At 45.0% G+C, this 57,671-nt stretch carries 50 protein-coding genes (2 of these 50 running past the window's edge); 25 read left to right on the top strand and 25 right to left on the bottom strand.

All coding sequences use genetic code 11. The annotated features are described in order from the left end of the window. The 5 genes from AC27KT_RS09065 to AC27KT_RS09085 all read right to left on the bottom strand — a co-directional run. Positions 1–66, bottom strand: the 5' end (the start) of a protein-coding gene (locus tag AC27KT_RS09065; protein WP_487129232.1) for an agglutinin biogenesis protein MshI. It extends 849 nt beyond the left edge of the window; only the first 66 of its 915 coding nucleotides appear in the window; the start codon lies at positions 64–66; its stop codon lies off the left edge, out of view. A gap of 166 nt (positions 67–232) precedes the next feature. Then, entirely contained in the window at positions 233–736 is a 504-nt protein-coding gene (locus AC27KT_RS09070; RefSeq protein ID WP_487129234.1) for a hypothetical protein, read from the bottom strand. A gap of 219 nt (positions 737–955) precedes the next feature. Continuing rightward, a complete protein-coding gene (locus AC27KT_RS09075) occupies positions 956–1,546 on the bottom strand; it encodes a phosphoglycerate mutase family protein (protein WP_487129236.1) in 591 nt (196 codons plus the stop codon). Between the two features lie 131 nt (positions 1,547–1,677). Continuing rightward, a complete protein-coding gene (glpD, locus tag AC27KT_RS09080) occupies positions 1,678–3,225 on the bottom strand; it encodes a glycerol-3-phosphate dehydrogenase (protein ID WP_487129238.1) in 1,548 nt (515 codons plus the stop codon). 353 nt (positions 3,226–3,578) lie between these two features. Further along, positions 3,579–4,337 (bottom strand): DeoR/GlpR family transcriptional regulator, encoded by a 759-nt coding sequence (locus AC27KT_RS09085; protein WP_487129240.1) that lies wholly within the window; start codon positions 4,335–4,337, stop codon positions 3,579–3,581. Between the two features lie 160 nt (positions 4,338–4,497). On the opposite strand from AC27KT_RS09085, the gene glpK reads away from it, so the two are divergent. From glpK to AC27KT_RS09115, 6 genes are all read left to right on the top strand, one after another. Then, positions 4,498–5,982: a glycerol kinase GlpK gene (gene glpK / locus AC27KT_RS09090; RefSeq protein ID WP_487129242.1), complete on the top strand. Its 1,485-nt coding sequence runs from the start codon at positions 4,498–4,500 to the stop codon at positions 5,980–5,982. Positions 5,983–6,287: 305 nt separating this feature from the next. Next, positions 6,288–9,086, top strand: coding sequence for a TonB-dependent receptor (locus AC27KT_RS09095; RefSeq protein WP_487129244.1), 2,799 nt, complete (start codon positions 6,288–6,290; stop codon positions 9,084–9,086). A 123-nt stretch (positions 9,087–9,209) separates the two neighbouring features. After that, positions 9,210–10,742 (top strand): tryptophan halogenase family protein, encoded by a 1,533-nt coding sequence (locus AC27KT_RS09100; protein WP_487129246.1) that lies wholly within the window; start codon positions 9,210–9,212, stop codon positions 10,740–10,742. A 13-nt stretch (positions 10,743–10,755) separates the two neighbouring features. Then, the gene (locus AC27KT_RS09105; RefSeq protein WP_487129248.1) at positions 10,756–11,505 is read left to right on the top strand and encodes a SapC family protein; all 750 of its coding nucleotides are present in this window, start codon (positions 10,756–10,758) and stop codon (positions 11,503–11,505) included. 20 nt (positions 11,506–11,525) lie between these two features. After that, on the top strand, positions 11,526–12,983 hold the full coding sequence (locus tag AC27KT_RS09110) for an SLC5 family protein (protein WP_487129250.1): 1,458 nt from the start codon (positions 11,526–11,528) through the stop codon (positions 12,981–12,983). A 270-nt stretch (positions 12,984–13,253) separates the two neighbouring features. Continuing rightward, positions 13,254–15,383 (top strand): alpha-galactosidase, encoded by a 2,130-nt coding sequence (locus AC27KT_RS09115; RefSeq protein ID WP_487129252.1) that lies wholly within the window; start codon positions 13,254–13,256, stop codon positions 15,381–15,383. Positions 15,384–15,477: 94 nt separating this feature from the next. Here the strand turns inward: AC27KT_RS09115 and AC27KT_RS09120 are convergent, their stop codons facing one another. The 7 genes from AC27KT_RS09120 to AC27KT_RS09150 form a co-directional block, all read right to left on the bottom strand. After that, on the bottom strand, positions 15,478–16,764 hold the full coding sequence (locus AC27KT_RS09120; RefSeq protein WP_487129254.1) for an alpha/beta hydrolase family protein: 1,287 nt from the start codon (positions 16,762–16,764) through the stop codon (positions 15,478–15,480). 254 nt (positions 16,765–17,018) lie between these two features. Further along, complete coding sequence (locus tag AC27KT_RS09125) at positions 17,019–17,975, bottom strand: hypothetical protein (protein ID WP_487129256.1); 957 nt, start codon at positions 17,973–17,975, stop codon at positions 17,019–17,021. A 210-nt stretch (positions 17,976–18,185) separates the two neighbouring features. Further along, positions 18,186–18,770, bottom strand: a complete 585-nt coding sequence (locus AC27KT_RS09130; RefSeq protein ID WP_334058631.1) for a single-stranded DNA-binding protein — start codon at positions 18,768–18,770, stop codon at positions 18,186–18,188. 254 nt (positions 18,771–19,024) lie between these two features. After that, complete coding sequence (locus AC27KT_RS09135; RefSeq protein ID WP_487129258.1) at positions 19,025–20,587, bottom strand: sodium/sugar symporter; 1,563 nt, start codon at positions 20,585–20,587, stop codon at positions 19,025–19,027. Positions 20,588–20,945: 358 nt separating this feature from the next. Then, positions 20,946–22,085 carry a galactokinase gene (galK, locus tag AC27KT_RS09140; protein ID WP_487129260.1) on the bottom strand — a complete coding sequence of 380 codons (1,140 nt, stop codon included), beginning with the start codon at positions 22,083–22,085 and terminating at the stop codon, positions 20,946–20,948. Then, on the bottom strand, positions 22,078–23,133 hold the full coding sequence (locus tag AC27KT_RS09145) for a UDP-glucose--hexose-1-phosphate uridylyltransferase (protein ID WP_487129262.1): 1,056 nt from the start codon (positions 23,131–23,133) through the stop codon (positions 22,078–22,080). Before AC27KT_RS09145 ends, galK begins: the two co-directional genes overlap by 8 nt. Positions 23,134–23,302: 169 nt before the next feature. Next, a complete protein-coding gene (locus AC27KT_RS09150; RefSeq protein ID WP_487129264.1) occupies positions 23,303–24,325 on the bottom strand; it encodes an aldose epimerase family protein in 1,023 nt (340 codons plus the stop codon). Between the two features lie 309 nt (positions 24,326–24,634). Here AC27KT_RS09150 and AC27KT_RS09155 point away from each other — a divergent pair, with 309 nt between their 5' ends. Beyond that, entirely contained in the window at positions 24,635–25,636 is a 1,002-nt protein-coding gene (locus AC27KT_RS09155) for a LacI family DNA-binding transcriptional regulator (RefSeq protein ID WP_487129266.1), read from the top strand. Between the two features lie 413 nt (positions 25,637–26,049). Here the strand turns inward: AC27KT_RS09155 and AC27KT_RS09160 are convergent, their stop codons facing one another. Further along, on the bottom strand, positions 26,050–26,913 hold the full coding sequence (locus tag AC27KT_RS09160; RefSeq protein WP_487129268.1) for an alpha/beta hydrolase family protein: 864 nt from the start codon (positions 26,911–26,913) through the stop codon (positions 26,050–26,052). A 254-nt stretch (positions 26,914–27,167) separates the two neighbouring features. Between AC27KT_RS09160 and AC27KT_RS09165 the strand changes: the two genes are divergently transcribed. After that, complete coding sequence (locus AC27KT_RS09165; RefSeq protein WP_487129270.1) at positions 27,168–27,761, top strand: hypothetical protein; 594 nt, start codon at positions 27,168–27,170, stop codon at positions 27,759–27,761. 74 nt (positions 27,762–27,835) lie between these two features. Here AC27KT_RS09165 and AC27KT_RS09170 read toward each other — a convergent pair whose 3' ends face one another. Both AC27KT_RS09170 and AC27KT_RS09175 read right to left on the bottom strand, forming a co-directional pair. Next, positions 27,836–28,420, bottom strand: a complete 585-nt coding sequence (locus tag AC27KT_RS09170) for an HAD family hydrolase (protein WP_487129272.1) — start codon at positions 28,418–28,420, stop codon at positions 27,836–27,838. A gap of 65 nt (positions 28,421–28,485) precedes the next feature. Beyond that, entirely contained in the window at positions 28,486–29,823 is a 1,338-nt protein-coding gene (locus AC27KT_RS09175; RefSeq protein ID WP_487129274.1) for an MFS transporter, read from the bottom strand. A gap of 344 nt (positions 29,824–30,167) precedes the next feature. On the opposite strand from AC27KT_RS09175, the gene uvrA reads away from it, so the two are divergent. After that, a complete protein-coding gene (gene uvrA, locus AC27KT_RS09180; RefSeq protein WP_487129276.1) occupies positions 30,168–32,999 on the top strand; it encodes an excinuclease ABC subunit UvrA in 2,832 nt (943 codons plus the stop codon). A gap of 204 nt (positions 33,000–33,203) precedes the next feature. Beyond that, the gene (locus AC27KT_RS09185; protein WP_025256952.1) at positions 33,204–33,371 is read left to right on the top strand and encodes a hypothetical protein; all 168 of its coding nucleotides are present in this window, start codon (positions 33,204–33,206) and stop codon (positions 33,369–33,371) included. 77 nt (positions 33,372–33,448) lie between these two features. Here the strand turns inward: AC27KT_RS09185 and AC27KT_RS09190 are convergent, their stop codons facing one another. Further along, positions 33,449–34,951 carry an Hsp70 family protein gene (locus AC27KT_RS09190; RefSeq protein WP_487129279.1) on the bottom strand — a complete coding sequence of 501 codons (1,503 nt, stop codon included), beginning with the start codon at positions 34,949–34,951 and terminating at the stop codon, positions 33,449–33,451. 182 nt (positions 34,952–35,133) lie between these two features. Between AC27KT_RS09190 and AC27KT_RS09195 the strand changes: the two genes are divergently transcribed. Then, on the top strand, positions 35,134–35,553 hold the full coding sequence (locus AC27KT_RS09195; protein ID WP_487129281.1) for an acyl-CoA thioesterase: 420 nt from the start codon (positions 35,134–35,136) through the stop codon (positions 35,551–35,553). A gap of 23 nt (positions 35,554–35,576) precedes the next feature. Continuing rightward, positions 35,577–36,275: a 2OG-Fe(II) oxygenase gene (locus AC27KT_RS09200; RefSeq protein WP_014975360.1), complete on the top strand. Its 699-nt coding sequence runs from the start codon at positions 35,577–35,579 to the stop codon at positions 36,273–36,275. On the opposite strand, the gene AC27KT_RS09205 is transcribed toward AC27KT_RS09200, so the two are convergent. The 4 genes from AC27KT_RS09205 to AC27KT_RS09220 all read right to left on the bottom strand — a co-directional run bounded on the left by AC27KT_RS09205 (position 36,272) and on the right by AC27KT_RS09220 (position 39,541). After that, positions 36,272–37,219, bottom strand: a complete 948-nt coding sequence (locus AC27KT_RS09205) for a dihydrodipicolinate synthase family protein (protein WP_159492230.1) — start codon at positions 37,217–37,219, stop codon at positions 36,272–36,274. The genes AC27KT_RS09200 and AC27KT_RS09205 overlap by 4 nt on opposite strands. Before the next feature lie 27 nt (positions 37,220–37,246). After that, positions 37,247–37,732 (bottom strand): DUF3299 domain-containing protein, encoded by a 486-nt coding sequence (locus AC27KT_RS09210; protein WP_487129284.1) that lies wholly within the window; start codon positions 37,730–37,732, stop codon positions 37,247–37,249. A 137-nt stretch (positions 37,733–37,869) separates the two neighbouring features. Then, positions 37,870–38,400, bottom strand: coding sequence for an inorganic diphosphatase (ppa, locus tag AC27KT_RS09215; protein ID WP_014947861.1), 531 nt, complete (start codon positions 38,398–38,400; stop codon positions 37,870–37,872). Positions 38,401–38,563: 163 nt separating this feature from the next. Then, positions 38,564–39,541 (bottom strand): class 1 fructose-bisphosphatase, encoded by a 978-nt coding sequence (locus AC27KT_RS09220; RefSeq protein WP_487129287.1) that lies wholly within the window; start codon positions 39,539–39,541, stop codon positions 38,564–38,566. A gap of 315 nt (positions 39,542–39,856) precedes the next feature. Here AC27KT_RS09220 and mpl point away from each other — a divergent pair, with 315 nt between their 5' ends. The 3 genes from mpl (at position 39,857) to AC27KT_RS09235 (ending at position 42,733) form a co-directional block, all read left to right on the top strand. Continuing rightward, entirely contained in the window at positions 39,857–41,215 is a 1,359-nt protein-coding gene (gene mpl / locus AC27KT_RS09225) for a UDP-N-acetylmuramate:L-alanyl-gamma-D-glutamyl-meso-diaminopimelate ligase (protein WP_487129289.1), read from the top strand. A 73-nt stretch (positions 41,216–41,288) separates the two neighbouring features. Beyond that, on the top strand, positions 41,289–41,921 hold the full coding sequence (locus tag AC27KT_RS09230) for a flavin prenyltransferase UbiX (RefSeq protein WP_462573768.1): 633 nt from the start codon (positions 41,289–41,291) through the stop codon (positions 41,919–41,921). Positions 41,922–41,923: 2 nt separating this feature from the next. Next, positions 41,924–42,733, top strand: coding sequence for a S1/P1 nuclease (locus AC27KT_RS09235; RefSeq protein WP_487129292.1), 810 nt, complete (start codon positions 41,924–41,926; stop codon positions 42,731–42,733). A gap of 133 nt (positions 42,734–42,866) precedes the next feature. On the opposite strand, the gene rraA is transcribed toward AC27KT_RS09235, so the two are convergent. Continuing rightward, on the bottom strand, positions 42,867–43,352 hold the full coding sequence (gene rraA, locus AC27KT_RS09240) for a ribonuclease E activity regulator RraA (RefSeq protein ID WP_014996911.1): 486 nt from the start codon (positions 43,350–43,352) through the stop codon (positions 42,867–42,869). Between the two features lie 366 nt (positions 43,353–43,718). On the opposite strand from rraA, the gene AC27KT_RS09245 reads away from it, so the two are divergent. Genes AC27KT_RS09245 through AC27KT_RS09280 form a run of 8 tightly spaced genes read left to right on the top strand, consistent with a single transcriptional unit; the run spans position 43,719 to position 50,044 of the window. Next, a complete protein-coding gene (locus AC27KT_RS09245; RefSeq protein WP_487129294.1) occupies positions 43,719–44,231 on the top strand; it encodes a phosphatase PAP2 family protein in 513 nt (170 codons plus the stop codon). Between the two features lies 1 nt (position 44,232). Beyond that, positions 44,233–45,300 (top strand): MJ1255/VC2487 family glycosyltransferase, encoded by a 1,068-nt coding sequence (locus tag AC27KT_RS09250; protein WP_487129296.1) that lies wholly within the window; start codon positions 44,233–44,235, stop codon positions 45,298–45,300. Positions 45,301–45,351: 51 nt separating this feature from the next. Then, positions 45,352–45,549 (top strand): LPS translocon maturation chaperone LptM, encoded by a 198-nt coding sequence (gene lptM, locus AC27KT_RS09255; RefSeq protein ID WP_487129298.1) that lies wholly within the window; start codon positions 45,352–45,354, stop codon positions 45,547–45,549. After that, positions 45,549–46,799, top strand: coding sequence for a diaminopimelate decarboxylase (gene lysA, locus AC27KT_RS09260; protein ID WP_487129300.1), 1,251 nt, complete (start codon positions 45,549–45,551; stop codon positions 46,797–46,799). Before lptM ends, lysA begins: the two co-directional genes overlap by 1 nt. A 35-nt stretch (positions 46,800–46,834) precedes the next feature. Continuing rightward, positions 46,835–47,665 (top strand): diaminopimelate epimerase, encoded by an 831-nt coding sequence (gene dapF / locus AC27KT_RS09265; protein WP_474873971.1) that lies wholly within the window; start codon positions 46,835–46,837, stop codon positions 47,663–47,665. Further along, a complete protein-coding gene (locus AC27KT_RS09270) occupies positions 47,662–48,357 on the top strand; it encodes a DUF484 family protein (protein ID WP_487129303.1) in 696 nt (231 codons plus the stop codon). Before dapF ends, AC27KT_RS09270 begins: the two co-directional genes overlap by 4 nt. Positions 48,358–48,362: 5 nt before the next feature. Then, complete coding sequence (gene xerC / locus AC27KT_RS09275) at positions 48,363–49,283, top strand: tyrosine recombinase XerC (RefSeq protein WP_487129305.1); 921 nt, start codon at positions 48,363–48,365, stop codon at positions 49,281–49,283. Between the two features lie 20 nt (positions 49,284–49,303). Beyond that, positions 49,304–50,044: an HAD-IA family hydrolase gene (locus AC27KT_RS09280; protein ID WP_487129307.1), complete on the top strand. Its 741-nt coding sequence runs from the start codon at positions 49,304–49,306 to the stop codon at positions 50,042–50,044. A 37-nt stretch (positions 50,045–50,081) separates the two neighbouring features. Here AC27KT_RS09280 and cysE read toward each other — a convergent pair whose 3' ends face one another. After that, positions 50,082–50,879 carry a serine O-acetyltransferase gene (cysE, locus tag AC27KT_RS09285; RefSeq protein ID WP_487129309.1) on the bottom strand — a complete coding sequence of 266 codons (798 nt, stop codon included), beginning with the start codon at positions 50,877–50,879 and terminating at the stop codon, positions 50,082–50,084. Between the two features lie 461 nt (positions 50,880–51,340). Between cysE and uvrD the strand changes: the two genes are divergently transcribed. Beyond that, positions 51,341–53,512, top strand: a complete 2,172-nt coding sequence (gene uvrD / locus AC27KT_RS09290) for a DNA helicase II (protein ID WP_487129311.1) — start codon at positions 51,341–51,343, stop codon at positions 53,510–53,512. Between the two features lie 42 nt (positions 53,513–53,554). Then, complete coding sequence (locus tag AC27KT_RS09295) at positions 53,555–54,832, top strand: GGDEF domain-containing response regulator (RefSeq protein WP_487129313.1); 1,278 nt, start codon at positions 53,555–53,557, stop codon at positions 54,830–54,832. A 147-nt stretch (positions 54,833–54,979) separates the two neighbouring features. Here the strand turns inward: AC27KT_RS09295 and rarD are convergent, their stop codons facing one another. From rarD to AC27KT_RS09310, 3 genes are all read right to left on the bottom strand, one after another. Then, entirely contained in the window at positions 54,980–55,894 is a 915-nt protein-coding gene (gene rarD, locus AC27KT_RS09300) for an EamA family transporter RarD (RefSeq protein WP_487129315.1), read from the bottom strand. 226 nt (positions 55,895–56,120) lie between these two features. Continuing rightward, the gene (locus AC27KT_RS09305; protein ID WP_487129317.1) at positions 56,121–57,458 is read right to left on the bottom strand and encodes a magnesium transporter; all 1,338 of its coding nucleotides are present in this window, start codon (positions 57,456–57,458) and stop codon (positions 56,121–56,123) included. Positions 57,459–57,544: 86 nt separating this feature from the next. Continuing rightward, on the bottom strand, positions 57,545–57,671 hold the final stretch of the coding sequence (locus AC27KT_RS09310) for a thioesterase family protein (RefSeq protein WP_487129319.1). It continues 386 nt past the right edge of the window; 127 of the gene's 513 nt are visible here — the last part of the coding sequence; the start codon falls outside the window, past its right edge; its stop codon occupies positions 57,545–57,547.

The raw sequence follows: 57,671 nt of genomic DNA on the forward strand, positions 1-57,671 counted from the left end.
ACTCACAGAAACACCTACTGTGGGCGATGCAACGTTCTTTTGAGATGAGAATAAGCCAGATAGCATATGTCTACTTAATTCGTTAGTGTCGAGTATTATCTTATTATCAACAATACCTTAAGGTGCCAGATTGTGACATGGCGCTAACTCAAAAGTAGACTAATTATCTAAATAGAACAAATACCTACATAGGGGAATATTTATATTAATATGTATGGATATGAAGACCTTATTAGTCTTTTAAAGGCGTAACTGAACCACTTGCTGGGTAATAGTCGAAGTAAGTTCCTTTACTTAAGCTGTAGCGGCACCAATAGTTGTCTTCATCGACATCTAACTCTGCGTAATACCTCGCGTGAATTTTAAAGCCATCCACGCGAAGCGGAGATGCAACTACTGATTGCCAAATTTTCTCACATCCCACATCAGACAAATCCGCTGTTGGCCACCCATTGTGATTCATACGTACTGGCGTTCGGTTTATTTCGCTGCCTGAGTCGTCATAATGTATGAGCATGATCATTGTGGTAGGTTGACGGACTCGCCATTGCCAATGAGAAGAAACAACGTGACGTTTAAACGTATCGAACTGGTCTGTTAGCGCCTTTACCGTTGTATCTTCTTCACCGATGTGAAAAAAGTTTATTGCCAGGCCCAATGAAATGGCAAAAACCAATGCAATCGATGCTTTTATAAGGTTTTTAGTAGTATCTGAATCTTTTTTGTTGTTATTCATTCGTGCTTCCTCAGCCTAAACTGAAGTAATAAATCTCTATTTAGGGCCGGCTTTGTTCGCTGCATACATTACATTAAGTTGATATAACAACCAATAGTTGCCCTGCAACATTGCTACGTTATCGGCATTTGAAAGGAAAATTAAAGTGTCTTAAAAGAATAGGTTAAACCCTACTAAAACGTAGGAGCTTATAACCCGTAATGGTCGGGTTGTGTTAGCCTACCTTTTACAAACTACTTTTTGCAAAATTGTTACTCCCCAGAAATCGCTATCTTTCTCTTTTAGCTGCCAGCCTTTTTTTATCAATGCTTTTCGCGTGAAGTAGTTCGTCATACCATGTCCGAATAATACAACTCGAGGGTGATTACTGCTTATGTCATCAATATGCGTGGCAAGTTTTTCCACCCTTTGCTTGGCAAATTTGAAGCTTTCGAAGCGGCCTTTAGTTCCCATAAACCAAAGGGCTCTGCTTAACAAAACCCAGTGCCAACTACGTAAAGTGAAAGGCAGCTTATAATAGGGAATATCCATTTCCTTTAGATATGGTAGCTCTTCATCTATTGAAGTTACGCCATAGTGAGCCGCGGTTAGCTTTGCTCTTAAAAGCGGACTCACAGCAATATAGCTATTGTTAAGATGCGTTATTTGTTTTGGTTGACTGGCGGGATCTAAGGGAGACTTATTGTAATTACGCACCCAGTTTGCATACTCTGCTGCATTCACTTTTTCGTTGTGAGCAGAAAGTGGCTTCCCATGGCGAATAAAAACCACTTCTTTTGGCTTACTGTTGCTTAAAACATCCCTGTTCATGATTACTTCACTTAATTCGAATTTGCGAGTCTACAAGCCGCTAAAATTTGCTATTGCACTAAATTTTTTAGACCTGTTACTAACATGGCTTCATAGTTACCATATTTAATTACAGACCCAAAGTCACGATACTAGGCGCTAGCTAATACCGGATCGGCAGTTTGCCTTTCATTAGCAGACAAATTCACTTTCTGATCGATATATTGGGATAGCGCTACTTGTTGTTCTTCACTTAAACGCAGGCCATGCTTTGTTCTGCGCCAGATAACATCTTCTAGTGTACACGCCCATTCACACTCAATTAGATAGTCTACTTCCGCGCTGTACATGCCCGCGCCAAAGTCTACGCCCATATCGTCAGCTGAAGCTCTCCCTTTGAGGAATTTATAGCTTAATACTCCATATTGACGTGCATAACGCTCGGCAATGTTATTTTTTAGCCATGGAAATTCATTAGTCAGTTGCTTGACTAAGGCGCTTTGACTTTCAAATGCACCTCCAGGCAGAGGCACTTCTTTTGTCCACGCCTTTTTTGCTTTAGGGAAACAAGAAACAAGCTTATCAACCGCATGCTCAGCAAGTTTTCTGTAGGTAGTAATTTTTCCACCAAAAATGTTGAGCAGCACAGGCTTACCCGTTTCACCTTTTAATTCTACTTTATAATCGCGCGTGAGCTCTTGTGCGGACGCATTTTTTTCTTCTAATAACGGCCTTACACCACTATAAGAATGAACGATATCGCTTCGGGTAATTTTTGACTTAAAGTACGTGTTTACCACATCTATCAGATATTCGGTCTCCTCATCTGAAATTGCAGCGTCTGATGGATTGCCTTTAAAGTCCTCATCGGTAGTTCCAACTAACGAAAAGTCCCCTTCATAAGGAATAACAAATACAATGCGCCCGTCTTTATTTTGAAGAATGTATGCTTCATCGGTATCGTAAAGTTTGGGTACGATGAAGTGACTTCCTTTCACCATACGCATAGCATTTGGGTTGTTAACATTTACTAATCTATCTAAGAACGATACCGCCCATGGGCCTGCAGCATTCACAATAGACTTCGCCTTTATGGTAAACGTTTTCCCCATTGCCGTTTTAAGTTCAATACTCCACAGATTGTCTTGCTTTTCAGCTTTAACGCATTCTGTACGGGTAAAAATTTGTGCGCCTTGATCTTGTGCGGCCAGCGCGTTCAACACCACTAAACGTGCATCGTCTACCCAGCCGTCAGAATATTCAAAACAGGTTGTAATATCGCTAACTAGTGGGCTTTCGCTCGTTGTAGAAAGCTTACGCGAACGTGGCAGCATGTTACGTTTTGCTAAAGAGTCATATAAAAATAATCCGATTCGAATCATCCAAGCTGGGCGTAGGTGCTTTTGATGTGGCAGACGAAAGCGCAGCGGCCACATGATATGGGGTGCCTTTTTAAGCAACACTTCCCTTTCCGCTAATGCCTCTTTTACTAGGCGGAATTCGTAATGTTCCAAATATCTGAGGCCACCATGGATAAGCTTACTACTTGAAGAAGACGTTGCACCGCCCAAATCGCCCTTTTCACACAATGCTACTGAAAGGCCGCGACCCGCTGCGTCAAGCGCAACGCCAACGCCATTGACGCCTCCGCCGACAACCAAAACGTCGACTGTTTTTTCAGATTCATTGTTGTGACTCATAGTTTGCCTCTGCTGCTCTTAACATTTGCTTGCACTTTATTACTGGCTATTTGACAACCAAAAAGAAAACATGTCAACACAAAACGAACATAATCGAACATTAAAGAAAATTAAATGCCCACGCCGTTCGCTATTTTTTTAGGCAAGTGAACACCAAGGCGAGTAATGATGGACATGGTTCACATTTGGAAACTTACTGTTTGATAAAAATGTCATGTAGATGAGTAAGACAAGGGTTAGTCAGATAACTTGCGTGGATATAGGTAAGTTTAAACTATCGGCCCAAAAAATAAGAATAGGCGAAGTTACGGTGTAGTTATGACCACGTCAGTTAATACACACGAAGGTTAACATCACGCTTTTACAAAAGTGATATTATTTTCTTTAATAATTTTACTTATGCTAGCAGGCGGCGTTTTATCACAAACCAAGCAATCTACTTGTGAAATATGGCCTTGTTCAACCATAGCGCGACGTTCGAATTTGCTGTAGTCGGCCGCAAGAATGACGTGTTGAGTATGGTCTAAAATAGCTTGGGAAACTTTCACTTCTCTAAAGTCAAAGTCTAATAAAGCACCGTCTGAACTTATGCCACTTATACCAATAATGCCGTAGTCCATTCGAAACTGACTGATAAAGTCACAGGTTGCTTCACCAATTATACCGCCGTCTCGGTAACGAACTTCTCCCGCCGCGATGATGACCGAGAAGTCTTCTTTGGCAGATAAAATAGTCGCCACATGTATATTGTTCGTTACAACATGTAGGTTTTTGTGGTTCAGCAACTTAGTTGCGATAAGTTCGGTAGTCGTACCGATGTTGATAAATAAAGACGCTCCATCAGGTATCATTGCCGCAACCGCTTCAGCAATTTTTTCTTTTACTTCACTATTTTGGGTTTTACGTTCTTGATAGGGCGTGTTTTCCCAACTGCGATTTAAACCCGCGCCGCCGTGATAACGACTGACTACACCAGCATCAGCCAGTTGATTTAAATCTCTTCGAATTGTCTGAGGTGTAACGTCGCAAGCACTCACCAAATCATCAATAGACATAAAGCCCTGTTGCTTTATTAGCCCAACAATTTTTTCGTGTCGTTGCGTTTGGTTCATCACACATCCTCAAAGTAAAAATCGATATTGATTATACGTGCTTAAAGAAGAAGTTCCCACGATAAAACGAAAAGCAAATGTTCGTTTTCGAAAATATGCCGTTGTTAAACATCTGTAAATGATGCAAACTCTATGAAAAATCATCTTCAGGAGTGACCTTATGGGACAACATATTCTTGCCATTGACCAAGGCACAACAAGCTCTCGCAGCATTATTTTTTCTCCGAAAGGCAGTATAGAAGCCATTGCTCAACAGGAATTTTCGCAAAAATATCCTAAGGATGGTTGGGTTGAACATGACCCTGAGGAAATTTGGGAAAGCGTTGTCTCAACTCTGAAGGAAGTTTTTGATAAGTGTAATTTAACGCCGTCTGACATAGCCTCCATTGGTATAACAAACCAACGAGAAACAACGTTAGTTTGGAACAAAATTACAGGTAAGCCGATATACCCTGCAATTGTCTGGCAAGACAGGCGTACTGCTCAATACTGTCGCGATTTCAGCGAAGACGAAGAGTTCGTTTCGTATATAACAGAGTCGACAGGGCTTTTACTAGACCCTTACTTCTCAGCAACCAAAGTCGCATGGATACTTGATAACGTCGAGGGCGCCCGAGAGAAAGCAGAAAATGGCGAGCTTCTGTTTGGTACCGTGGATACGTATTTAATTTGGCGCTTAACGGGCGGTGAATCACATAAAACGGACGCAACAAATGCGTCTCGAACCATGTTGTTTGATATTCATAATCAGTGTTGGGATAAAAAGCTACTCAATAAATTTAATATCCCAGCTTCTATGTTGCCGGAGGTTATGGACTGTGCCGCAGATTTTGGGGTAATAAAAGAAGATATTATCGGCAAAGCTATTCCTATTCAGGGTGTAGCTGGTGATCAGCAGGCTGCTTTGGTTGGTCAGGCGTGCTTCGAAAAAGGCATGGCGAAAAGTACATACGGAACCGGATGCTTTATGATCCTTAACACCGGCGACGCACCACTTCAGTCGAAAAACCGACTACTGACAACAGTAGGTTACCGCCTTGAAGGGAAAACGACCTACGCACTTGAAGGTAGTATTTTCATGGCTGGCGCCACCGTTCAGTGGCTACGTGACGGACTTAAGTTAATTGATGATGCTGCAGAATCAGAGGCCTTAGCGCAACGTGCTAGACGAGACAACGGCGTCTTTTTAGTACCTGCATTTACGGGGCTAGGCGCGCCATATTGGGACCCAGATGCCCGCGGCGCTATTTTAGGACTAACTCGGGATACGGGGATCAGTGAAATTGTTGCGGCGGGCCTGCAATCAGTTTGCTATCAAACTAAAGATCTTCAAAAGGCTATGGAAAGCGACGGAGCGCGTCCAACGACCATTCGTGTAGATGGAGGCATGTCTCGCAATGACTGGGTTATGGGCTTCTTGTCAGACATTTTAGGGGCTGAAGTAGAACGCCCTGAAATTACAGAAACTACTGCGCTAGGTGCAGCTTTCCTAGCAGGATTACAGGCTGGCGTCTTCAATTCAATCGACGATTTAACCCATTGTTGGAAGAGTGATAGCGTTTTCACTCCGCGCTTATCAAAACAAGAACGCGATCAGGCTTACGATGGCTGGAAAGCCGCTGTGGACCGTATCCGCTGTAGCTAATTTTCTCTTATATTTCTTATTGTTAATAAAGTGCGGTTATATTCCGCACTTTTTTTATACAAAAAAAATTTTTATAACATTGTAATTACATTGTCATTTTGTGCTAGTATTGGATTTAAGGTAAACGTTTCACCTTTTACCTTAATAAGGAAAACTTATATTTTTCATAAAGTTACAAATAATAATCGAGAAAATATAACGTTAAATGTGTAAAAGTAATGTTAATAAGCTTGATCCGCACATACTAAAAACGTAATTTAAGTGCAAAGTACGTTAAAACGTAGCCTACTCACGGAGAAAACACAGTGACACATAAAATTAACACATCACAGATAGGCCCAATTGCTAAACGCTCACTTTTAGGTGTTGCTATCGCCTCTGCCCTACACGCACCGGTTGCATTTTCGCAAGACGCTGACGCGCAGAATGTAAACGATGCACCTGTTGAAGTTATTGAAGTCCGCGGCATTGTAAGCAGCTTGAAAAGAGCAATGTCTGATAAGAAAGAAAACTTAGCTGTTTCAGACGGTATCGCAGCAGAAGATTTAGGTAAGTTTCCTGATCTCAACGTTGCTGAATCACTTCAGCGTATCACTGGTGTTTCTATTGACCGTAACGGTGGTGAAGGCCAGCAAGTAACAGTACGTGGTTTTGGTCCTCAATTTAACACGGTACTTGTTAACGGTCGCCAACTTGCTTCAGACGATGCTGGGCGTGCATTTAACTTTGATGTACTTGCTGCTGACCAAATTACTGGCGCAAATATCTACAAGAGTGGCGTTGCAAACCTTCAATCAGGTGGTATCGGCTCTACCATCAACGTTTCTACTGCTCGCCCGTTCGACTATGACGGTTTCCAGGCGGTTGGTAGCCTGAAAGGAATGTACGAGACGCTTTCAGAAGAAACATCACCGCAAGCCTCATTCCTAGTAAGCAATACGTTTGCCGACGATAAGTTTGGTTTACTTCTAGCGGTATCACACCAAGAGCGTGAAGTTCAGATCAACCGCATTCAAACAGCGGGCTGGCGACCAGGTCTGACGCTGTCGAACAGAAATGACGGTGTAATTGCTTCGAATGTATACCTTCCTCGTAACTGGGATCAGGTTGTTGACCAACAAGACAGAACACGTACTAATGCATCACTTGTTGCGCAGTTCGCACCTTCTGATGATGTTACCATTACGTTAGACGGCTTCGTGTCTAAGTTTGAAATTGATTCGCAAGTTACTGACTTAGCGTCATGGTTTGAGCCAGACCGTGTAGGTTCTGCAACCATTTCTGAATACGGCACTGCTATCCAATTTACGCAAGAAATTGACTTACACCAAGGTAGCGGTAACCCTGCTTCTGACTTTGTATCATCAACACGTGGTGTACGTGATGTAACTAACAAAGGGTTCGGCTTAAATGTTGATTGGCAAGTAACTGACGCCCTTTCTGCAACCTTCGACGTTTCAACATCTGAAGCTGAAAACGATATTGGTGGTAAAGGTCGCTTCAATGTAGTTGGTATTATTAACAACTACGAGTTTGACGGCACTGGGAGCACACCGACTGTTATTCACGATGGTTTTGGCAATGGTCAATTACCTGACATTTCTCTAAACCGCCTTCACTATAATGACCTAGGTAACGTGGTAGCGTCTGAAGACGAAGTAACAGAATACAAAGCAGATTTCACTTATTTAGCTGATTCTGACGTTTTCCGTAAAGTGGATTTTGGTATCTTGCGCTCTGAGCGCGAAAAATTCGTATTCCAAGAGTTTGCGTCACAATGTGCGTTCTGTGGTTATGGCACAGAAGCGCCAATTGATGAGTTGAACATTCGCCCGTTTACTGCAAACAACTTCTTCAGCGGTCTGATTGACACTTGGTATACATATGATGGTGATGCGTATCTAGACTACCTTGCCTCTCAAGGTGCTCCAGTAACGCCAACGTTGCAAAACAACTACTACAACATTGAAGAAGAAGTCACTGCACTTTATGCACAGTTCGAATTTGGTTATGACATTGGTGATATGCCATTAACCATGAATTTTGGTGCACGTTATGAAGAGACAAACGTGGCTGTCTCAGCAGTACAAGCATTTGTTTCGGATATCGTTCCAACTACTGACTTGACCCTGTTTTCAAACGTATTTGCTCCAGCGGAGAATATTACAGGCACTACATCGTATTCTAACCTTTTACCTAGCTTGAACGTTAAGTTAGAAGTACAAGAAGACATGATTGTGCGCTTCTCGCGCTACGACTCTCTAACTCGCCCGACTATGTCGCAGATGTCTCCGGCAACTACATTTGGTGAACCTCGCCGTCAAAACCTTCAAGCAAGTGGTGGTAACCCTAACCTTAAGCCATTTAGTGCAGAAAACTGGGACCTGTCGTTTGAGTGGTACTACAGCGATGACTCAGTGTTCTCGTTTGCAGTATTTAGCAAAGAAGTAGAAGACTTCATTGTTACGCTTTCAGGCGCAGAAACTTACACAATGACCGACCGTCTACCAGGAGACTTCCGCTGTGCAGCAGCAGATTGTGCGCCAGGCGTTTCGCTTGATCCACAAGACCCTGACCGCGATGTAGTAGCTGACACTGAAGAACTTAACGGTGCAAATGAAGTTTATACCGTTACTCGACCGCAAAATGGCGAAACGGCTACAGTAAATGGTTATGAAGTAGCGATTACTCACGTATGGGATAACGGCTTTGGTGTAACGGCTAACGCTACTGTAGTTAACAGTGATGCGGAAGTATCTGGTGATACTAGCCAAACGTTTGCATTGGAAGGGCTTGGCGATTCACAAAACCTTATCGTGTTTTACGAGCGCGATGCGTTCCAAGCTCGTGTAGCGTTTAACAACCGTGAGTCTTTCCTATTCGCACTTGATAATGGTTTATCAGGCGAACCAACCACTACTGAAACCTATGGTCAGTGGGATGTTAGTGCAAGTTACGACATCAATGAACACCTAACCGTATTCGTTGAAGGTATTAACGTAACGGAAGAAGAACTTACGCAGATTGGTCGCTTCCCAGACCAAATTTACTCAATTGAAGACAATGGTGCTCGCTACTCTGTAGGTATCCGAGGCTCATTCTAAGATTTGTGTGTGTTTTGGCAGGGGTAAAACCCTGCCATTTATCCACAAGCCTATTGGCAAAACGAGTACGTTTATGGATAAATGTAGAAAACAGTCGTAATTCCATTTAAGCAGTGTTGTTTCATGAACCATTCATCTAATAAATCCCAAAAACAAAGTATTGTCATCGTAGGTGGCGGGACCGCTGGCTGGCTTACAGCCGCCATCGTCGCAGCTAAACACAAGGTAGCAATGGGTGAATGTGGCTTAGACATTACTTTAGTGGAATCCAGTGACATCCCTACCGTTGGCGTGGGTGAAGGAACCTGGCCAACCATGCGCAACACGCTTAAAGACATTGGCTTATCTGAAAAAGAAGTATTTAGGCGCTGTAGCGCTGCATTTAAGCAGGGCGGTAAGTTTGTAAATTGGGTAAATGGTGACGGCGACTTTTATTACCACCCGTTTACCGTTCCGCTAGGTTATGGTCGCGTTGAGATGGCACCCTACGTAGGTGACATTGCAAACTTTGCGAACGCTACAAACTTTCAGCAGCACGTGTGTGAGCGCAATATGGCACCTCGCACACTTAGCGAACAAGAATACAGCAGCGCACAGTCGAACTATGCATACCATTTAGATGCTGGCGCATTTGCTGACATGTTACGAGACTTTAGTAAAACGAAGCTTGGGGTTAAGCACATCGTTGCCACTGTAGAAAGCGTAGCTGCAACCTCAAACGAACATATCGAAAGCATTACTCTTAATAACGGCATGGGTTTAAACGCCGATTTATTTGTCGACTGTTCTGGTTTTCGCTCACTATTGCTTGGCGAAACTCTCGGTGAAAGCGTTGTCTCCACAGACGACGTGCTATTCAATAACTCTGCCCTTGCCCTTCATGTACCCCACGAGGAAAACTTCGAAATAAAGCCCTATACCCAAGCAACAGCACAAGAAGCAGGCTGGATTTGGGATATTGGTTTGTCTTCAAGAAGAGGTGTAGGCCATGTTTACTCAACCGAGTTTACTACCGACGAACGTGCTGAAGAAGTATTGCGTCAATACGTAGGCGACGAGCACGGTGATTTGAAAGCGCGCACAATTCGCTTTAACTCTGGTTATAAGAAGCGCATTTGGAAAGGTAACTGCATTGGCGTAGGTCTATCCGCAGGATTTGTAGAGCCATTAGAGGCAACAGCCCTTATGCTTATTGAGATTTCAGCACGTTATATTGCAGAGCAAATGCCGCTGCCAGAATCAGCGATGCCTATCGTTAGCCAGCGCTTTAACAAGCAAATGAACTATCGCTGGCAGCGCATTATCGACTTCTTGAAACTTCACTATATTTTTAATCAACGCAGTGAACCTTACTGGGTTGCCAATCGCGATCCTTCAACTATTCCCGACTCATTAAAAGAAGATTTGGAAATATGGAAGTATCGCGGCCCACAAATTGCTGATTTTTCAGCGGCAATAGAGCTATTCCCTGCCGCCAGCTATCAGTACGTACTATATGGAATGGGATTTTCTCCAGACTTTTCTTTGCAATCTCATTTCTACAACGAACGTGACTTAGCTGATAAGGTCATCCAGCAAAATCAGCTTATCACCCAGCAAAAACTAAGCAGCTTACCTAATCACCGCGACTACATTGAGCAGTGGTTGGCAAGCTAACGAGAACTATAATATGCCAAAATTTGAAACCTTATCGGCTGATACCCACAGCACTCTTGCTATTGACGAGAGCAAGCTTGCTAGTACTTATTCGAAATTTCATCTTCTCAATATTGAGATAAAGGAAGCCGTACAAGCATCTAGCGACTTCCCTCTGTTTTTCAGTAAATCTTCTGAAGCACAATATTGGACTATTTCAGCGCTGTGCGGCCTAGCTCCCCAAGAAAACGTATTTGAAACGCAAGGCACGTGGCTTGGTCACTATACACCGCTCAGTCTTCGCACCTTACCTTTTATTGTGCGATTGGGAAATGATGCTCAGCAGCAAGAAGTTTTAGTTGATGTGGACTCGCCAGCTGTTTCTTCTCAAAACGGTGAAGCACTCTTTTTGTCTTCAAAGCGCCCTACTGCGTACCTTGATAACAAGAAGAAACTGTTAGATGAGCGCGTTACCGCCATGCAGCAAACCGCTGTAATGATGAATCAAATTAGCGAGATGGGACTTATTCATTCTGTTGACTTGATTATAGAGTTCAAGGACAACACCAGCCAGCGGGTGGGTGGATTAGCAACAGTAAACGAACAGCGCTTGCAGAATCTAACAGCGGACGAACTGGCGAATCTAAACCAAAAAGGCCTACTCAACGTGCTGTTCAATATTCTTGGCTCTATTTTGCAAGTGAACCGCGTTATTCGTCTTCACAACATTAAATTCCCTGATCGCGCTGTAAACAACATTAAGTTCGAAACCAGCAAGTCATAACTGTCCTCTAGGAGTAAAACATGTTTTCCAGCACTATTCAGGTGTCTGTTTTTGTCTTTGTGACTGCTTTAATTGGTTTTCTTACCTATTTAAGTTGTCGCGGACAAAATAGAAATGCCCAAAACCAAAACCGCGAATACTTTCTTGCAGGCGGCGGTCTAGCTTGGTATTTCGTTGCAGGTAGTATCACGCTCACCAACTTAAGTACCGATCAGCTTGTAGGTATGAACGGTAACCAAATGGCCTTGTTGGCCCTATGGGAGCTCGCAGCGGTAGTAGGCCTTTTCGTTCTGGCAAAAGTATTTTTGCCAGTGTACTACCGATTCAAGTGCACAACAACCACGGAACTTCTAGAGCAGCGCTATCACGATAAACACATTCGTGCGGTTATTAGCGCGCTCTTCTTCGCAGGCAGTGCTTTAATTTTTTGCCCGGCGGTAATTTATTCGGGTTCTTTGTTCATGCAGTCTATGTTTAACGTTGAACTGCCGCTAATGTACATCGCAGTTATCTTCGTTATCGTTGGTGCTCTTTACGCTATCTTCGGCGGCCTTCGCGCAGTAGCAGTGTCTGATACCTACTCAGGCGTGCTGCTTTTGACCATGGCAGTACTGGTGGTTATTCTTGCGCTTCAGGCCATCGACTATAACTTTGACGGCATTCCACAAGAACGACTTACTCTAATTGGCGATGATGAGTCACCGATCCCTTGGCACACCTTACTTACCGGTATGATCTTTATCCAAATGTTTTACTGGGGTACTAACCAGGTAATTACTCAGCGCGCAATGGCGGCACCGTCGTTGAAAGAAGCGCAGAAAGGCGTATTCGCTGCAGCCGGCATTCGCTTGCTGATTGTGCCTGCTATTATCGTTATTCCAGGTATCGTCTCATACAAGCTATTTGGTGATATTGGTGATAGTGCTTACGGGAAAATCGTGGCAACGGTATTGCCCGATTGGCTATCAGGCGTATTCGCAGCGGCCATGGCAGCTGCGGTGTTAACCACGTTTAACAGTAACCTAAACTCTGCAACAGCCCTTTATGTTTGCGACATTCACGAAAGCTACATCAATAAAACGCCAAACGTACCTAAGTTAAGCGGCTACGTTACGGTTTTATTGTGTTTAGTATCGCTTGCGCTAATTCCTGTATACCAACAAGCTGATAGTATTATTAACCTGGTCCAGAAGCTGTACGGTTTATTAAGCATGCCGATTCTTTCGGTATTCATTGTTGGCTTACTGTTTAGAAACGTGCATGCATTCGCAGCCATTGGTGCAGTGTTGTTCGGCGTTTCAATTTACGCATTAATGAGCTTTGAAGCTTCACCTCTGTATGCACCATTTGGCCTTCATTACATACACCTAATGTTCGCAACTCTTATTGGCTGTGTCGCATTTGCGCTTATTGTGAACCGCGCGGTGTTTAACCAAAAGGCAGAGTTTTCGTTAGAGCTTTATAAAAAAGAAGCCTAACAAATTAGTAACATCTTGAAAAAGGATGTCTTTTGACATCCTTTTTTGTTTTTAACAATTAATATCATCTATATTTTACGACTATTGGTCAGACTTCATTTCCTTCACAATGCAGACTACCATTGAAAGTAAAACGTTTACCCTAAAATTGTAGAATAGGTATAGTGAACGTGATTTAATATGCGAAACTATGGCGTAAGAAGACACTGCTTACGTTGTAAAAAAGTTGTACCACCACCTAATTTACGTTTTATTAACGCTGAGGTTTTTATGTCGTCACTTTCTCAATTCGTACGCCTGTCGAACGAAAAAGTCACCTTAATATTCGACTGTCAGGGTCGTATGCCAAAAGTCATTTACTATGGTGCGCCATTGAGTGACAGCACTACGCCTGAAATGCTTAGCGTTTTAAACACACGCCAAGAAGCTAAGTGTGCGCCAGTAATAGAGCCACCAATTACTTTAGTGCCTACCCATGGTGAAGGTTGGACAGGACAGCCAGGCCTTGAAGTTTCCGGTGATGCTGACCAGTGGTCAGCAGGCTTTTGCTTAGTAGAGATAAATCAAGACGGTCAATCGGTTGCCTTCATTGCTGAAGATGCACATCGCGGTATGCGCCTTATCACAAGTGTAGAGCTTGATACCGCGACCAGCGTTGTAAAATATGTTTCTCGTCTAGAAAACACCGGCAGTAGCGCACTAAACCTCAACTACTTGAATGCCGCTAGTCTTCCACTTCCTACAACGGTTAGTAAAATTAAAACATTCGAAGGTCGTTGGTCTGCTGAGTTTCAGACCAAAGATCACGACTTATTCTTTGGAAGTTATGTACGTGAAAACCGTCGTGGCAAAACCTCTCACGATACTTTTCCCGGTTTAATTGCATTTCCAGTTGGAACAGGCGAGCTTAACGGCGAGTGCTTTGGTTACCACCTTGGCGCTTCAGCAAACCATAAGCTTCGCGCCGAACTCATGGCTGATGGCAGAAGCTACGTTCAGTTCGGTGAATTACTGTTTCCTGGTGAAGTGGTACTTGATGCAGGGGACAGCTACACATCTCCGGTGCTTTATACCGGCTATGGCTGTGACGGTTTCTCATCCCTATCGCAACAGTTCCACAATTTTATACGTAGCAATGTGCTAAACCATAGCGCTGAGTCTAAGCCTCGCCCAGTTCACTACAACACGTGGGAAGGAATTTACTTCGATCATAACGAAGACGAACTTAAAGCCTTGGCTGACAAGGTAGCGCCGCTAGGTATTGAGCGCTTCGTATTAGACGATGGTTGGTTTAAAGGCCGCAGAAACGACAAAGCTGGGCTTGGTGACTGGTTTGTCGATGAGGCCATATACCCTGAAGGACTAGACGGACTCATTGACCATGTTACTGGCCTTGGCATGGAATTCGGCATTTGGTTTGAGCCAGAAATGGTAAACCCTGACAGCGACCTGTACCGCGCACATCCTGAATGGGCACTTCAAACTGAAAACAACCCTCATGTGCCATTTAGAAACCAATACGTTCTAGATCTGACCAACCCAGAAGTCGTTGAGTACCTGTATAAAGTGATTACTGATGTACTAAAAGCCTATCCAAAAATTAGCTACATCAAATGGGACATGAACCGCGACGTAAACCACCCAGGTAACCTTCAAGGCAAACCGGCAATGCACGGCCAAATGGCAGCACTTTACGGTTTGATTGACCGCGTAAAAGCAGCAAAGCCAGGCATTGAAATAGAAAGCTGTTGCTCGGGCGGCGGACGTGTAGATTTGGGCATATTGCCACACACAGATCGCTTCTGGACGTCGGACTCTAACGACGCATTAGACCGTTTATATATTCAGCGCGGCTGCTCTTACTTCTTCCCCTCTGAAGTCATGGGCGCCCACGTAGGTCCGCGCGATTGCCATATTACGGGTAGAAACCTACCTATCGAAATTCGTTCTGCGGTCGCTTTGTTTGGTCATATGGGCATAGAAATGGACCCACGTGAACTCACAGACCACGAGCAAAAAGTGCTAACAGACGCCATTTCGCTTTATAAGAATTATCGTCACATTACCCACGGCGGAGACCTTTTCCGCATGGATGACGACGGCATGAATGTAAGATTTGGTTATGTGTCGAAAGACAAGCAGGAAGGTATTTTTGCATATAACAGTGTTACAGAAACCGTACGCACTACGCCTAACCGTTTCTACTTCGCAGGGCTTGATGCTAACAAGCAATACACCATCGAACGCGTATGGCCTGAAAAGCTAAAAGAATACACCCCGTCTATTTTGCAACAAACAGACGGGCAAGTGTTTTCTGGCGAAGTCTTGATGAAATACGGTATGCAGCTGCCGGTACTCTTCCCACAAACAGCCCTGATTTATACTGTTAAAGCCCTGTAGTTTTCTAAACGCTATGGCTTTCTAAGCTCTGCCTAAGGAAAATTAGAGTAAGCGAGCTATGCGGTACGACACCGCCGCTCGCTTTTTTTAGTGCTTACTTACCTTCCATCTCAAGGCCTAACGCCCAGCGATCATCAAACCCTTTCCAAGGCTCTGGCTTTTTGCCATCTACGGGTACTTGGGCACTACTGCCACTCACGTTCAGGTATTCACAATCATCTTTTAAACCTTTCACGTGACAGTTCATAAGCGCCAACGCGAAGTGCTCATTAATAGCGTTCAGCTTTTGCACTTCCCACGCAGGCTCAATGTAGCTGCCCAAATCAAACTCGCTGCCATAGGCTTCTTTAGGGGCGGGGTGAGGTGCGACATTATGACGAGCGTTTTTAACAGTAAGTAGCTTAGAGCCTTCACTGCCGGTATTTTCGAATAACCATTTAATACCGTCGTAACCAGAAACATCGTCGTTATCACCCGCCACATAAAGAACAGGTACCTCAATATTATTAAGTGATTCAACGTCAAAGAGCTGATGTTGCCCGCCCCATGGAGCAAGCGCTAACGCTGCTTTCCAAGCTGGGAGTACATCCTTGCTACTTTCTTCGCCACCTGCGCAAGTATTAAGTGCGTCTTTGATAAGGGCTGCCACTTTAGGGTCTTGTGTGCCGGTGAAAGTGGCTGCTGTTTGATCGTTAAATGCATAGCAACCACCGACGGTACTTACCGCACCATAGCCTCCCATGGAATAACCAATCACCCCTGCTTTGCTTGCATCAACACTGTTTTTAAAAAATTCATGTTCGCTGATGCTGTTCAGGGTTAGCACTTGGTCCCGAGAGCGATTCAACAACGTACTAGGAAAGCCTGAATACGGATTTTCCGCAAAATTAACATCTTTGTTTGTGGAGTCTGTATGGTCGATAGCCGCAACCACATAGCCATGAGACGCAAGGTGTTCACCTAAATAATACATAAGCGTGCGATAGCCGGTATAGCCGTGAGATATAACTACCACCGGGTAATCAGAACCCGCTTTAGCAATTGGCGCATCGCGGCTTGCATCGCCCTCAATTTCAAATACCTGACCACTTCGCGTTTCATTTACATACGTTGCCGTTTCGGCAGCACTTGAAGCTGGATACCAAACCTCTAGCGTCAATTTACGTTCGACATCATTCCCAGCAATATCTTTCACTTTTTCTGGGTAAGTCGCTTCAATGGTTTTTACGCCAACAACGTGAGCGCCTTTCTCGCTTAGCGATGGCATAACATCTGCTGGAAAAGGCTTATAAAGGGTCTGAGCTGCTGAAACCGGTGTAGGTAACATTGAAGTACTAAACGCGAGTGCAGCCGCGCCACAGAGCAGGGATAACGTTTTCATAATTTAACTAATTTTCTTGTTATTGGAAGACAAAATTATAATACCGACTCACGAACTCCATACAAGTAAACCTCCATTATTATTGCTGATTAAACGAAATAAGAAACAGTAATAAAACCTGAATATACGGGTTCCGCTTCAACATAGAAAGCTATACAGGTTACGTTAAGAATATAGGGAAGAGATTATGGACTAACTAAAAAGATCCATATAATAAGGAGACTGAGAAATAGGTTAAACGTGCTACCCAACATTTACTTTTTCACCAGAAAAGTATCCCATCGTTCATCGAATAACAGCTTAAGGCGATGTGAATAACCATCGGCTCTGAAATTAGTATCTCTCAAAATCTCACTTTTTTCAGAATCTGCAAAAATTCGCGCTAGCGCTTGATTCAAACTCGTTGTTACCTCTTGCCCTAGCGCTGTCTTTGAACATAGCAAGCGCTTTGTTCCTCTCAATTCTTCCGACAGTTCGCTAACTTGATACACATGCAAGGTGTCGAGCTCTTCTCTTGATAATGTAGCAATCTCGCGAGGGCCAACATAACCGAAGTCAATTCGCCCACTTTTCAGCAATTCGATGGTATGCATGCCTAGGTCTGTACCTAGGCTATGCACTCTTAACACATTGTACTGCGTTGCCCATTGTTCGACAGTACGCGAATAGGCGTTACTCACGTCGCTGTAGAGTACGGTTTTAAGATTTCGATTGAGTAATATTTGCAAAGAAACTGACTCAAACAAGCCTTTCACCTTTTGTGACAAGCCGTCATTTTCTTCATCATCAATTAAAGGTAGGAGCGCTTTTGTTGACACAACAAGTAAAGGCAAATTGATAGAGGTGGGTTCAGAAAAATACCCCCATTCTGTTCTCTCTTTTTTATAAGACGCGCCATAGAAACAGTAGACCTTTTGAGACGACTGTTCATGTCGAATTAGCGACCATGCACGTCTAACTGGGTAGGCTTCAAATTGATGGTTATAGCGGCCAAGATAGCTAGACAGATGAGCCATAAGATCATAAACCGGGCCTGACGTAATAGTTATACCTGGCCCTTCAACACCAAGTTCCGGTGGGCGTATCCAAATAATGGTAGGTTTCTTCTCATCACAACCTTCAAGGTCGCACCCAATATTATTTTGAGCCAATGAATCGCTGAGTTTAATTGTGAGAAATACAAAAACGAGTAACCGTGCTAATACCGACACTGTGAAAAATTAACCTTGGAGCTAAGGGTTATTGAAATTCCTACATCACCCGTCCCTGTCTGGCATGATGCATATAGACAACGTATGATCTTACTATAGTCAGCTACAAAGTTAACGGGCGTCAGTCTCATAATTGACTGAATTTAGCTCAAAAAAAAGCCGCTATTATAAAGCGGCTCTTGGAATATTTTTTCCGACTTGTATCTTTGTCTAGAACGGGATGTCGTCGTCAAAGTCAAAGTCTGGCTCAGCCATAGGTGGGTTCTTCGGCTGACCTTGGTTACCACCTTGAGGCGCTTGATTATAGCCGCCACCTTGATTTTGATTATAACCACCTTGTTGACCACCGCCTTGCTGTGGCGCTTGATTATAGCCGCCCTGCGCTGGTGCTTGGTTGTAACCACCTTGGTTGTTTTGAGGACGCTGGTAACCGCCGTTACCGCCACCACCTTCGCCGCCGCGGCCGCCAAGCATTTGCATCTGGTCTACGATAATTTCGGTAGTGTACTTGTCCTGACCTTGCTGATCTTGCCACTTGCGCGTTTGCAATTTACCTTCAACGTAAATTTGCGAGCCCTTTTTCAGGTACTCTCCGGCAATTTCTGCTAAGCGACGGTACATTGTAAGACGGTGCCACTCAGTGCGCTCTTGAACCTGACCCTGTTGGTCTTTCCAGCTTTCGCTAGTTGCTAGGCTTAAGTTCGCAACGGCGTTTCCGTTAGGCATGTATCTAACTTCAGGATCATTGCCAAGGTTTCCAACAAGAATAACCTTATTAACGCCTTTCGTTGCCATTGATGTCTCCTGTAACGTTTTTAGTGGCTTGCTGTATAACTCTTCTTAGTAAGACATCAGCAAGCGCGAAAGTTCATCGAATATTAGCCGGCTAGTATATCGTATTTTATGAGGGAAAATTGAAATTTTTCGCCCCACGTTTACATTACTAACTGCAACACATTCTAGAACTTAACAAAATTTATTATCAGCGTCTTCTGAACTTTCGCGTTGTTTTTAGCAAGGCTTACAGTAACAACCTACCATTTTTATGCCTACCACCACGTGATGTAAAACGCCGCGGTAAGGATGACTACAGCGATTGATGCTACGTTGAAACCACTTGTGGTTTTAAACTGCACTTCATTAAGGTCGACTGCGTTTTCGCTAATGCCCTTTTTCTCTAGAAGTGAAACAACTACAGCCAGAGCAACGCAAAGTAGGAAAACAAGCCCAACGCGGTCAATAAATGGCAGCTCAGGCCAGAACTGTCTAAACACAATGCTTAAAACAAATGAGCCTAATGCGGCTAGTAGGCCACCGTTCGCCGTGGTTTTCTTCCAGAACATACCTAGCACGAATAACGCGCAGATTCCCGGTGTAAAGAAGCCCGTAAATTCTTGGATATACTGGAATGCTTGGTCGAAATTACCTAATAGCGGCTTAGCTACCACCATAGCAATGATTAGCGCGACCAAGCTTACAATTCGTCCTATTTTTACATAATGCTGCTGTGACTCGTTGGGACGCTTATCTTTATAAAGATCCATTGTAAAAATGGTAGAAACGCTGTTGGTCATCGACGCAAGTGAGGACACAATTGCGGCGACTAAGGCTGCGAAGATGATTCCTTTAAGGCCAACAGGCATTAGTGTCATTAAGCTTGGATACGCTTGGTCTGGCTTAGCTAAGTCAGGCACAATAAGTACTGCTGCAATTCCCGGCAATACCACGATTAACGGCATTAACAGTTTTAGGAAAGCCGCAAACGCAATACCTTTTTGCGCTTCTTGAACACTTTTTGCCGCCAACGTACGCTGAATAATGTACTGGTTAAAGCCCCAATACGACAGGTTCATGATCCACATTCCACCAATTAATACAGAAATGCCCGGCAAGTCCATATAGTGCGGATTGTCTTTTGACAAAATCATGTCGAATTTTTCAGGTAGCTTGTTAGTTAGGTCAACAAAACCTTGGATTGCCCCATTGCCGTCGCTGATTAGGTTTAACGCGGTATACGATAGGAACAGTCCGCCAATGACTAACAGCACTACTTGAATAATGTCGGTTAACGCTACCGCTTTCAGGCCCCCATAAAGTGAGTAGGCTAGCGAGAAAAGACCTAAAAACATCATGCCGTAAACCATATCGACACCTGCAATGGTATTAATGGCCAATGCACCTAGCCAAAGCACAGCTGTAAGGTTTACAAATACATAAACGCCTAACCAGAATATTGCCATAACTTTACGCACCCGATGGTCATATCGCTGCTCTAGAAATTGAGGCATGGTGTAGATTTTATGCTTTAGAAAGATAGGTAAGAAAAACTTACCAACGATGAGCAGAGTGATAGCCGCCATCCACTCATAAGACGCAATGGCAAGCCCTAACTGGTAGCCCGAGCCGGACATACCAATAATTTGTTCGGCAGAGATATTGGCGGCGATGAGTGATGCGCCAATCGCCCACCATGGCAAGCTTGAGCCCGCTAGAAAGTAATCATTTGTGTCTTTTTGATGACCCTGCTTTTCGCGAGAAACCCACCACGCAATTGTGATAAGCGCGACGACGTATACCACGAACAACGTGATATCTATTGATGCTAATTTCATAGTTTTTCCCAAAGTTCTTATTTTGGGTGCGGCGATTGTTATGCAGGGTACACAGGTGAAAAATTGTTTTTATTATTATATTGGTTGTTGCCACACCAGTGTCACGTTATTAAAACGCGTTTCGCAACTTACGAAGAATTATCAATCGGCCAGAAATTCACCGATAAACGCATCGTGATATTGCGGGTAGTATTAGTATCACACTTTGTTGATTTTTTTTAACAAGAAATGTGCACTTTTGTAAAAAAAACCGCAACCAAAGGTTGCGGCTTAAGGGACACAAACAATTCTAACGATTAGGATTGTTTAAAAAAGGGAGTGAATAGCGTTTCTTATCCTTGTTTGCATTCATGCAAACTTAAGCAAATGCGCCTTGCGTAGCAGTACACACATAGATGTCTGCATGGTAGCCAGTTTCGTCAAAGTACTTGTCTGCTACTACTTGCTTCACATCATCAACTTTGTCTGTAGGGGCAAGCGCTACAACGCAGCCACCAAAACCACCGCCCGTCATACGAACACCACCAGATTTACCTAACACGTCACCAATGATTTCAACTAAATAATCAATGGGGCGTACGGTAATTTCGAAATCGTCACGCATGGAAACATGAGACTGCGCCATAGCGTCACTAACCGTTTCAATATCACCAGACTTTAACGCTTGACTTGCGGCCAACGTGCGCGCGTTTTCAGTGATAATATGCTTTGCACGACGATAAACTACTTCAGGCATGTGTGCTTTCGCGTCTTGTAGCATCTCCATGGTTGCTTCGCGCAATGATGAAACACCCAGTAGCGATGCACCTTGTTCACATTGCTGGCGACGCAAGTTGTATTCACTATCCACTAGACCACGTTTTACATTGGAGTTGATGATCACGATTTGGTGTGAATCTGGAAGCGGTGAATGCTCGATGGCTAATGACTGGCAATCAAGCAGCATTGCCATACCTTCGTTGCCCATGGCTGAGATTAACTGATCCATAATGCCGCATGAACAGCCCACGAAACTATTTTCAGCTTTTTGGCCTAATAGCGCAGCTTGCACACCATCTAGAGGCAATTCATACAATGCACTCAAGGCTTTTAGGATTGCCACTTCAAAAGACGCTGAAGAGCTTAAACCGGCGCCTTGTGGCACGTTACCCGTTACCAGCAAATTTGCTCCACCAAAATCTGGTATCGCCTCTTTTAGTACTTTCACTACGCCGCGAACATAGTTTGCCCAACCTTGTTCTTCGTCGTAGTTAATGTCTGACAACGAGAACTGATTCTGCTGGTTTTCGTAGTCCATTGCAGTAACCATAATGTCATTATCGTCGCGTTTCGTTGCCGCAACCCAAGTACCAAAGTTAATAGCAGCTGGAAATACGAACCCTTCGTTATAATCGGTGTGCTCACCAATGATGTTCACTCGACCAGGGGCGTGTGCTATTAGCGTTGGCTCAGTGCCGTAATGCGCTTCAAATGTAGAAGAAAGTACTCGGTTATCCATTAGTATTCTCACGTTTCTTGTAGTGCACCGTAGGCAGTGCTTTTAATCTGTCTGCCGCCTGTTCAGGGGTCAAATCTCGTTGTGCTTCGGCCATCATTTCGTATCCAACCATAAACTTGCGAACACTCGCTGAGCGCAATAGCGGCGGGAAGAAATGTGCATGTAGCGTCCACTCAGGGTGGTCTTCATTATCAAAAGGCGCACTGTGCCACCCCATTGAATATGGGAAAGACGTTTCAAATAAATTGTCGTATTTTGCTGTTATTTCACCAATGATTTTTGCAAGTGAAAGCGATTGCACATCAGGTAGCTTATGCATTGATTGAACATCAAAACGTGGCAGTAATAGAGTTTCAAATGGCCATGCAGCCCAATATGGAACCACAACTACCCATTCATCATTTTGGCACACTACGCGCTCTTGCTTTTTAATTTCTTGCTCAGCGTAGTCTAGCAACATAGGCGTTTTGTGTTCACTAAAGTACTGCTTAAGCTGAACGACTTTTTTCGCTGGATCTGTGGGTACGTGCTGTTGTGCCCAAACCTGACCATGCGGGTGTGGATTTGAACACCCCATCATCGAGCCTTTATTCTCAAAAACCTGGACCCAACGATAGCTTTCACCCAGTTCAGCCGTTTGGGCTTTCCAGGTATTAACAACATCAACACGTTCTTCGTCGGTTAGCTCCGGCAACGTTTTGCTGTGATCAGGTGAAAAGCAGATAACGCGACTGCAGCCTTGCTCTGTTTCAAATTGGAACAGGCCTTTATTCTCACTAGCTGGCGCTGTATCTTGCTTAAGTGCAGCAAAATCGTTTTGAAAAACAAACGTACTTTTATAATCTGGATTAACCTCACCGTTCACCCGGGTATTCGTTGGGCACAAATAACAGGTAGGGTCATAAGACGGTTTTTGTTCATTGTTCGGCTCTTCGGAAGCCCCCTGCCAAGGACGCTTAGCGCGGTGTGGTGATACTAGCACCCACTCTCCCAACAATGGGTTGTAACGGCGATGTGGATCATTAGTTGGGTCGAAAGGGGTTCCCATAATCACTCTCTCTGCATTAGCCAAATGCGCTGGAATGCGCAACATAAAATAAGGTTAAACGTTTACCCTAATAATAATATATGAAGAAACACCGATTATCAATTAAGTCCCAAAGAAAATTAAATGTTAAATTAATAACAATTAATTTTCTTTTTCCTTTCTGCTCATATCAAAAGGCACTGAATCTATATCGAATAATTTCTTGATACTTTTCATTTGGCTTTACAAAACAGTTTGGAAATAAAGGCTTATTAGGCGCATCAGGAAAATGCTGCGGCTCTAGGCACAAAGCACCTAACTGATCACGCTCTTTCAGGCTACCGGTATAAAACTGCAATCCGGGAAGGCTAGTAAACAACTCCATAGTTACGCCAGTATCGACTGCTTTCACTACTGCTTGAGGATTATCATCAGACGTATTTTGAAGTACATAATTGTGATCAAAGCCTCCCACACTATCAAATAGCGGATGGGAATTAGATTGCTCTACCCTTTGTTTAATTGCAGTAAGCGAAGTGAAATCAAAGGGTGTATTGCCGACATCGACCAAATCACCTGTTGGGAGTAAGCTGCTATCTGCATCAGTAACCTTTTCTGCGTCAATCTTTATCAGTGTATTACCAACCTGCTCTTCATTGCTCAACGTGAAGTAAGCATGCTGCGTGAAACTAAGCGGCGTTTCTTTATCTGTTGTTGCAGTAATATTTAAAGATAGTTCATTGTCCTGACTCAACGTGTAACAAGCCTCAACAATGATATTGCCAGGAAAGCCACCTTCGCCGTCATGGCTAGTTAATGTGAAGATGACGCTGACACTATCGGACGATTCAAGTGTTTTCGCTTCCCATACTTTCTTGTGGAAGCCCGCAAGCCCGCCGTGAAGATTATGGTCACCACCATTTTTATCTAACGTGTACTGCTTGCCATTTAAAGTAAATACGCCGTGCCCTATCCTATTTGCAAAGCGCCCCACGATAGCGCCGCGATAACTAGGGTCTTCAATATAACCTTGTAACGTATCAAAAGTTTGGACGCAGCTTATCAACTCGTCTTTCGCATTTGGAAAATGAATTTCCTTAATAATTCCACCGTAGTTAAGCAGGGTAACTGACATCGCGTTGTTATTAGTCAAGGTAAAAGCATGTACCGTTTTACCGGCTATTTCACCAAATGTAGACACGTTTATTTTCATAACAATTTTTTTACCTTCTCAGACGCTAGATAAATAAAGTTCGGGCTATCTATCGTGCACTTTCGTAAAGTTTGGGAATAGGTAGAGCATTTATAACGCGTAAAAGGGTATACGTTTTCCGCGCTTTTTGACAGGGGTTTAGCAAAGAACTAGAGTTGGTAAAACCACTTGATGGTCTTGTCTGGTTTATTAGGCTTATTGCAAGACAACAAAGCGTGAGAATTTTACCTTTTTTTGTAAATATAATGTACGCTATGGCAATCAGGTCTTAAGGCCCTCAATGCATTACAAAACAAAGTTTAAGAGAAAATGGCAACAATAAAAGATATAGCTCAAGCCGCCGGAGTTTCTTTAGCGACTGTATCAAGGGTTATCAATAATGGGCCGAAAGTAGGCAACGATACCCGACAGCGCGTTAAAAAAATCATGGAAGAGATGGGGTATCGCCCCAACGCAAATGCGCGAGCACTTGTTACAAAACGCAGCGCCTCGTTGGGCGTGGTTATTGCCGAGTTGCATGACCCCTTTTTCGCAATGTTAGCTCACGGCGTCGAATCAATAACACGAAAAAATAATGTTCAAATTCTTCTTAGTGCCGGCTCTATAGAGAAAGAGACAGAGCTGCGCGCCATTGAAACCCTGCTAGAGCATCGTGTTGAAGCCATGGTTGTGCACAGTAAAGCACTCGATGACGAGACTTTAATCGGGTTTGCTAGCCAAGTACCAGGCTTTGTTTTAATTAACCGATTTATTCCAGAAATAGCAAACCGCTGCGTATGGCTTGATAACGTAACCGGTGGTCGTCTTATGGCGGAATACGCCATTAATCAAGGGCACGAACATGTGGCGGTAATAAGCAGCCAATATCGTATTGACGATCCAAATCATCGTCTTGAAGGAATTAGAAACGCCATTGATAGCGCAAAGCTAAGCTTACCTGAAAGCATGATTGAATACGCCACTCCTGATCAAGAAGGGGGTGAACTAGCCATGCAAAACTTGCTTGCCACCGGTGCGAAATTTACCGCAGTGCTGGCTTACAACGATGCGATGGCGTCAGGGGCTATGACCATGTTGCAGGACCACGGTATTTCAGTTCCCGAACAAGTTTCAGTAATGGGCTACGATGATGTACTGCTGGCAAAATACTGTCGCCCCAAATTAACCACGCTGCGTTATCCCGTTGAAATGATGGCGGCGAAAGCGGCTGAGCTGGCGTTAAAGTATGCATCTGGGAGTAAACCAGAAGAAGGGTTAACCTTTAAATATACACCTACGGTGGTTAAACGAGATTCTGTAGTAAGGGTATAACCTTCGCTTAATTTGGATAGCTTTCATAGGACTCAAAATGAAAACCCGCCATTGGCGGGTATTTTATCTAGTCATTACTAGGCCAGTTTGGTGAGTGATTAATCGTAATTCGATGTATTCTTGAGCGACCGTGTTCTAAAAATTTCATGACACGAAACTATTGACAAAAATATACGCTTGATCATTTTGCTTAAGATTTTTATCCCCAATACAGAAAATTGCCTGATCCTGCACAAGGTTACGATCAAAAAATATTAAGATCAGCGACAATTGCTCTACATCGCTTGATTTAACTGACATATCGTGATCCGACCAGAAAGCACCTTTAAGATCGTGATCTGTTGTTCTATATGGCTATTAACAGACTTACCAACAAGGTTTTCCACTACTTATCCACAGTGAGTAAGGTTGGCTTATTGAGTGAATCTTGCTAAAAATTGCTTGTACTGCTCAATAGCATAGTCGCTTTTAAGCGTAGCGTTATGGGTAGCACCAGGAATAACTGAAATGTATTTCTCGCTGCTTGATGCATCTTTTAGTAACTGCTGACTAATAGGATAAGGCGTTATCTTGTCTTCCTCACCAACGACCAACCACAACGGGCCTTCATAATGACGGAGAATAGGCGCAATTTGCATACTATGAACTTCATCATGAAGCTTCATGTTTGTGAATGAGTTAGAGAATCCTGGCACCATGTTGGCAATGAGATCAGAGATGTTATTGAAAGCGCCATCCAATACTAAAGCGTCTATTTTTCTATTTGCAGCAACATAGCTTGCGAAATAGCTGCCTATACCTCGGCCGTGAACGATAGTGGGAATTGAGGCGTCAAACGCACTTTCTACATAATCAAATTGAGTTAACGCGTCTTGCTTAATAGCGTTAATGCTAAGGTCCTTCGCTTTATCGCTAGCCCCTACTCCCTGATAATCAAGCCACAATATATTAGCGGGTAGCTTTCCCAGCCTATGAATCACACTATTATTTTCACTTACCGGCATACGGTTGTCTGCGAAGAAAACAATGTTAACAATAGGGTCGGGATATGAAACGGCAACACCTCTTAGGGTTAACCCCCCTTCATTTTTAACTTCAACACGGGTGATGCCCGCTGAGGTTTTGTCTTTTTGAATAGCCGCGTGTAGCTTCGTAGTATCAAGGGGCTTTTGCTGAGTGTCTTGATAAAAGAAGGCCGAAGGGGACACGTTAATTGCACACCCAATAAGTGACACACTTGCAACTACACTGATTACCGCGTTTTTTAAGCTCATCATTAAAAAAACTGTCCGTGTTGAATGGTTATGGCGAAATTTTTATTCAGGTTATATAGGTGTAATGGTTGTGTCGCTGATCAAAAACTCGCTCAGCAAAATCAACAGTCCCACACCTATGCTAAACAAGCTGTAACAGTTTGCAACAGTTGTTCTGTTTCTTAGCGATACAAACTTTCTTATACTAAAGACAATATTACTTGCACAATTTATCTGCATAAAACAAAAATAATTTAATGAAAAGTAGAACATTTTCCATGTCTTACGCTACATCACCAGCTCGACTTATTGTTGCCTGCTGTGCCCTCCCCTTGCTTGTTGCCTGCGAGTCTACGCCACCCGAGCTTGACTCATCATTAATTCCTGCGTCGCAGAGAAAAGACTATCAGCTAACCATGTCTAAAGCGAAAGCTTGTCCAATTAACTTGGCAGAACTAATCGACATACGGTCGAGTAAAGACTTGCTCGTTGGAAGCAGTAATGTAACAGAAGACACGCTCTATTCACTGTTACAGCAAAGCTTAGAAGCGATGAATGTCAGCCCAGATATTGAAGCAGTCAACAGCGTGAAAGTAGTGCTAAACCGCGCGTTTATAAAAAGCTTAGGAAGTAATATGGTTGCCACCGTGGTGCTTAATGTTAAGTACAAACCTGACTATGCCGATGAGTATTCACCCGCCACCACCTTCAGAGGGCAAAGCATGAATGTGAACGCCAGTGTCAGTGAAAAAGAGAGCAATCAGATTGCTATCGATGCTATGAAATCCGCCATTGATGATGCCACCAAACGTATAAAATCTTCACTGTTACATAACTGCGGAAATGCGCTAAGCGAACTAGATGCGGTATAAGCCTAAGAAACTATAAAGTGAACGCAATTGAGTGAGCGTAAGCCCTAAGCTCGAACTTTCAATCAGGGTAAGATTCAGTAGATAAGCCGAGTATTATCGACCATAAAGCACGCCATGCCGCCGTCAACCGCCGCTTTTCGTCCCATGTCGGTATCTTCAAACACCACACAATGCTGTGGTGCTACACCCATTAATTCTGCCGCACGCACAAAGGTTTCAGGGTGAGGTTTGCCTTGAGTGACGTCATCGGCTGTAACTAGGGCCGATAATTGGGCTAGCAGGCCGTGTTCATTTAACACCATTTGAGCGTGCTGCCTATCTGAGCCTGTCCCCACTGCAATGGGCATGCTTCCCTTATAATGGTTAAACACGTCCAAGGTATCTTGAATAAGCCTTGGCAAATGGTCTAGCCCTTCAAACGCCTGTTTTTTATATAAAGCAACCTCTGCTGGATCATGGCTTTTGCCATACTTTGCATTCATAAGATGTACGGTTTCAAAGGTAGGAACACCACCTAAACTGAATTGGTAGTCTCGGTCGAAGGGATAACCAAACGCATCGCACGTAAGCCGCCACGCATCAATATGCGCGCCCATTGAATCGACTAAGGTGCCATCCATATCAAAAATAATGGCTTTGTAGCTGCTTAGGTCAATCATGGTGTTCGCTTCCTTTTCAAAAATAGTGTGATGCTAACCTTTCATGGTTGCAATGAGATAAGCAACTATGCAGACAATACGTCTCGCGCTTTTACCGCATCAAAATCACGATCAACTTTCAGGTATACCGCATTATTTTGACTGTTTAATGTCACTTCCAACACACCAGGCACTAATAGCAATTCAGCTTCGATAGTGGAAACATTTGAACTATCAAAATCTCCATTCATCATCACACGCTTAACCCGGCTCACTTCTTTAACACCAAGAATAATAAAAAGCCAAAGCAGAGTGCTAGCAGCACCAATGCCATAAGCTAACTCTTGCGACCAAATATCGGTGACGAAACCTGAAATTACACCGCCCAAAAACGCACCGAAAAATTGAAAACTAGCGTAGAGGCCCATGGCCGTTCCTTTTTGTCCCGCAGGCGCAATGCTCGACACCAATGCAGGGAAATTCGCTTCCAAATAATTAAAGCCGGTAAAGAAAAGAACCACGGCAGCACAAACCCACCACCAGCTATGGTCCTCTAAACTCAGCGCCAAAAACGCGCCGCCCATTAATACAACGCCGGTTAAAAGGAGCGATTTAGGCGTACGGCCTCTTGCTGCTCCCATCATTATAATTAGACCTACAATTGACGCGCCTAAAACGGGTAAGTATACCGTCCAGTGACTGTCTAGCGTCATATCAAAATTCAGTAGCGTAACGGGCAGTTGAACAAACAACAGCGTTATCATCATGTGTAGAATCATCACGCTGATATTTAAACGCCATAACTGAGAAGAAAAAATTAAGCGCTTTAGCTGGTCTTTTTGTGGGAGTGTATCGCCACTGCTCAGCTGCACACCGTTAGGCACTACCCATTTAACCAGCGGCATGCAAAGAATGGCCAGAATACCAGTAATACCAAACACACCTGCAAGCCCGTAGCTGTTCGCAATGAGCGGCCCTAAAATAACGGCTAAATAGAATGAAAAGCCAATGGCTATGCCTATAATAGCTAACACTTTGGCTCGCTGACTTTCCCGGCTTACATCGGTAGCTAGCGCCATTATCGCACCTGCAATAGCCCCAGCGCCTTGAAGAATACGCCCAACAATCATCATGGCCATACTGTCGGCGTTTGCTGCTACAAAGCTTCCTAATGCAAATACAGCAAGCCCTAGCAAAATAACGGGTTTACGCCCCCATTTGTCAGACATCATACCCATAGGAATTTGCAGCGCAGCTTGGGTTAGGCCATATCCACCCACGGCAAGCCCGACTAATAGCGGCGAGTAATCTGGGTAGTCCATTGCGGCTACAGCCAACACGGGCATAACCATGAACAGCCCCATCATGCGTAATACGTAAACGGAGGCGAGTGCAAGCGCGGCGCGTAATTCCAAAGCGTTCAAAGCGTCTGTTTCCCTCAATAAATAAAATCAAAAAAACATAAAAGCGCGCAGAGAACACCTGTTTCTGCTGCATTAAGAATAAGGTCGCGAAGTGTAGCATAATACAGTTGGTATTTTCTTCTGCTCGCGAGGTAGATTTAGCCCCCTCGCGCTACCCTTTTTCTTATTAGGGGTTTAAAAGTGGGGATAAAATCACCACTTTGCAATGACGTTAAGCGAGAACTAATCGTAAGCTTGTGTCCGCGAGGTGATCTGCTTACTCCGCTTACAGTATAACTTGAATGTCATATCACTTTACTTGACACCTATGGCATACTGATTCTTTTTCTCTCATTTAGGCTTCAATGGATAAAATCGAAATTCGCGGTGCTCGCACCCACAACTTGAAAAACATCGATTTAACACTGCCACGAGACAAACTGGTGGTGATAACCGGCCTTTCTGGCTCGGGTAAATCGTCTCTTGCATTCGACACGCTATATGCAGAAGGTCAGCGTCGTTACGTTGAATCTTTGTCTGCCTATGCTCGTCAGTTTCTATCTATGATGGAAAAACCAGATGTTGATCATATTGAGGGTTTATCACCAGCAATATCCATTGAGCAGAAATCAACATCGCATAACCCCCGTTCAACTGTGGGTACCATCACTGAAATATACGACTACCTCCGTTTGATGTTCGCGCGAGTGGGTACGCCACGCTGTCCTGATCACGATGTGCCGCTAGATGCACAAACGGTCAGCCAAATGGTCGATAAAGTATTAGCGATGCCCGAGGGCAGCAAGCTAATGCTGCTAGCCCCTATTGTTAAAGATCGTAAAGGCGAGCACGTTAAGACGCTGCAAAACCTGTCTGCTCAAGGCTTTATTCGCGCGCGTATCGACGGTGAAGTATGTGATCTATCCGATCCGCCACCTCTCGATCTGCACAAGAAGCACACCATTGAAGTTGTGGTCGACCGCTTTAAAGTGCGCGATGACATGGCGCTGCGTTTAGCGGAATCATTCGAGACGGCGCTCAGTCTTGCTGGCGGTAACGCGGTTGTGGCTGATATGGACGATAAAGACGCAGAAGAAATTGTGTTTTCTGCTAATTTCGCCTGCCCTCACTGTGGTTACAGCATTAGCGAACTAGAGCCGCGCTTGTTTTCATTTAACAACCCAGCGGGCGCCTGCCCTACTTGTGATGGATTAGGCACTAGACAGTTTTTTGACCCAGCACGAGTAGTAGGTAATACGGAATTAAGTCTGTCAGGCGGTGCTATTCGCGGCTGGGACAAGCGCAGCTATTACTATTTTCAAATGCTACAGGCAGTAGCAGACCATTATAAATTTAGCCTAACCGCGCCATTTGAAGAGCTCGATAAAAAGCACCAAGACATTGTGCTTTACGGGTCTAAGGGCAAGTCGCTGTCGTTTAAGTACATAAACGAGCGTGGCGACGTGATGGAGCGTAAGCATCCATTTGAAGGCATTATCCCTAATATGGAGCGTCGCTATCGCGAGACCGAGTCAAACTCGGTGCGTGAAGAGCTAGCAAAATATTTAAGCCAGCAGCATTGCAGTAGCTGTAACGGCACACGTTTGCGTGTTGAAGCGCGTAATGTATTTATACAAGATACCAACCTGCCAGCCATTGCCGAGATGTCGATTGCCGATGCTTATGGCTTCTTTGAGACACTCAACCTTGAAGGCCAACGTGCTCAGATAGCTGAGAAAATTTTAAAAGAAATTATGGACCGCTTAAGCTTCTTGGTGAATGTGGGCCTTAACTATCTTTCTATGTCGCGCAGCGCCGATACCCTATCAGGTGGAGAAGCTCAGCGTATTCGATTGGCAAGTCAAATTGGCGCAGGCCTTGTTGGCGTAATGTACGTACTCGATGAACCGTCTATCGGACTTCATCAACGAGATAACGAGCGCTTACTTGGCACGCTTACGCGATTGCGTGACCTAGGTAACACTGTTCTAGTTGTAGAACACGACGAAGATGCCATTCGCGAAGCCGATTACATTGTAGATATTGGCCCGGGTGCTGGTGTACATGGCGGTGAGATTATTGCCGAAGGTTCGCTGGAAGATATTAAGAACAGTGAACACTCACTTACTGGCAAGTACCTATCTGGCAGAGAGAAAATAGATATCCCTGCAACACGTACACCGGTGAAAGACGACAAGTGGCTAGAGCTTTTAGGCGCAACCGGTAACAACTTGAAGTCTGTTGATTTACGAATACCTACCGGTGTAATGACCTGCGTAACCGGTGTATCGGGCTCAGGTAAATCAACGCTGATTAATGACACTTTCTACAAAATTGCGCAGCGCGAACTGAACAAGGCGACCACGTCTGAACCGGCGCCGCATAAGTCGATGACCGGATTAGACCAGCTCGACAAAGTAGTCGATATTGACCAAAGCCCTATAGGCAGAACACCGCGCTCTAACCCCGCGACTTACGCAGGCATTTTCACTCCAATTCGTGAAATGTTCGCCGGTACACAAGAATCGCGCTCACGTGGTTACAAGCCTGGCCGCTTTAGCTTTAACGTAAAAGGCGGTCGCTGTGAGGCGTGTCAGGGTGACGGTGTAATTAAAGTGGAAATGCACTTTTTGCCAGACGTGTATGTGCCTTGTGACGTATGTCAGGGCAAACGCTATAACCGTGAAACCCTTGAGATAAAGTACAAAGATAAGAACATTCACGAAGTGTTGGAAATGACGGTGGAAGATGCCCGTCAGTTCTTCGATGCCATTCCTGCTATTTCACGTAAATTGCAGACCCTCATGGACGTTGGCTTGTCATATATTCGTCTAGGCCAAGCAGCCACTACGTTATCAGGTGGTGAAGCACAGCGCGTGAAATTGGCGAAAGAGTTGTCAAAAAGAGACACTGGGCAAACACTCTATATCTTGGATGAGCCAACCACCGGGTTGCATTTCCACGATATTAAACAGTTATTAGCCGTCCTTCACAGACTGCGCGATCACGGTAATACCGTTGTGGTTATTGAGCACAACCTGGATGTGATTAAAACCGCAGACTGGATTGTCGACCTTGGACCCGAAGGTGGATCCGGAGGTGGCCAGATTATTGCAGAGGGAACACCTGAGCATGTGGCACAACAAGAAGTTTCACATACAGGACGATTCCTGAAACCCATGCTCACACAAGCTTGAGCCGGTTTAGATGTAAATTCGTAGGCGTCGAGCGCATGACTTCTTCTTTGTAAGCTGCTGTGTAATTTACACGGCAGCTTGTAAAAAGTGCGCGTTGACGTTTATTTACACGTTTTTTCATGCTGGTCAGAGCTTGTTTTGGCAAATCATACGTTACGATGATTTATGTGAATTTTGCAGTAAGAATTGCTGGAGCGAAACCCAATGACTCAAACGCCACCACTAGCCTTAGTTAAGACTTGGTACCACTTACTTTCATCATCTGAAGATAACGATGTGAAAGCGCGCGCACAAGAAATGCTGTTAAATGCTTTCGAGTCGCCAGAGGCCATCGCAGTTTATCTGAAAGAACACAATATTCTGAAGCACTGATCAAAAAAGCCTTAGCGCAGTAAGTGTAACCGCGCTAAGGCTTGTTGTTTTTCATATCTGAGAAAGATTATAAAAGATTAAGCGTGCTTGGCCGCTTGTATTGCTAACCCTTCGCACACCGAGTTGAACGCATCGTTTTCTAATCGAGGCAGCCCCGTAAGCAGTTTTTCATAAAGTGCATCAACTACAATAGGCGATAAACTCATACCACCCGTTATCATTACCACCTCTGGTTTTTCACTGCTGTTTTCCAAACATTCCACAACTAACGCTTTCACTTTATCTAGCCAAGGCTTTAACGCCTTTTTAAGTGAGTCCTGTGAAATATCTACATCAAAGTCGTCTTCAATATAGTGCAGCGGCAGCGTAATGTTTTGCTTGCTCGAAAGTAGTTCTTTGGCTAATCGGGCCGAGTTCACCACACGGGCAGACAACTTGTTCTCTTGAACAATAAGCAAGCGTTCTAGCTGGGCAGGCTCTTTTATCACCGACATGGTTTGAGAAATATCTAACCCGTAATCGTCAGAGAAAAAGCGAGTAAGAGCTGGAATGTTATCAACCGCGCACATATCAGAGAAGTACGTAGGAGGAACAGGAAGCCCGTTAATCATCTTAAGGCCCATTCCCATTTCTGGAGCAATAGCCTTGAGCACCAAGCTTTTGTCGCAATCCATGCCGCCTAAACGCCTGCCTGTTACCGACAGAACATCGTCTTTGCGATCAAGCTGATTGGAACGCTCGGGAGAAAGCTTAATACAGCAAATATCCGTGGTACCCCCACCAATATCTACAATCAGCGTAGTGGTATCCCTTGGTAGGGTTTGTTCAATTTTATACGCCGCTGCGATAGGTTCATCTAAGAAGTTAACCCCTGAGAACCCAGCCTTCGTCGCCGCTTCAGTCATAATTTGAATAGCCTGCGCGTTCCCTTCCTCACCGCGGGTACCATGAAACTTAACTGGGCGGCCAATAACCGCATTGTTTACCACCTTACCTAGCTGCAGCTCAGCACACTGTTTAAAGTAAGCGAGCTGCTTAGCAATAATACCGATGAACGCTTGTTTTTGGTCGCCGTCTAACGACGCGCCTAAAAAGTTCTTAGGTGAATAAATGAGTCGGCCTTTATCAGGCATTTTAAGAAAGCGCCTAAACCCTTCTTCACCAAACGCAAACTTGCCATGCTCTACCAAGCGCAGCAAAGGGATTTCGTCTAGCGACATTGCATGCATCAATTGTGCAATCGCTTTGCGCTGTAAAGCAGGCTTGTTGTGCAGATCGCCGCGCAGTGAGTCGATACGATCGCTATACATCGCCTGTTCTTTTGGGTCTTTTGCCGAATAATAGCCGTCCTTTGCCTTATCTATTTGCTCGCTAATAACGCGCTGTAGCTGTGCCACTTTCGCTTCAACCATGGCATCGGGCGGCGGCGGTAATTCATCCTCAAAGTAGATGAACACCGAAGAACGGATCTTATTGCCCTTCTTATCTAGCGGGTCAAGTTTGATGTGCTGATGGGCCGTTCCATCAAAATACACAACCTCAGAATTTGATGTACCGTAGTCAATCCCAATCGCAGTCATAGTATGTTCGCTCAAAAAGTTAGACACGGATTGTAATGCAAAAGGACCGGACGGCACACCCCTGTAAGGTAATCAAAACACGACGATTTACGTTAAACACTATCACTTTCACAAGGGCTTACTGAAAACTCCCTTCCATAATGCTAGAGTGGAAACCAAACCTATAACACCTATAAATATTTATGAGTAATACAGCACCACTTGTCACATCTTTCGACGTGCGTTTTTGTGAAACCGATGCCCTACAGCATGTTAGTAATACGGCATTAGTTGCGTGGTTTGAAGCCGCCAGAGAGCCGATTTTCCGAATGTTTACCCCTGATCTAGACTTACAAAACTGGCCACTCATTTTAGCCAGTTATAAGGTCGATTTTTTAGCTCAGATTTTCTATGGCAAGCCGGTTACAGTGAAAACCTACATTAGCCGTCTGGGCAACAGTGCATTCGATGTGTTTCAAGAACTGTGGCAAGACGATAAGCTTTGCTCAACGGGCGTGACTACCATGGTGCATTTTGACTATAAAACGCAGCGTTCTGCGCCTATTCCGGATAATGTGAAGTCAGAACTTGCGTCACACTTTAAAGACATACCCACTAAGTAATAAAGCGCAGTAAGAGGTATACCATGAGCGATTTAATTGAAGTTATTGATGATGTGTTACCCCCAGAGCTGTGCAAACAACTCATGGAACGCTTTGAAAGCAGCCCCAATTTGTCTCAAGGGCGCACCGGTGGTGGCGTCGACTTAGATAAAAAGCGCAGCATGGATGTGTCGATAAGCCGCAACCCGGAATTTAAAGACTTATTTCAGCAAGTGATGCAGCACACTGGGCAGCAGCTGGTCTCCTACATTGAAAAGTACTATTTTGCGCTTGTTGGGCCTATTGGCCTAACCGTACGCCATCCCAAAACTGGCGAACCGGTAAAAGTAACAGGTGAAAATTTTGATGAAGTGGGCAAACCCAATTTGGCGAATTTGGTGAATTACCTGTTTCGGGTTGGCGATGTAAATGCGCAACGCTACACCGCAGGCAATGGTGGCTACCCGTACTGGCATTCAGAAGTCTATCCACAGCTTCAACATAACGATGCACTTCACCGCGTATTGCTGTTTATGTACTACTTAAACGATGTGGAAGAAGGCGGCGAGACGGAATTTTATTATCAAAACCGTGCGGTTAAGCCCAAAGCAGGCAGAATGGTGATTGCGCCTGCCTATTTTACGCACACACACCGCGGCCAAATTCCAAAAAGTAACGACAAGTACATTCTAACGTCGTGGCTTTTATTTAACCGCGCTGAACAGATTTATACGCAAGGCTAACTTAACGATAACTGCGCGATAATGCGTTCTAGCTCGCTGTACTCTCTCTTATCGATAGGTAAGAAGGGTGCAGGCAAGCTAGGCGTTTCACAATAGCCCAAAATTTCTGCCGCGGCAGCAACCACACGCAAACCACCGCCATTGCGCGCAAACATGCTCCATATTCCGCTTAACGCTTGTGACTGAGCCTGTGCATCCACAGCATTACCAGACTGAGCGGCGTCGATTATGCGCATTACGGTTCGCGGGAATATTCCCCCTATAACAGAGAGCCAGAGGTCACAACCTTCACTCATTCCTGCTGCGCCAAAACTATCACCACTCACGCCTATAGCAATGTGTGCAGGCATTATCTCTCGTAATGATGCTAATCGACGAGCGCCTTCGCTACTGCTTGCTTCAGAGGGTGGGATATCCTTGCTGGAACTATTATCCATTGCGCTTTTGGCAAACGGAGTACCGGGTATTTTAATCGCCCCGATATTGGGCAATTTGCCTATGCGGCGGTATAAATCATCGCTGAAGGTAAAATTAGTCACGCGAGGATTTTCGTAAACGCAGATAGGCACAGATACCTCGTGACTCACTGCCTCATACAGGCCGTACACTTCTTCTTCGTTAAGCACTTGATAGGAAACTGGTGCTAACAGCACAGCATTAACACCTGCTTGCTGCACAGCTTCAACGTTTTTTAACACGTCATAAGTACGCAGCGCCCCAACGCCTGCCATAACAGGAATGCCATTTGCGTGGTCGACGGCGAGCTTGGCTACGTCGTACTTTTCCTCTCGCGTTAGATAAGGATACAGCCCAGTAGAGCCTATCGCGCAAATTGAATCTACATTCGCCGAAGCCAAATTATCAACAAGCCCTTGAAATGCTTTGTAATCAATAGCTTCTTGTTTGAATGGAGTAATGGGAAACGCTGATAAACCTGTAAACACCTGATATCCTTTTTAAACTTTTAAAGCTTAAAACCCTTCTACGGCTTCGCCCGTTAAGCGATAACCTACCGACGCAATATCTCCTTTCCAACCGTCAGTCGATAATTCGCCGGTTACCCAAATCGCGTCGTAAATATTATCTATCCGCACACCTTCTTCAAATTTTACGTACACTATTTGATTAGACGGCGGCGGTGGTACGTGAATACAGGCTCCGAAATATGGAACAAGTAAAAACTCGGTGGTTAGCTCTGCCGTACCTTCTAGCGGCACGACAAAACCCGGAATTTTCACCCGTTTGCCATCAAAGGTATCGACAACTGGTGCGTCAGGCTGAAGCTGACTCATCTCGCCATTGTGTTGAACTGAAGGTGGCGCGAGCTCATTAAAGCCCTCAGGCACCAGGTCTTCCCAGTATACTTCAGTGGGAGTCTCATCTGCCAAAGAGTTAAAGGTTACGACCATCATAAGTACAGCAAATAATGAGGTCACGGTTTGTTTCAGGTGGTACATACAGGTCTCTTTCAGGTATCTGTTTAGCTTTCTGTTGTAATGCCTAGTCTTAGCTATCAATATTCACTTTTAGACCACATACAAAAAGGGCTGGTATTACACCAGCCCTTTGTATCATCAATTTAAAGCAGCGTGAATTATTCTGCTTCGAAACGCGCGATGCTTGCGGTAATTTCTTCTTTTGCAGCTGCAGCGTCTGCCCAACCGTCAATTTTCACCCATTTTCCTTCTTCAAGATCTTTATAGTGCTCGAAGAAGTGCTCGATTTGCTTAAGAAGAAGCGGAGGTACGTCTGCAATTTCTTTAACGTCACGGTAAATAGTAGAAAGCTTGTCTACTGGTACCGCTAGTACTTTTGCATCTTTACCAGACTCGTCTGTCATGTTTAGGACGCCAACTGGACGGCACTTGATTACAGAACCCGCAAGTAGTGGGAACGGTGTCATTACTAGAACGTCAACAGGGTCGCCATCTTCTGACAAGGTGTTGTTAACGTAACCGTAGTTAGTTGGATAGTGCATGCAAGTTGCCATGAAACGGTCAACAAATAGCGCGCCAGTGTCTTTGTCTACTTCGTACTTCACCGGGTCAGCGTGTGCTGGAATTTCGATGATTACGTTCACTTCATCTGGTACGTTTTTACCAGCAGAAATAGCACTCAAGCTCATTCTTAGGTCCTTTCAATAATGGATTAGAAATTTTGGTCGTAAGTATACGGTGACAGCAGCAAAATAAAAACGCTTTACGACCCATGTCGTACTAATCTCTTTATTTTTCGTTAAATTTTGCTGCTTTTTAATAAACAAATGACCCTAAAGGGCCATTTTCTTATTACTTCGCGTTATCGTTGTAGCTTAAACACATTTCAACTTCGTCTTTAGAGCCGATAATACACGGTACGCGCTGATGAATTTCTTCAGGCATAACTTCTAGAATTCGGCCAGTACCGGTTTCTGCTTTACCACCAGCTTGCTCCATCAAAAATGCCATTGGGTTGGCTTCATAGAGCAAACGCAGTTTACCAGGCTTAGACGGGTCTCTGTTATCGAATGGATACATAAAGATACCGCCACGACAAAGCAAACGATGAATATCACCCACCATTGCCGCTACCCAGCGCATATTAAAGTCCTTACCACGTGGACCTTCTTTACCTGCCAAAAGATCAGCAACATATGCCTGCATTGCCGGTTCCCAATGACGCTGGTTCGACGCATTGATAGAGAATTCTGAGGTTTGCTCGGGCACCTGAATATTCGGGTGAGTAAGCAGGAAACCACCGTGGGTTTTATCAAGCGTATAAATATGAGTACCGCGACCGGTAGTCAGCGCTAGCATTGTAGACGGGCCGTAAAGCACATAACCTGCAGCAACCATTTGTGTGCCTGGCTGTAAGAAAGCAGATGGGTCATCTGGCTTCATCCACTGCGGTGCATGGGTGATAGAGAAAATAGTACCGATTAGGCTGTTAATTTCCGTGTTTGACGAGCCGTCTAGTGGATCGAAGCTCACTAGGTAGTTACCTTCCGGATTGCAAGGAACTACATCATCTTCTTCTTCAGACGAGATAGCTTTAACATAGCCAGATTCCCTTAGCGTGTCCTTTAGAATATGGTTAGAGATAACGTCGAGCTTTTTCTGTGTTTCGCCCTGTACGTTTTCTGAAAGGGTTGAACCGAGCACGCCAGCAAGTGCGCCTTGACTCACGCGGAAAGATATTTCTTTACAGCCCGCTAGCAGTGTACGAATGAGCAGAATTAACTCAAGTGGTGCACCGTCTTGTTGCAATTGGGAATTTAAACGTTTCATTGAATGTAAGCCTTTTTTTCGTGTGTAGGGTGTCGTGCCAGCCATCGCTCAGCTTTCCTTACCGGCTTTTTTTATAAGCTAGCACGCACAGGTTTTTATACCTGTGGTTAGATTGTAACCGTGTTCACTGCGAAGTGGAACATACCAGTTCAATGACATACACACACCATACCAGTTTGCATCCCACAGATATTCTAAGATGAGCGTAATTTAAAGGCATAACGCATAGGTTGAAATACACAAATTGAATTATCTATAGGTCGTAGGGTTCTGATACAGTACTCCAATAACATGATAATTCATTGAGAATGCGCTATGCATGTACATATTTTAGGCATTTGTGGAAGTTTTATGGGTGGCATCGCCGCTATTGCCAAAACACTCGGCCACAAAGTGACAGGCTCAGATAAAAACGTTTATCCACCAATGAGCACGCAGCTCGAAGCACTAGGCATCGAGCTGACCGAAGGCTATTGTGAAAGCCAGTTTGATCCAGCGCCAGACATGGTGGTTATTGGTAATGCCATGTCGCGCGGCAATCCCGCCGTGGAATACGTGCTAAACCGCAACTTACCTTACACCAGCGGCCCGCAATGGCTGCTAGATAACTTACTAAAAGATCGTTGGGTAATAGGGCTTTCCGGTACCCACGGTAAAACCACCACCAGCAGCATGGTAGCGTGGATTTTAGAACACGCTGGGCTTAACCCTGGTTATCTGATTGGCGGCGTTCCAGAGAACTTTGGTGTATCGGCCCGCGTGGGTGAAAGCCCCTTTTTTGTTATTGAAGCTGACGAATACGACAGTGCATTTTTCGATAAACGTTCTAAATTCGTACACTACCGGCCAAAAACCTTAGTGATTAACAACCTTGAGTTTGACCATGCAGATATTTTTGCTGATCTTGAGGCTATTCAAACTCAGTTTCACCATTTGGTTCGCATGGTGCCCGAAAACGGGCTTATCCTTACGCCAAACAGCACCCCGGCCATCGAAGATATGCTGAAGAAAGGCTGCTGGTCTTCTCGTCAATCGTTAGGCAAAGAATGGCATGCTGAACTGCTAAAGAAAGACGGCAGTGAATTCAATGTAATACATAACGGTGTTAACGTGGGAACCGTAACATGGCCCCTTCTTGGTCAACATAATGTAGACAACGCCTTAATGGCTATAGCTGCTGCCCACCATGCAGGTGTTACCTTACCTGATGCCATTGAAGCCTTATCATTTTTTAAGAATGTTAAGCGCCGCATGGAAGTAAAAGGTGAAGTAAACAACATCACCGTATACGACGACTTTGCACACCACCCTACCGCTATAGCGACTACAATTGATGGACTGCGTAAAAAAGTGGGTAATGCACGTATTCTAGCTGTGCTAGAGCCTCGGTCAAACACGATGAAAATGGGCGTACATAAAAATACGCTGGCAAACTCTTGGCAAAAAGCCGATGAGGTGTACCTTTATGAACCTGAGGGCATGGACTGGTCGTTAGTTGAATCGGTAGCGCACAGTAACGCACCTACCCACTGCTTCAAAGATGTAGAGAAGATCGTTCAAGGCGTTTGCAACGTAGCACAACCGGGCGATCATATTCTTGTAATGAGTAACGGGGGTTTTGAAGGTATTCATGGCCGTATACTCGATGCACTGAAAATGAAGTCCAAACTATAAGAAAGACAGCATAAAACGAAGTAATACCCGATAAACAAGCTTCGCTATGTTTGTTATCTACAGAGGCTAAACCATGAAACACGACAAGCAAGTCACGCTTGCTATCACAGGTGCATCAGGTGCACCTTACGCGCTAACACTTTTGAAATCGCTGGTTAATGCAGAGTATCAAGTGTACGTACTTATCTCTTCAGCAGCAAAAGTAGTATTTGCCACCGAAGAGAATGTAAAAATCCCAGGGCGCCCCGAAGACGCAGCCGCGTTCTTTACCGAGCATTGCAATGCAAAACCTGACCAAATCAAGGTATTTGGAAAAGAAGAGTGGTTTTCACCGGTAGCGTCTGGCTCGGCTGCTCCGGCAAAAATGGTCGTATGCCCCTGTTCTACAGGTACGCTTTCGGCCATTAGTATTGGCGCAAGCGACAATCTGATTGAGCGCGCTGCCGATGTTGTTTTAAAAGAGCGGGGCCAGCTAATTTTAGTGCCCCGTGAAATGCCGCTTTCTTCTATTCATTTAGAAAATATGCTCAAGCTTTCGCAAATGGGTGCTACTATTATGCCTGCAGCGCCAGGTTTTTATCACAACCCCAAGACTATCGATGACTTGGTAGATTTTGTTGTGGCGCGCATACTAGATCACCTAGGTATTGAGCAGTCTCTTGTCGCAAGATGGGGCTATCAGTCTTCCAAACATTCTGAGGATTAACCATGTTCGCGTTTGCAAACAGGATTTGCGCAGTTGCGCTGAGCACACTATTTATATTGTGCATTTCATCACCTGCTTTCGGCTGGGGTCAGACCGGCCACCGAGTAACTGGCGCTATTGCCGAGCAATATCTTAGCCCACTTTCTCAGGCGGCAATTATGGATTTGCTGCCACATGGCTCTTTGGCTGAAGCCTCTACCCATGCCGATGAAATGCGTTCTAACCCCAGCGAATTTTGGCAGAAAACGGCCAGTCCTTGGCATTATGTCTCTGTACCTGAGGGCAAGACTTATAAAGACGTTGGCGCACCAAAACAAGGCGATGCAGTTACCGCTTTAAAGCAATTTACTGAAACCCTAAAAAGCGACACAGCCAGCATTGAGGAAAAACGTCTAGCCCTTCAGTTTATCGTGCATATCATAGGCGATCTCCATCAACCACTTCACGCTGGAAACGGCACCGATCGTGGCGGTAACGATGTAAAAGTACGCTTCTTTTGGCAAGACTCTAACTTGCACCGCGTGTGGGATTCGCAAATGTTAGACCAGCGCGACTTGTCATATTCTGAATGGACTGAATGGCTTACAAAGACCATTAACTCTAAAGATATTCGCAGCTGGGCAACCACCGACCCTATGGTATGGATTAAAGAAAGTACCGCTATTCGCGACACTATTTATCCAGATGACGCCAACAACATGAGCTACGATTATTTATACAATCACCTACCTACTGCCAAAAAGCGTTTGCAGATGGCGGGAATTCGTATCGCTATGTATTTAAACAAGGTGTTTGACGAGGCCAATAAATAGTTTTCGCCAACTCCGGCATTAATTCGCCTCACCTAGGTCTCGGAAATTTCGTAAGTATTTAAAACAAAAACGGAGGCATACGCCTCCGTTTTTTTAATTCTTAAAGCAGGTAACTTCTGCTTACTGGTCAACTCTAATCTAAGTCTAGTGGCTCGGGGGAAAGAATAACACCCGTGCTATCAGCATATAGGTGGTCTTCAGGTAGAAACGTAACGCCACCAAAGTTAACGGGGACGTCTACCTCACCTATGCTTTCGCACTCAGCATTCACAGGGATTGCTGCAACAGCCAACACGCCAATGTCCAATTCAGCAAGGCTATCGACTTCCCGCACACTGCCGTAAATCACAACGCCTTCCCAATCATTATCAATAGCAATTTGAGCAGATGATGCATCAAATAAAGCACGACGACTTGAACCTCCGCCATCTATCAGCAGCACTTTACCCGCACCAGGCTGAGCAAGTACACGGTCAATAAGACCTCTATCTTCAAAGCATTTAATAGTGGTAATTTCACCACCGAAAGAATAACGGCCACCAAAGCTTGCGAAAATTGGATCTACTACGTCTACGCTATCAGCAAACAAGTCGCATAATTCAGATGTGTTGTATTCCATTCTTTTTGCCTTACTAAAATTGAGAAGCGTTGAAGCTCTAAGCTCGTAAAACTTAGCATAGCATTAATTCTTATGATGCAAACGGTTGATTTACCGCGTTTCGTCAAATTTTTCGCATTTGTTTAAAATGCAAGGCTTTCCTCTAACCATAGCCAACATGAGCACGTATTTTGCTTTATTCATTTAGCTGAAATACTTTTGCTAAAAAATTTGTTTAATAACCACATTCCCCGTTTGAGCAAAGGATGCATGAATAAAAAGAAACCACGTGAGTTGTCAAAAAAGTTTCTTTTTTCCGTCACCCACTGTTCATAGACACACTTTAGCCTGTGCAGTAATTAATCGATAGGGGACAAGGCAATGTTGATGAAATCCTTGACCAAGTATGACACTGACTTATTTTATCGCCTCTACAAACTGACGCAAAAAAGAGACTGCCGAAGTATTGTATGGCTATCAAGAACAGGTGACGGCTATTTATACTTCGTCATTGGCATGTTGCTTTGGGCGTTTGAGCCTGAACACGGTGAGCTTTTCCTCTACACAGCGCTGATGGCATATGCGCTGGAATTACCCGTTTATGTGCTGCTTAAGAAAATGTTCAAGCGCCCGCGCCCTTGCGATTTTCTAATGAATTTAACAGCACATGTCACGCCGTCGGATAAGTTTTCACTTCCCTCAGGTCATACTGCGGCCGCAACATTAATGGCTTGTATCGTGGCGCACTATTACCCGCCATTTGCCTTACTTGCTTACAGTTGGGCAGCACTTATCGGGCTATCACGAGTATTGTTAGGTGTACATTATCCTTCTGATGTGGTTGCAGGATCACTGCTAGGTGTAACAATCGCGACACTAAGTATTTCAATTCTGGGGTAGTATGAAATTATTGTATGGTGTGCAAGGCACCGGAAATGGGCATATTGCCCGGGCACGAATTATGGCTGCCGCGCTAACGCAGCGGGATGACATTAGCGTTGACTTTGTTTTTACCGGCCGTGCCCCTGAAAAATATTTTGATATGGAAGTGTTCGGAGAATATCGAACATATAAAGGACTTAGTTTCATTACGAAAAGCGGTCGAGTAGACAAATGGTCTACGGTGAAAGAAGCCAGCATTCGTCAGTTAAATAAAGATATCAAAGCATTCGATACTCGCGATTACGACTTGCTGGTTAACGACTTTGAACCGGTGACGGCGTGGGCAGCTAAAAAGCAAGGCTTACCGTCTATTTCTATCAGCCACCAAGCGGCGTTTGCTTATAATGTGCCGAAAAGCGGGAATACCATATTTGATACGGTGCTCATGAAAATGTTTGCGCCTACCGATCTACAGCTAGGCGTGCATTGGTATCATTTCAACCAGCCTATCATCCCACCTTTCGTTGCTGAAAAGCCAATAACGTCTTCAGGTAATGGCCATGTTTTGGTTTACCTACCGTTTGAAGATATCGAAGATATTCAGCAAATGCTTGAGCCGCTAAGTGATCAAGTATTTGAGTGTTTCCATCCTAATATTGACGAAGCAAAGGAAGTGGGCCACATTCATTGGCGCCCTACGTCCAAAAAGCATTTTCAAAAAGCACTTCAGCACGCCAGTGGTGTAATTGCTAATGGGGGCTTTGAGCTATCGAGCGAAGCACTTCAGCTAGGCAAGAAACTACTCATTAAGCCCTTACATGGCCAGTTCGAGCAGCTGTCCAACGTACTAACCCTGAATAAACTGGATTTATGCCAGACACTTTTTCAGCTCGACACCGATATTGTAGAAGAATGGCTTGATGCGCCCGAGAACGAAGCGATAGCCTTTCCTGATAATCCAAACATACTCATCGACTGGCTCAAAAATAAAGACTTTTCTGACACCAAGAGCCTATGCGATACACTTTGGAAAAACGTTCATTACGGCGATAAAACACAAGAACGATTATTGGCTCTTGCAATTTAACACCGCAATGCGATGATAGCGGCATTTGTCGTATTCTTTGCGGGATCTTTCGTGCTTAAAAAGTCTGTTGTTTTCTTGCTAACACTCTCAGCATTGTGTGGCTGTGGGTACAAAGGGGCGCTCTACATTCCTGACGCGCCTGCACAAAACACATCTGCTGAACCAGCGTCTTCTAATAATGCAGAAGCTGAGGCTTCATCAAGCGCCAACACCCCATCCCCCGCAACTACTTCTGGAGAGCTGAACTAGTGGATTTTTTCGCCTACAGCCAAGGTCAGCTGCATGCTGAACAAGTGGCTGTTTCTGATATTGCAGCCCAGCACGGAACGCCGGTTTATATTTATTCACGCGCAACGCTAGAGCGTCATTGGCATGCCTTTAACGATGCTATCGGTGAGCACCCTCACCTTGTATGTTACGCGGTAAAAGCGAATTCGAACATCGGTGTATTAAGCGTTCTAGCCAAATTAGGTTCAGGCTTTGATATCGTTTCAGCAGGTGAACTGGCTCGCGTAATCGAAGCCGGTGGCGATGCAAGTAAGGTAGTATTCTCAGGCGTTGGCAAAAAGCACGATGAAATTCGTTATGCGCTAGAACAAGGCATCATGTGTTTCAACGTAGAATCAGAGCCAGAGCTTCATCGAATTAACCAGGTTGCGGGCGAAATGGGCGTGAAAGCCCCTATTTCACTGCGCATAAACCCTGATGTAGATGCCAAAACCCACCCTTATATTTCTACAGGGTTGAAAGCGAATAAATTCGGTATTGCCCGCGAACGAGCGCTTGCTACCTATGAATTAGCCGCTTCCCTGCCCAACCTACATGTGGTTGGTATGGACTGCCATATTGGCTCACAGCTCACTGAAATCGGTCCGTTTGTAGATGCGCTAGAGCGTCTACTTCTGCTTATTGACGAACTAGCAGAGCGCAACATCATTATTGAGCACTTAGATGTAGGTGGTGGTCTTGGCGTGACTTATAACGACGAACAACCGCCTCACCCTAAAGCCTACGCACAAGCCATGGCTGAGAAAATGGTAGGCCGTGAAAACCTTAAGTTAATCCTTGAACCTGGTCGAGCTATTGCAGCTAACGCAGGTATCCTGGTCACTGAAGTTGAATTTATCAAAGAAGGTGAAGAAAAGAGCTTTGCCATTGTCGATGCTGCAATGAACGATTTATTGCGCCCTGCGCTTTACTCAGCATGGCAAAAGATTATTCCCGTAAAGGAAGGAAGCACGGCAACGCCTCGCACCTATGACGTTGTGGGACCTGTGTGTGAAACCGGTGACTTTATAGGAAAAGACCGCGAATTAGCCATTGAACCTACCGATTTACTTGCAGTTCGCAGTGCAGGTGCCTATGGTTTCGTTATGGCGTCAAACTACAATAGTCGCTGCCGTCCAGCCGAGATTATGGTAGACGGTGACAAAGCAATTGTGGTTCGCGAAAGAGAAAAACAAAAAGATCTCTGGCAAGGTGAGTACAAACTTCCGTAAACTAGAGACAAACTAACAAGATAGATGCGCGTTTAATGCAGGTTCAATTTTCTAAAATGCACGGCTTGGGTAACGATTTCATGGTTATTGATAACGTTACTCAAAACGTCTTTTTCTCTAAAGAAAAAATTCAGCAATTAGCTAACCGAAACTTCGGTATTGGCTTCGACCAGCTGTTGATGGTAGAACCACCGTACGACCCTGAACAAGACTTTCACTATCGCATCTTCAATGCTGACGGCTCAGAAGTGGAGCAATGCGGCAATGGCGCACGTTGTTTTGCACGCTTTGTTAAGCAAAAAGGCCTTATTAATCGCAACAAAATAGTGGTAAGCACCAAAGCAGGTAAGATGGTGCTGTATTTAGAGAAAGACGGCCAAGTGACCGTTAACATGGGCAAACCAGAGTTTGAGCCTGCGAATATTCCACTTACAGCCAACAAGCAAGAGAATACCTATATTTTGCGTGTGGGCGAACGCACCTTGTTTATTGGGTCAGCGTCAATGGGCAACCCCCATTGCGTAATGGAAGTTGACGACGTTGATACAGCCGATGTGGCCGAAATTGGTCCGCTTGTTGAAAAGCACGAACGCTTTCCCGAAGGCGTAAACGTAGGCTTTATGCAAATTATCAACGACTCACATATCAAACTTCGCGTATTTGAACGTGGTTCAGGTGAAACTCTAGCCTGCGGCAGCGGCGCATGTGCAGCAGTTGCAATTGGGCAAATACAGGGTAAATTAGGTAAAGACGTACGGGTAGACTTGCCCGGGGGCAGTTTACGTATACGCTGGCCAGGCCCAGATAACGTGTTAAAAATGACAGGGCCTGCCGAACACGTATATGACGGACATATAAATTTATGAGCGAAGTATCAGGGCAGTCTAACGCCACGCAATTAATTGAGCCATTTAACGACACAACGGAATTGTCGAGTGCTGATGTGCGCGCGTTTTTGTTACAAAACCCTGAGTTTTTCGCCGAGCACCCCGACCTGCTTGAAAAGATTAAGCTGCCTCATGAACACAAAGGCAGTGTTTCGCTCGTTGAAATTCAAAGTGACCAGTTAAGACAAAAAGTTAGACAGCTTAACTTTAAGCTTAATCAGCTGGTTACCATCGCTAAGCAAAACGAAAAAATATATCGCGTTTATACCGACTTAAACGTGCAGTTACTACGCTGCGAAAGTGTTGCTGAAGTACAGTTTACGTTAGAAGATATATTACAAGAGCGTTTACAGTTGTCCTCTGCGGTGATCAAAAGCTTTAAAGGCCCCCATGCTATTCCTGAACTGCAACAACGTTTGTTCACGGAAAAGCGCTTTAAAAATACCAACTTTTTCTTTGGCCGTTTGTCACAGCACGAACGCCAGTTGCTTTTCGGAGAAAGCCCTGCGGAGTCTGTAGCGCTAATGCTGCTTGGTGACAACCGTGAACTCGGTATTTTAGGCATTAGCAGCAGTGATGCCAGCCACTTTACTCCAGACATGGATACCCTTTTGCTTCAGCAACTTCAGCAAGTGCTTAATATCATCTTGCCTGAAATGATGGGATATTAGGTGAAGTGTCTACGGACGCCTTGATCAGCGAACCCTGCCAGCAATGGCTAGATAAGTTTCTGCTTCATCTTCAGGTGGAGCGTGGGCTATCTCTTCACACCATCAAAAATTATCAGCGCCAGCTAACCGAAGTGGCTAAGCTCCTTGGGCTCTGCGAATGGTCTGGGCTTACGCCCAGTGATATTAAGCGCGTAATGGCCGATGCCAAGATGGCTGGACACAGCTCGCGCAGTATTGCACTACGACTGTCAGCACTTAGAACCTTTTGCCAGTACCTTATTGACCACCAGCAGCTGTTTAGCAACCCTGTAGAGGGCATTCAAGCTCCTAAACAGGGAAAGCCATTACCCAAGCAGCTTAGCGTAGATGAGATGCAGCAGTTACTTAATGCTTCACCTCGAAGCAGTGACGATGATGAAGGCGTGCAGTTAAGGGATGTAGCTATGTTTGAACTGCTATATGGCTGTGGCCTACGCTTGAGCGAACTTACCGGGCTTAATTTAGCCGACTGTTTAAAAGACGGTACGGTAAAAGTCATGGGTAAAGGGAGTAAACAGCGAATACTGCCTCTGGGTCGACATGCGCAAAAAGCCCTTTATGCCTGGTTAAAAGTTCGGCCTGCCTACGCATCGCCGTACGAAAGTGCAGTATTTGTGAGTAAACGCAAAACCCGAATATCGAACAGGCAAGTCGCCAATCGCTTAGATAAAATGGCACAAGAGCAGTCCCTATCGCAAAAAGTAAGCCCTCATAAACTGCGCCATTCTTTCGCTACTCACGTATTAGAATCCAGTGGCGACTTACGTGCGGTTCAAGAACTGTTAGGGCACGCTAACTTGTCGACGACACAGGTTTATACCCATCTCGACTTCCAGCACCTCGCCAACGTATACGATGCGGCTCATCCGCGCGCGCGAAAAAAATAACGCTCACTTAAGGTTTTACCATGCAGTTTTTCCGGTCTATCAACAAAGTCGAGGCGATGACCTTCGACCTTGATGACACCCTTTATAATAACGAACCAATCATCCAAAGGGCTGAGCAGGCGCTGCAAGCGCATATTGCTAGGCATCATAAGGACGCTGCGGCACTATCGCCACTAGATTGGCAGGCATTAAAGCGAGCAGCTATTAAAAAGGATTTGCGTTTGGCATCTGACATGGGGCAGCTTCGCCGTGTAGTGCTTACCGCAGCACTTTCTAACACCACACCTGAAAAATTAACAACAGAGTTGAACAACGACCGTGAACTTAGTGATGCAGTAGAAGCTTGCTTTAACTGCTTTTACGACGCAAGAAGCGACTTTGAATTGGCTGACAATGTACACGCAGCCCTCAAGGCTGTAAGTAGTCAATTACCGCTTATCGGCATTACTAACGGTAATGTAAACGCAGAAAAAATAGGTATTGAAGGTTATTTTGGATCGATTCTTCACGCCAGTACAACACGACCGATGAAACCAGCCCGCGATATGTTCGATGAAGCGGCTGCACGTTTACAAATTGCGCCGAAGCATATTCTTCACGTGGGCGACAATATTATCAAGGATGTACAAGGAGCTATCAACGCTGGCTATCAAGCAGCATGGTTTGCCTGTAACAGGCCAATGATACTAGCCAATGAGCCCGTTAGCGTACTTCCCCACGTCGCACTAGACAACCTCAACGAGTTAACCCACTTCCTATGAATAATGGGGTCAGAGTCGGGACTCTGACCCCACAGCTTTAGTTGTCTTCTAGTACGTTTTGGCGCATGGATTCACAGGGGCTTTGACAAACCGGCCTCCCAACCACTTTAGCTGGAACACCCACCACAGTAACGTGAGCTGGAACGCTATTAAGTACAACGCTACCAGCACCTACTTTTGAGCCTTCACCTATCTCAATATTTCCGAGGATCTTGGCGCCAGCGCCAATTAACACGCCTTGGCGAATTTTAGGGTGACGGTCGCCCGACTCGTTACCGGTACCACCTAATGTAACGCTCTGCAAAATAGACACATTGTCTTCAACCACTGCGGTTTCACCCACTACAATGCCGGTTGCGTGGTCAAACATAACGCCTTTACCAATTCGTGCAGCAGGATGTATATCTACACCAAAACTCGCCGAGTTGCGGCTTTGCAAGAATAAAGCAAGCTGGTGACGACCGTGTACCCAGAGGTAATGCGCCATTCTATGCACCTGCACAGCATGGAAACCTTTGAAGTGAAGTAAGGGGGTTAGGTAATCGTTGACCGCCGCATCCCGCGCCTTAATCGCTAGAATGTCAGCAATAGCCGCTTCGCTGATGCCAGGTTCAAGTAAGTAAGCTTCATCGAAAACTTCACGAATGGCGAGCGCAGGCATGACGTCGTCTGCCATTTTGTTCGACAGAATAAAGCTTAGCGACGATTCAAAGTTGTGATGTGCAAGAACACTGGCATGCACATAGCTAGACAGCAAAGGCTCTTTTTCAGCAACAACTTGCGCTTCTTGTTTCAGCGTAGACCAAAAGTCGATGGGCGTAGTAAGTGCGGTCATGAGCAAGTCCCGTTTTATAAAAATGCTGTGTTCGATCAGAAAATTGGGTAAGCAATCTAACTTGTTCCTTGCTGGGCATATCTGTGCTGACAAAGGGAACGTGTAAAAGTTTACCTGAGTTTGATGTGATGCAATACCGATGTGATACCGACCAAGCGCATAATTCGATCAATTTATCGAATTAATTCGTTATAGCTAATAACCGTATCGTACATGTATACATCGTTAAAGCATCCTGTTCTCTCGCTGCGTCTAACTGAGTGCTTCCATTAATTTAATGGAACGTTCAGAGCGCTCGTATCTTTCATTAAGTAATGCTTTAAATCATGATTGCACACGAACGTATAATGCCGTTGAAGTTTATCTTCACTGAGAAAAACTGGACTGTATAAATTAACAGTCAGATGGCATAATAGCCCGCTGCTGAATGTATAACACTATCAACTAACAGGTACCACACTATGGATGTATCTCGACTGCTAGACGAGCTTAACGACAAACAGCGTGAAGCAGTAGCAGCCCCACTATCTAACGCCCTCGTTTTGGCTGGCGCCGGTAGTGGTAAGACCCGCGTATTAGTGCATCGCATTGCGTGGTTGATGGAAGTCGAAAGCATCGCCCCTTTTTCCATTTTGGCAGTGACTTTTACCAATAAAGCGGCCAAAGAGATGCGCGGCCGTATAGAATCTTTGATGGGTCGTAGCCTACACAATATGTGGATTGGTACCTTCCACGGGCTTGCGCATCGCCTGTTACGCGCACATCACGCTGAAGCCAACTTGCCTGAGAATTTTCAGATAATTGATTCCGATGATCAGTATCGACTTATTCGCCGCATTCTTAAGGCCATGAACCTGGACGAAAAGCATTGGGCCCCTCGTCAAATTCAGTGGTACATAAACGGCAATAAAGACGAAGGCTTGCGTCCTCAACATATCGAGACCCATGGCGATCATATTCAAAAGACCATGCGTGAAGTCTATGCGGCATATCAAGACGCTTGCGACCGTTCAGGCTTGGTAGATTTTGCTGAACTGTTGCTACGCGCACATGAATTATGGGCTAAAAACCCAGAAGTATTAGCCCACTATCAACGTCGTTTCCGTGCAGTGTTGGTAGATGAATTCCAAGATACCAACAATATCCAATATGCATGGCTTCGTATGCTGTGTAGTGGTGGTAATAATAACATTATGATTGTTGGCGACGACGATCAGTCTATTTACGGCTGGCGCGGTGCAAACGTAGATAATATTCAGCACTTCCTGAAAGACTTCAACGAACCTACTACTATTCGCCTGGAGCAGAATTACCGCTCAACCGGAAACATTCTTAAAGCGGCGAACACAGTTATCGACAATAATACGGGCCGTTTAGGGAAAGAGCTTTGGACGGAAGACGCCCAAGGCGAGCTTATTTCTGTATATGCGGGCTTCAACGAGCTAGATGAAGCGCGCTTTATTGTGTCTAAAATCAAAGATTGGCTAAACCAAGGCAACGCCCTTAGCGACACTGCCATTCTTTACAGGAACAACGCCCAGTCTCGAGTATTGGAAGAAGCCCTGCTACACGAAGGGCTGGCGTATCGCATATACGGCGGTCTGCGCTTCTTCGAACGCCAAGAAATTAAAGACGCGCTCGGCTATATGCGTATGGTAAGCCACCCACACGACGATGCAGCTTTCGAGCGTGTCGTAAACACCCCAAGTCGCGGTATTGGTGAGAAAACCTTATCGCAAGTGCGCGACACCGCGCGAATGCACAACTGTTCAATGTGGCAGGCGTGTCAGTTGCTCATTAACGAAGGTGGCTTTAAAGGCCGCGCGCTAAACGCTATGCAAAGCTTTGTGCTGCTTATTACTGAGCTAGAGCAATCCACGTTAGATGAGCCACTTGACCAACAAGCCGATAAAGCTATTCGCCAGTCTGGTCTGTACGCCATGTACCAAGCAGAGCGCGGAGAAAAAGCCCAAGCACGTCTAGAAAACTTAGAAGAATTGGTTACTGCATGTAAAACCTTTATCGTGCCTGAAGAAGCTGAAGAAATGTCGCCTCTGGCAGCCTTTTTAGCTCATGCGTCGCTGGAAGCGGGTGAAACACAGGCGGATAAAGACCAGGATGCCGTGCAGATGATGACCATTCACACCGCTAAAGGCCTTGAATTTCCACTGGTATTCTTAGCCGGTGTAGAAGAAGGCATGTTCCCTAGCCAAATGACTAACGACGAGCCAGGTCGAATGGAAGAGGAACGCAGACTTTGCTATGTTGGTATGACTAGAGCAATGCAAAAGTTGTATATTACTTATGCAGAAAGTCGTCGACTCTATGGCCAAGATAAGTATCATACTGCTTCTCGATTTATTCGCGAAATGCCTGCAGACTGCGTTGAAGAGGTTAGGCTGAAATCGACTATTTCGCGGCCCGTGCACAACCGCTTTAGCCAAGCGACGTCGCACGCCAGTTTTGAAGAAACGGGCTTTAGTTTAGGTGAGCGAGTTGTACATCGTAAATTCGGCGAAGGGATCGTGCTCAACTACGAAGGGAGTGGTGAGCACGGTCGCGTTCAAGTAAACTTCGACGAATTTGGCAGCAAATGGCTGGTACTTGCTTACGCTAAGCTGGAGAAAGCGTAACATCATCAATTGGCAAGGTAGCCTAAACCTAAGTTGGAATGTATGCAGCAACACGTGCTGATCATCGAAAATGGTGAAGGCAACCTTGAGCTCATAGCGAAATTAGTCCGCCGTGCGGGACTTACGCCCGTAGGCGCAACATCGCTGACCGAAGGTAAGGCCCGTTTTTCACAAGAGATGCCGGAAACCTTTCTGTGTGCTATTGTTGCATACTCGCTTCCCGATGCACCAAAAGGCGAAGCCATCGACTTTACGGTAGAGTCTTTCATTCCCACCATTGCTACAACAGAAAGTTTAGATAGCGCCATTCGCGATAAAGTCCTAGAACGTGACGTTGTCGATTACATTCCTAAAGAAAATTCACAGAACTACGACTACCTCAATCGTCTTATTAGCCGATTAGAAAAAAACAAGTCTACTGGCGTCGTCGTGGTAAGCACTAATCGTGTGTTGCGCTCAAAAACCGTTTCATTACTTCAGCGCCACAATTTTATTGCGTTTGAATGCTTAACGGCTACAGACGCTATGCAATGCTTGTCTGAACACAAAAACGTACGTCTTGTTATCACTGACAACACGTTGCCTGATATGACAGGCACGCACTTTGTCGCCAGTTTAAGAAAAGCCTTTTCTAAAGAGCAGCTGGCAATTATGGGCGTTGCTGGAGGCAAAGGCATGTTAATGTCTGCGCACTTCATTAAAAGTGGTGCAAATGACTTCTTGCGAGTGCCGTACTGCCATGAAGAGTTCTTGTGTCGCGTGATGCAGAACGTGGAATATATTGAGAGCGTTGAAGAAATTCGCCGTGTGGCCAATACCGACTATCTAACAGGTTTGCCTAACAGGCGCCACTTCTTCTACATGGTTACTGTGCAACACCATAACCTGTCTGAGGATCACGCTCTCGCCCTGATTGACCTAGACTTTTTCAAATCGATAAACGATACCCATGGCCATGACGCCGGTGACATTGTGCTTAAAGCCATGGCGGCCCTTATTGAGTTTTATTTTCCAGATGAAATTATTTCCCGCTTTGGTGGCGAAGAGTTTTGTATATACATGCCGTCAACACCACTTAAGGAAGCCTGTGAGCGTTTAGACGACTTCAGAAAAGTGGTGGAAGCGGAAATTATCCAGCTACCTAAAAGCGACATTAAAGTGACCTGCAGTATTGGGGTAAGTGGCGCGCACACTCAGCGCGTAGATAAGCTACTAAGCCTTGCCGATAAGCAGCTTTATGCCGCCAAAAATAGTGGGCGTAACCAAGTGAAGTGCGAACCACCTGATGTTCCTCAGCAAGAGCAAGCTTCACTGCTTTAGCTTGTCACTCAATCAACCCGCCGCTTAGCTGTCCGACGCTTAAAGCAAAATTTGCTGGCTACAAATTACTATCACAAAAAGCACGTAGCTTTCTTAAACGAGCGCTTTATGCCCGGCTTGTATCACGCTAGCTTGTGCGCAAAGCCCCTACTCCACCGCTAGCTTTCGCGCTTTACGCTGACTGCGGTAATTAACTAGCGAGTCGGCACTAAACAAGATAAGCGCAAGCCACACAAAGCCAAAGGTAACCAAACGCGACTCTTCAAGCGGTTCGCCGTAAAGGTAAACCGCCAGAATGAACATAAGCGTAGGGCCAATGTACTGAAAGAAGCCCAGCGTTGAATACATAATGCGCCTTGCTGCAGCGGTAAAACAAAGTAGAGGTGCGGTAGTTACAATGCCAGCCGCCAAAATAAGGGTATTAAGCGTGGCGTCGTTATTAAATAAGTTGCTGTACTCAGAGCCAAAGAAGACCCAGTAAATAATAGCGAATGGTGAGAGCATTAAAGTTTCAATGAAAAGGCCGGGTAGCGAGTCTACTGCCACTTGCTTGCGCAATAAGCCATACACGCTAAAACTTCCCGCAAGCACCAGGGCAATCCAGGGCACGTGGCCGTAAGAGAAAATAAGAATAGCCACGCCAATGACGGCAAGCCCAACGGCTACACGCTGTAAGTTACGCAACCTTTCACCTAAGAAAAGTCGCCCTAAAAATACGTTGATAAGAGGGTTGATGTAATAGCCAAGGCTTGCATCAAGAATATGGTCGTTATTAATTGCCCAAATAAACAAGAGCCAATTCGCCCCGAGTAACAACCCTGCAACGAATAAAATCTGCATAACGCGCTTATTGCGAAGGGCGGCGCCCACTTTGGGCCACTGCTTTAGCGCGGCAATAAGCCCAATCAAAAGCACCACAGACCAAATTACCCTGTGCATCAGGATTTCAGCAGCCGGCAATACCATCAACTGTTTGAAATAAACAGGTGCAACACCCCACATGCTGTAAGCGGCAATTGCACAAATAACGCCGACTTGAGCGGCACTGGCTTGCTTAGACAAGACTGACTCCAACGAAATTCGGGGGAAGAAGGCGCGTATTGTTTATCAGGTTCCGGTAATACACAACCCTTAACGCTTTCCAATGCGGCAAAGGGCATGTAACAGGCGGCATAACCAAAGAAAAAAGCCCCACCAAATGTATTCATTCAGTGGGGCTTTATATGCGTAAGACACTTTTAGGCTAGACGAGGCCTGCAGCCGGAGTAATTTTTCAGAAGAAGCTGTCTTAGAGAAGAAAGAGTGTCCCCAAACCTAAGAATGCCACAAAGCCTACAATATCAGTGACGGTAGTTAGAATGACCGACCCCGACAGTGCAGGGTCTATTTTCAGCTTGTCCAATATTACAGGTACAAACACGCCTGCAAGTGCGGCGGCGACAATGTTGAACAGTATGGCCAAACAGATAACCAACCCTAACATGGCATCGGTAAACCAGAAATAAGCAACAACGCCAATTACCAAGGCCCAAATCACGCCATTTACGCCGCCTACTTTAAGCTCTTTCACCATCAACGCCCGTAAGTTGGCAGGCGTGACCTGCCCCAACGCCAAGCCGCGTACAATCAGGGTTAGCGTTTGACTACCTGCTATGCCTCCCATACTTGCCACTACCGGCATCAGTACCGCAAGGGCAACCACTTGTTGAAGGGTGCCTTCGAACAGTCCAATAAACCACGATGCTAAAAATGCGGTAAGCAAGTTAATGCCAAGCCAAAGGGCACGATTTTTTGCACTTTTCGCCACAGGCGAGAATAAATCTTCGTCCTCATCCATACCGGCCGAAGCCATCACTTGGCGTTCGTAAAACTCGTTAACCAACTCACTTGCAGAGGTTACATCTAATCGGCCGAGAAGCTTGTTGTTTTCGTCAACTACCGGCAACGATGCTAGTCCAGAACGTTGTACAAGAAGCGACGCATTCATGGTGTCGTCAGCCCCTTGAATCGTCGTTACGTTTTCTTCAGATAAATCGAATAGAGACACGTGATCTTGCGCATTGAAGAGGTGGCTAATTTTAACTAGCGCGGAAAATTGACCTGAGCGGTTCACCAAAAAAATGCTGTCACAATGCTGAGGTATGTCACGTCTTAGTAAGCGTAGACCTTCGCGCACTTTCGCGTTCGAAGGTAGCACTAATTGCTCGTGGTTAACCCAGTGCCCTATTTGGTTATCTGGGAATTGTGTCGCTTCTCTGAAGTACTTACGCTCTTTAGAATCTAGTGATTCATAGGCCATGTCGACTAGGCGTTTTGGCAATGAATCGAGTAGTTCCAGTAAATCTTCTGCGTCAATATCAGCAAAAATAGACGCCCATTCGTCGTGCGGCGTATTGTCAATAAGAATTTCACGGGGGTCGCTACGCATCTCAACCAATACGTCGAGCTTACGGTCGCGAGGAATGCCTTCCCATACCGCCAAACGTTTTTCTACGGGCAACGATTCTAACAGTGATGCGATGTATACTTCGTCCTGCCCCGCAAGGGTGGCTAACAAGGTCGCCGGATCGTCACCCATACTTTCGGTAACAATCTCTTCAATTAAATCTGGTAATGGCTCTGCCATGCTACACCTCCCGTTAATACCGCTCACTTCCTTTACACAACATAACAACAGGCACTGGGGAATGATGCAAACCTATTAAGACACTGCTATCCCAGCATATATGTACCCGTGCCAAAGGCTATATGATCGCCTTTTTCATTGTGCAATTCCATTCTACAAACCACTAATTTACTGCCCTTGCGTATAATCGTGGCTGTCGCAACAAAGCGCTCG

It is taken from the genome of Alteromonas sp. 5NW40-0090 (genome assembly GCF_057552975.1).

Excerpts from the sequence above, each read along its gene's own strand:
- AC27KT_RS09070 (WP_487129234.1), bottom strand. The coding sequence starts at position 736 with ATGAATAACAACAAAAAAGATTCAGATACTACTAAAAACCTTATAAAA.
- AC27KT_RS09075 (WP_487129236.1), bottom strand. The coding sequence starts at position 1,546 with ATGAACAGGGATGTTTTAAGCAACAGTAAGCCAAAAGAAGTGGTTTTT.
- glpD (WP_487129238.1), bottom strand. The coding sequence starts at position 3,225 with ATGAGTCACAACAATGAATCTGAAAAAACAGTCGACGTTTTGGTTGTC.
- AC27KT_RS09085 (WP_487129240.1), bottom strand. The coding sequence starts at position 4,337 with ATGAACCAAACGCAACGACACGAAAAAATTGTTGGGCTAATAAAGCAA.
- glpK (WP_487129242.1), top strand. The coding sequence starts at position 4,498 with ATGGGACAACATATTCTTGCCATTGACCAAGGCACAACAAGCTCTCGC.
- AC27KT_RS09100 (WP_487129246.1), top strand. The coding sequence starts at position 9,210 with ATGAACCATTCATCTAATAAATCCCAAAAACAAAGTATTGTCATCGTA.
- AC27KT_RS09105 (WP_487129248.1), top strand. The coding sequence starts at position 10,756 with ATGCCAAAATTTGAAACCTTATCGGCTGATACCCACAGCACTCTTGCT.
- AC27KT_RS09110 (WP_487129250.1), top strand. The coding sequence starts at position 11,526 with ATGTTTTCCAGCACTATTCAGGTGTCTGTTTTTGTCTTTGTGACTGCT.
- AC27KT_RS09115 (WP_487129252.1), top strand. The coding sequence starts at position 13,254 with ATGTCGTCACTTTCTCAATTCGTACGCCTGTCGAACGAAAAAGTCACC.
- AC27KT_RS09120 (WP_487129254.1), bottom strand. The coding sequence starts at position 16,764 with ATGAAAACGTTATCCCTGCTCTGTGGCGCGGCTGCACTCGCGTTTAGT.
- AC27KT_RS09130 (WP_334058631.1), bottom strand. The coding sequence starts at position 18,770 with ATGGCAACGAAAGGCGTTAATAAGGTTATTCTTGTTGGAAACCTTGGC.
- AC27KT_RS09135 (WP_487129258.1), bottom strand. The coding sequence starts at position 20,587 with ATGAAATTAGCATCAATAGATATCACGTTGTTCGTGGTATACGTCGTC.
- galK (WP_487129260.1), bottom strand. The coding sequence starts at position 22,085 with ATGGATAACCGAGTACTTTCTTCTACATTTGAAGCGCATTACGGCACT.
- AC27KT_RS09145 (WP_487129262.1), bottom strand. The coding sequence starts at position 23,133 with ATGGGAACCCCTTTCGACCCAACTAATGATCCACATCGCCGTTACAAC.
- AC27KT_RS09150 (WP_487129264.1), bottom strand. The coding sequence starts at position 24,325 with ATGAAAATAAACGTGTCTACATTTGGTGAAATAGCCGGTAAAACGGTA.
- AC27KT_RS09155 (WP_487129266.1), top strand. The coding sequence starts at position 24,635 with ATGGCAACAATAAAAGATATAGCTCAAGCCGCCGGAGTTTCTTTAGCG.
- AC27KT_RS09160 (WP_487129268.1), bottom strand. The coding sequence starts at position 26,913 with ATGATGAGCTTAAAAAACGCGGTAATCAGTGTAGTTGCAAGTGTGTCA.
- AC27KT_RS09165 (WP_487129270.1), top strand. The coding sequence starts at position 27,168 with ATGTCTTACGCTACATCACCAGCTCGACTTATTGTTGCCTGCTGTGCC.
- AC27KT_RS09170 (WP_487129272.1), bottom strand. The coding sequence starts at position 28,420 with ATGATTGACCTAAGCAGCTACAAAGCCATTATTTTTGATATGGATGGC.
- uvrA (WP_487129276.1), top strand. The coding sequence starts at position 30,168 with ATGGATAAAATCGAAATTCGCGGTGCTCGCACCCACAACTTGAAAAAC.
- AC27KT_RS09185 (WP_025256952.1), top strand. The coding sequence starts at position 33,204 with ATGACTCAAACGCCACCACTAGCCTTAGTTAAGACTTGGTACCACTTA.
- AC27KT_RS09190 (WP_487129279.1), bottom strand. The coding sequence starts at position 34,951 with ATGACTGCGATTGGGATTGACTACGGTACATCAAATTCTGAGGTTGTG.
- AC27KT_RS09195 (WP_487129281.1), top strand. The coding sequence starts at position 35,134 with ATGAGTAATACAGCACCACTTGTCACATCTTTCGACGTGCGTTTTTGT.
- AC27KT_RS09200 (WP_014975360.1), top strand. The coding sequence starts at position 35,577 with ATGAGCGATTTAATTGAAGTTATTGATGATGTGTTACCCCCAGAGCTG.
- AC27KT_RS09210 (WP_487129284.1), bottom strand. The coding sequence starts at position 37,732 with ATGTACCACCTGAAACAAACCGTGACCTCATTATTTGCTGTACTTATG.
- ppa (WP_014947861.1), bottom strand. The coding sequence starts at position 38,400 with ATGAGCTTGAGTGCTATTTCTGCTGGTAAAAACGTACCAGATGAAGTG.
- AC27KT_RS09220 (WP_487129287.1), bottom strand. The coding sequence starts at position 39,541 with ATGAAACGTTTAAATTCCCAATTGCAACAAGACGGTGCACCACTTGAG.
- mpl (WP_487129289.1), top strand. The coding sequence starts at position 39,857 with ATGCATGTACATATTTTAGGCATTTGTGGAAGTTTTATGGGTGGCATC.
- AC27KT_RS09230 (WP_462573768.1), top strand. The coding sequence starts at position 41,289 with ATGAAACACGACAAGCAAGTCACGCTTGCTATCACAGGTGCATCAGGT.
- AC27KT_RS09235 (WP_487129292.1), top strand. The coding sequence starts at position 41,924 with ATGTTCGCGTTTGCAAACAGGATTTGCGCAGTTGCGCTGAGCACACTA.
- rraA (WP_014996911.1), bottom strand. The coding sequence starts at position 43,352 with ATGGAATACAACACATCTGAATTATGCGACTTGTTTGCTGATAGCGTA.
- AC27KT_RS09245 (WP_487129294.1), top strand. The coding sequence starts at position 43,719 with ATGAAATCCTTGACCAAGTATGACACTGACTTATTTTATCGCCTCTAC.
- AC27KT_RS09250 (WP_487129296.1), top strand. The coding sequence starts at position 44,233 with ATGAAATTATTGTATGGTGTGCAAGGCACCGGAAATGGGCATATTGCC.
- dapF (WP_474873971.1), top strand. The coding sequence starts at position 46,835 with ATGCAGGTTCAATTTTCTAAAATGCACGGCTTGGGTAACGATTTCATG.
- AC27KT_RS09270 (WP_487129303.1), top strand. The coding sequence starts at position 47,662 with ATGAGCGAAGTATCAGGGCAGTCTAACGCCACGCAATTAATTGAGCCA.
- AC27KT_RS09280 (WP_487129307.1), top strand. The coding sequence starts at position 49,304 with ATGCAGTTTTTCCGGTCTATCAACAAAGTCGAGGCGATGACCTTCGAC.
- cysE (WP_487129309.1), bottom strand. The coding sequence starts at position 50,879 with ATGACCGCACTTACTACGCCCATCGACTTTTGGTCTACGCTGAAACAA.
- uvrD (WP_487129311.1), top strand. The coding sequence starts at position 51,341 with ATGGATGTATCTCGACTGCTAGACGAGCTTAACGACAAACAGCGTGAA.
- AC27KT_RS09295 (WP_487129313.1), top strand. The coding sequence starts at position 53,555 with ATGCAGCAACACGTGCTGATCATCGAAAATGGTGAAGGCAACCTTGAG.
- AC27KT_RS09305 (WP_487129317.1), bottom strand. The coding sequence starts at position 57,458 with ATGGCAGAGCCATTACCAGATTTAATTGAAGAGATTGTTACCGAAAGT.